This is a genomic window from Serratia sp. Ae19-1, assembly GCF_059801225.1.
Map to the genome: position 1 here is coordinate 560,480 of NZ_JBCHWD010000001.1, position 55,052 is coordinate 615,531.

The 55,052-nt window shown below is 63.6% G+C and carries 57 protein-coding genes (2 of these 57 running past the window's edge); 37 read left to right on the forward strand and 20 right to left on the reverse strand.

The annotated features are described in order from the left end of the window. The 11 genes from AAIE04_RS02790 to AAIE04_RS02840 form a co-directional block, all read left to right on the forward strand. On the forward strand, positions 1–137 hold the 3' portion of the coding sequence (locus AAIE04_RS02790) for a YehS family protein (protein ID WP_004939471.1). It extends 328 nt beyond the left edge of the window; 137 of the gene's 465 nt are visible here — the last part of the coding sequence; the start codon falls outside the window, past its left edge; the stop codon is at positions 135–137. 176 nt (positions 138–313) lie between these two features. Beyond that, positions 314–2,878: a putative mucin/carbohydrate-binding domain-containing protein gene (locus AAIE04_RS02795; protein ID WP_498576444.1), complete on the forward strand. Its 2,565-nt coding sequence runs from the start codon at positions 314–316 to the stop codon at positions 2,876–2,878. Positions 2,879–3,101: 223 nt separating this feature from the next. Then, on the forward strand, positions 3,102–4,931 hold the full coding sequence (atzF, locus tag AAIE04_RS02800; protein ID WP_498576445.1) for an allophanate hydrolase: 1,830 nt from the start codon (positions 3,102–3,104) through the stop codon (positions 4,929–4,931). Between the two features lie 2 nt (positions 4,932–4,933). Next, positions 4,934–8,554, forward strand: a complete 3,621-nt coding sequence (uca, locus tag AAIE04_RS02805; protein WP_498576446.1) for an urea carboxylase — start codon at positions 4,934–4,936, stop codon at positions 8,552–8,554. A 14-nt stretch (positions 8,555–8,568) separates the two neighbouring features. Then, the gene (locus AAIE04_RS02810) at positions 8,569–9,279 is read left to right on the forward strand and encodes a GntR family transcriptional regulator (RefSeq protein WP_498576634.1); all 711 of its coding nucleotides are present in this window, start codon (positions 8,569–8,571) and stop codon (positions 9,277–9,279) included. 35 nt (positions 9,280–9,314) lie between these two features. Further along, a complete protein-coding gene (urtA, locus tag AAIE04_RS02815) occupies positions 9,315–10,583 on the forward strand; it encodes an urea ABC transporter substrate-binding protein (RefSeq protein WP_498576447.1) in 1,269 nt (422 codons plus the stop codon). Between the two features lie 56 nt (positions 10,584–10,639). Beyond that, complete coding sequence (urtB, locus tag AAIE04_RS02820) at positions 10,640–12,220, forward strand: urea ABC transporter permease subunit UrtB (protein ID WP_498576448.1); 1,581 nt, start codon at positions 10,640–10,642, stop codon at positions 12,218–12,220. Next, positions 12,220–13,296 carry an urea ABC transporter permease subunit UrtC gene (gene urtC / locus AAIE04_RS02825; RefSeq protein ID WP_063918989.1) on the forward strand — a complete coding sequence of 359 codons (1,077 nt, stop codon included), beginning with the start codon at positions 12,220–12,222 and terminating at the stop codon, positions 13,294–13,296. The genes urtB and urtC overlap by 1 nt, the downstream gene beginning before the upstream one ends. After that, positions 13,293–14,099, forward strand: a complete 807-nt coding sequence (urtD, locus tag AAIE04_RS02830; RefSeq protein WP_019454685.1) for an urea ABC transporter ATP-binding protein UrtD — start codon at positions 13,293–13,295, stop codon at positions 14,097–14,099. Before urtC ends, urtD begins: the two co-directional genes overlap by 4 nt. Positions 14,100–14,111: 12 nt before the next feature. Then, positions 14,112–14,810 (forward strand): urea ABC transporter ATP-binding subunit UrtE, encoded by a 699-nt coding sequence (gene urtE / locus AAIE04_RS02835; RefSeq protein WP_063918990.1) that lies wholly within the window; start codon positions 14,112–14,114, stop codon positions 14,808–14,810. A 118-nt stretch (positions 14,811–14,928) separates the two neighbouring features. Beyond that, positions 14,929–15,441 (forward strand): DUF2165 family protein, encoded by a 513-nt coding sequence (locus AAIE04_RS02840; protein WP_019454683.1) that lies wholly within the window; start codon positions 14,929–14,931, stop codon positions 15,439–15,441. Positions 15,442–15,463: 22 nt separating this feature from the next. Here the strand turns inward: AAIE04_RS02840 and AAIE04_RS02845 are convergent, their stop codons facing one another. The 3 genes from AAIE04_RS02845 to AAIE04_RS02855 form a co-directional block, all read right to left on the reverse strand. Then, on the reverse strand, positions 15,464–15,976 hold the full coding sequence (locus AAIE04_RS02845; protein WP_019454682.1) for a GNAT family N-acetyltransferase: 513 nt from the start codon (positions 15,974–15,976) through the stop codon (positions 15,464–15,466). 41 nt (positions 15,977–16,017) lie between these two features. After that, complete coding sequence (locus AAIE04_RS02850; protein WP_025159999.1) at positions 16,018–17,235, reverse strand: FAD-dependent oxidoreductase; 1,218 nt, start codon at positions 17,233–17,235, stop codon at positions 16,018–16,020. Between the two features lie 82 nt (positions 17,236–17,317). Then, on the reverse strand, positions 17,318–17,881 hold the full coding sequence (locus tag AAIE04_RS02855; protein WP_498576449.1) for a DUF4865 family protein: 564 nt from the start codon (positions 17,879–17,881) through the stop codon (positions 17,318–17,320). Positions 17,882–17,986: 105 nt separating this feature from the next. On the opposite strand from AAIE04_RS02855, the gene AAIE04_RS02860 reads away from it, so the two are divergent. Continuing rightward, complete coding sequence (locus AAIE04_RS02860) at positions 17,987–18,856, forward strand: LysR substrate-binding domain-containing protein (RefSeq protein WP_063918991.1); 870 nt, start codon at positions 17,987–17,989, stop codon at positions 18,854–18,856. On the opposite strand, the gene sseA is transcribed toward AAIE04_RS02860, so the two are convergent. Further along, on the reverse strand, positions 18,853–19,698 hold the full coding sequence (gene sseA, locus AAIE04_RS02865) for a 3-mercaptopyruvate sulfurtransferase (RefSeq protein ID WP_025159998.1): 846 nt from the start codon (positions 19,696–19,698) through the stop codon (positions 18,853–18,855). The two genes, AAIE04_RS02860 and sseA, sit on opposite strands and share 4 nt — an antisense overlap. Before the next feature lie 106 nt (positions 19,699–19,804). Here sseA and AAIE04_RS02870 point away from each other — a divergent pair, with 106 nt between their 5' ends. Continuing rightward, a complete protein-coding gene (locus tag AAIE04_RS02870; RefSeq protein WP_198635619.1) occupies positions 19,805–20,227 on the forward strand; it encodes an NUDIX hydrolase in 423 nt (140 codons plus the stop codon). Between the two features lie 10 nt (positions 20,228–20,237). Here AAIE04_RS02870 and AAIE04_RS02875 read toward each other — a convergent pair whose 3' ends face one another. The 4 genes from AAIE04_RS02875 to AAIE04_RS02890 form a co-directional block, all read right to left on the reverse strand. Beyond that, complete coding sequence (locus AAIE04_RS02875; RefSeq protein ID WP_432525436.1) at positions 20,238–20,903, reverse strand: Rossmann-fold NAD(P)-binding domain-containing protein; 666 nt, start codon at positions 20,901–20,903, stop codon at positions 20,238–20,240. Further along, positions 20,900–21,925: an AraC family transcriptional regulator gene (locus AAIE04_RS02880; protein ID WP_498576450.1), complete on the reverse strand. Its 1,026-nt coding sequence runs from the start codon at positions 21,923–21,925 to the stop codon at positions 20,900–20,902. The genes AAIE04_RS02875 and AAIE04_RS02880 overlap by 4 nt, the downstream gene beginning before the upstream one ends. A 10-nt stretch (positions 21,926–21,935) precedes the next feature. Continuing rightward, entirely contained in the window at positions 21,936–22,823 is an 888-nt protein-coding gene (locus tag AAIE04_RS02885) for an oxidoreductase (RefSeq protein ID WP_498576451.1), read from the reverse strand. A gap of 78 nt (positions 22,824–22,901) precedes the next feature. Continuing rightward, entirely contained in the window at positions 22,902–24,338 is a 1,437-nt protein-coding gene (locus AAIE04_RS02890; protein WP_019454673.1) for an aminotransferase-like domain-containing protein, read from the reverse strand. Between the two features lie 176 nt (positions 24,339–24,514). Here AAIE04_RS02890 and AAIE04_RS02895 point away from each other — a divergent pair, with 176 nt between their 5' ends. The 3 genes from AAIE04_RS02895 to AAIE04_RS02905 all read left to right on the forward strand — a co-directional run bounded on the left by AAIE04_RS02895 (position 24,515) and on the right by AAIE04_RS02905 (position 26,695). Then, positions 24,515–24,703, forward strand: a complete 189-nt coding sequence (locus tag AAIE04_RS02895) for a DUF1127 domain-containing protein (protein WP_019454672.1) — start codon at positions 24,515–24,517, stop codon at positions 24,701–24,703. 9 nt (positions 24,704–24,712) lie between these two features. Next, positions 24,713–25,336 (forward strand): glutathione S-transferase family protein, encoded by a 624-nt coding sequence (locus AAIE04_RS02900; protein ID WP_498576452.1) that lies wholly within the window; start codon positions 24,713–24,715, stop codon positions 25,334–25,336. A gap of 228 nt (positions 25,337–25,564) precedes the next feature. After that, entirely contained in the window at positions 25,565–26,695 is a 1,131-nt protein-coding gene (locus AAIE04_RS02905; RefSeq protein ID WP_063918996.1) for a Gfo/Idh/MocA family protein, read from the forward strand. 102 nt (positions 26,696–26,797) lie between these two features. Here the strand turns inward: AAIE04_RS02905 and AAIE04_RS02910 are convergent, their stop codons facing one another. Genes AAIE04_RS02910 through AAIE04_RS02920 form a run of 3 tightly spaced genes read right to left on the reverse strand, consistent with a single transcriptional unit; the run spans position 26,798 to position 29,930 of the window. Beyond that, positions 26,798–28,669 (reverse strand): amidohydrolase, encoded by a 1,872-nt coding sequence (locus tag AAIE04_RS02910; RefSeq protein WP_498576453.1) that lies wholly within the window; start codon positions 28,667–28,669, stop codon positions 26,798–26,800. Between the two features lie 21 nt (positions 28,670–28,690). Next, positions 28,691–29,236: an antibiotic biosynthesis monooxygenase gene (locus AAIE04_RS02915; protein ID WP_019454668.1), complete on the reverse strand. Its 546-nt coding sequence runs from the start codon at positions 29,234–29,236 to the stop codon at positions 28,691–28,693. Between the two features lie 49 nt (positions 29,237–29,285). After that, positions 29,286–29,930, reverse strand: coding sequence for a hydrolase (locus AAIE04_RS02920; RefSeq protein WP_004939390.1), 645 nt, complete (start codon positions 29,928–29,930; stop codon positions 29,286–29,288). A gap of 140 nt (positions 29,931–30,070) precedes the next feature. Here AAIE04_RS02920 and AAIE04_RS02925 point away from each other — a divergent pair, with 140 nt between their 5' ends. The 9 genes from AAIE04_RS02925 (at position 30,071) to AAIE04_RS02965 (ending at position 37,822) form a co-directional block, all read left to right on the forward strand. Then, positions 30,071–30,982 (forward strand): LysR substrate-binding domain-containing protein, encoded by a 912-nt coding sequence (locus AAIE04_RS02925; protein WP_498576454.1) that lies wholly within the window; start codon positions 30,071–30,073, stop codon positions 30,980–30,982. Between the two features lie 43 nt (positions 30,983–31,025). Beyond that, positions 31,026–31,400, forward strand: coding sequence for a cell envelope integrity TolA family protein (locus AAIE04_RS02930; protein ID WP_025159996.1), 375 nt, complete (start codon positions 31,026–31,028; stop codon positions 31,398–31,400). Positions 31,401–31,540: 140 nt separating this feature from the next. After that, positions 31,541–32,017, forward strand: coding sequence for an OsmC family protein (locus AAIE04_RS02935; protein WP_198635613.1), 477 nt, complete (start codon positions 31,541–31,543; stop codon positions 32,015–32,017). Positions 32,018–32,106: 89 nt separating this feature from the next. Further along, positions 32,107–33,165 carry a fatty acid desaturase gene (locus tag AAIE04_RS02940; protein WP_498576455.1) on the forward strand — a complete coding sequence of 353 codons (1,059 nt, stop codon included), beginning with the start codon at positions 32,107–32,109 and terminating at the stop codon, positions 33,163–33,165. A gap of 13 nt (positions 33,166–33,178) precedes the next feature. Then, a complete protein-coding gene (gene osmF / locus AAIE04_RS02945) occupies positions 33,179–34,108 on the forward strand; it encodes a glycine betaine ABC transporter substrate-binding protein OsmF (RefSeq protein WP_498576456.1) in 930 nt (309 codons plus the stop codon). A 61-nt stretch (positions 34,109–34,169) separates the two neighbouring features. Then, positions 34,170–35,330: an ABC transporter permease gene (locus AAIE04_RS02950; protein WP_019454662.1), complete on the forward strand. Its 1,161-nt coding sequence runs from the start codon at positions 34,170–34,172 to the stop codon at positions 35,328–35,330. Continuing rightward, positions 35,327–36,262: an ABC transporter ATP-binding protein gene (locus tag AAIE04_RS02955; RefSeq protein WP_498576457.1), complete on the forward strand. Its 936-nt coding sequence runs from the start codon at positions 35,327–35,329 to the stop codon at positions 36,260–36,262. Before AAIE04_RS02950 ends, AAIE04_RS02955 begins: the two co-directional genes overlap by 4 nt. Continuing rightward, a complete protein-coding gene (locus tag AAIE04_RS02960) occupies positions 36,259–37,032 on the forward strand; it encodes an ABC transporter permease (RefSeq protein ID WP_019454660.1) in 774 nt (257 codons plus the stop codon). The genes AAIE04_RS02955 and AAIE04_RS02960 overlap by 4 nt, the downstream gene beginning before the upstream one ends. Before the next feature lie 7 nt (positions 37,033–37,039). Next, positions 37,040–37,822 carry a phosphate/phosphite/phosphonate ABC transporter substrate-binding protein gene (locus AAIE04_RS02965; RefSeq protein WP_232807435.1) on the forward strand — a complete coding sequence of 261 codons (783 nt, stop codon included), beginning with the start codon at positions 37,040–37,042 and terminating at the stop codon, positions 37,820–37,822. A 6-nt stretch (positions 37,823–37,828) separates the two neighbouring features. On the opposite strand, the gene AAIE04_RS02970 is transcribed toward AAIE04_RS02965, so the two are convergent. Continuing rightward, the gene (locus AAIE04_RS02970; RefSeq protein WP_498576458.1) at positions 37,829–38,548 is read right to left on the reverse strand and encodes an SDR family oxidoreductase; all 720 of its coding nucleotides are present in this window, start codon (positions 38,546–38,548) and stop codon (positions 37,829–37,831) included. Positions 38,549–38,681: 133 nt separating this feature from the next. Here AAIE04_RS02970 and AAIE04_RS02975 point away from each other — a divergent pair, with 133 nt between their 5' ends. Then, a complete protein-coding gene (locus AAIE04_RS02975) occupies positions 38,682–39,593 on the forward strand; it encodes a LysR family transcriptional regulator (protein ID WP_019454655.1) in 912 nt (303 codons plus the stop codon). Here the strand turns inward: AAIE04_RS02975 and AAIE04_RS02980 are convergent. The 4 genes from AAIE04_RS02980 to AAIE04_RS02995 form a co-directional block, all read right to left on the reverse strand. Further along, positions 39,581–39,757, reverse strand: a complete 177-nt coding sequence (locus tag AAIE04_RS02980) for a YohO family small membrane protein (RefSeq protein WP_016928550.1) — start codon at positions 39,755–39,757, stop codon at positions 39,581–39,583. The two genes, AAIE04_RS02975 and AAIE04_RS02980, sit on opposite strands and share 13 nt — an antisense overlap. Before the next feature lie 106 nt (positions 39,758–39,863). After that, positions 39,864–40,784 (reverse strand): drug/metabolite exporter YedA, encoded by a 921-nt coding sequence (gene yedA / locus AAIE04_RS02985; protein ID WP_498576459.1) that lies wholly within the window; start codon positions 40,782–40,784, stop codon positions 39,864–39,866. 108 nt (positions 40,785–40,892) lie between these two features. Next, entirely contained in the window at positions 40,893–41,387 is a 495-nt protein-coding gene (locus AAIE04_RS02990; protein WP_074054744.1) for a DUF2878 domain-containing protein, read from the reverse strand. A 179-nt stretch (positions 41,388–41,566) separates the two neighbouring features. Beyond that, the gene (locus tag AAIE04_RS02995) at positions 41,567–42,220 is read right to left on the reverse strand and encodes a helix-turn-helix transcriptional regulator (protein WP_025159993.1); all 654 of its coding nucleotides are present in this window, start codon (positions 42,218–42,220) and stop codon (positions 41,567–41,569) included. Between the two features lie 103 nt (positions 42,221–42,323). On the opposite strand from AAIE04_RS02995, the gene AAIE04_RS03000 reads away from it, so the two are divergent. The 6 genes from AAIE04_RS03000 to AAIE04_RS03025 all read left to right on the forward strand — a co-directional run bounded on the left by AAIE04_RS03000 (position 42,324) and on the right by AAIE04_RS03025 (position 46,907). Further along, positions 42,324–43,778, forward strand: a complete 1,455-nt coding sequence (locus AAIE04_RS03000) for an MFS transporter (RefSeq protein ID WP_498576460.1) — start codon at positions 42,324–42,326, stop codon at positions 43,776–43,778. A 30-nt stretch (positions 43,779–43,808) separates the two neighbouring features. Further along, positions 43,809–44,657 carry an AraC family transcriptional regulator gene (locus AAIE04_RS03005; RefSeq protein WP_198635603.1) on the forward strand — a complete coding sequence of 283 codons (849 nt, stop codon included), beginning with the start codon at positions 43,809–43,811 and terminating at the stop codon, positions 44,655–44,657. A gap of 71 nt (positions 44,658–44,728) precedes the next feature. Next, positions 44,729–45,439 (forward strand): AzlC family ABC transporter permease, encoded by a 711-nt coding sequence (locus AAIE04_RS03010; protein ID WP_498576461.1) that lies wholly within the window; start codon positions 44,729–44,731, stop codon positions 45,437–45,439. Continuing rightward, complete coding sequence (locus AAIE04_RS03015; protein WP_019454648.1) at positions 45,436–45,747, forward strand: AzlD domain-containing protein; 312 nt, start codon at positions 45,436–45,438, stop codon at positions 45,745–45,747. Before AAIE04_RS03010 ends, AAIE04_RS03015 begins: the two co-directional genes overlap by 4 nt. Before the next feature lie 69 nt (positions 45,748–45,816). Then, positions 45,817–46,386, forward strand: coding sequence for a helix-turn-helix domain-containing protein (locus AAIE04_RS03020; RefSeq protein WP_019454647.1), 570 nt, complete (start codon positions 45,817–45,819; stop codon positions 46,384–46,386). 2 nt (positions 46,387–46,388) lie between these two features. Beyond that, entirely contained in the window at positions 46,389–46,907 is a 519-nt protein-coding gene (locus AAIE04_RS03025; protein ID WP_019454646.1) for a GNAT family N-acetyltransferase, read from the forward strand. A 3-nt stretch (positions 46,908–46,910) separates the two neighbouring features. Here AAIE04_RS03025 and AAIE04_RS03030 read toward each other — a convergent pair whose 3' ends face one another. From AAIE04_RS03030 to ompC, 3 genes are all read right to left on the reverse strand, one after another. After that, the gene (locus AAIE04_RS03030) at positions 46,911–47,741 is read right to left on the reverse strand and encodes a 5'-nucleotidase, lipoprotein e(P4) family (RefSeq protein ID WP_498576462.1); all 831 of its coding nucleotides are present in this window, start codon (positions 47,739–47,741) and stop codon (positions 46,911–46,913) included. A gap of 16 nt (positions 47,742–47,757) precedes the next feature. Next, on the reverse strand, positions 47,758–48,606 hold the full coding sequence (locus AAIE04_RS03035; RefSeq protein ID WP_498576463.1) for a GNAT family N-acetyltransferase: 849 nt from the start codon (positions 48,604–48,606) through the stop codon (positions 47,758–47,760). A gap of 179 nt (positions 48,607–48,785) precedes the next feature. Then, a complete protein-coding gene (ompC, locus tag AAIE04_RS03040) occupies positions 48,786–49,883 on the reverse strand; it encodes a porin OmpC (RefSeq protein WP_019454643.1) in 1,098 nt (365 codons plus the stop codon). 241 nt (positions 49,884–50,124) lie between these two features. Between ompC and AAIE04_RS03045 the strand changes: the two genes are divergently transcribed. The 4 genes from AAIE04_RS03045 (at position 50,125) to dinG (ending at position 53,840) form a co-directional block, all read left to right on the forward strand. Next, positions 50,125–50,781 carry a glutathione S-transferase family protein gene (locus AAIE04_RS03045; RefSeq protein WP_498576464.1) on the forward strand — a complete coding sequence of 219 codons (657 nt, stop codon included), beginning with the start codon at positions 50,125–50,127 and terminating at the stop codon, positions 50,779–50,781. Positions 50,782–50,905: 124 nt separating this feature from the next. Then, entirely contained in the window at positions 50,906–51,238 is a 333-nt protein-coding gene (locus tag AAIE04_RS03050) for a carboxymuconolactone decarboxylase family protein (RefSeq protein WP_019454641.1), read from the forward strand. After that, the gene (locus AAIE04_RS03055; protein ID WP_498576465.1) at positions 51,228–51,575 is read left to right on the forward strand and encodes a tautomerase family protein; all 348 of its coding nucleotides are present in this window, start codon (positions 51,228–51,230) and stop codon (positions 51,573–51,575) included. The genes AAIE04_RS03050 and AAIE04_RS03055 overlap by 11 nt, the downstream gene beginning before the upstream one ends. A gap of 66 nt (positions 51,576–51,641) precedes the next feature. Next, on the forward strand, positions 51,642–53,840 hold the full coding sequence (gene dinG / locus AAIE04_RS03060) for an ATP-dependent DNA helicase DinG (protein WP_498576466.1): 2,199 nt from the start codon (positions 51,642–51,644) through the stop codon (positions 53,838–53,840). On the opposite strand, the gene AAIE04_RS03065 is transcribed toward dinG, so the two are convergent. Then, on the reverse strand, positions 53,841–54,275 hold the full coding sequence (locus tag AAIE04_RS03065; protein WP_038880548.1) for an Lrp/AsnC family transcriptional regulator: 435 nt from the start codon (positions 54,273–54,275) through the stop codon (positions 53,841–53,843). A gap of 136 nt (positions 54,276–54,411) precedes the next feature. On the opposite strand from AAIE04_RS03065, the gene AAIE04_RS03070 reads away from it, so the two are divergent. Continuing rightward, positions 54,412–55,052, forward strand: partial view of a DMT family transporter gene (locus AAIE04_RS03070; RefSeq protein ID WP_074054735.1) — the 5' portion only. Its footprint extends 268 nt past the window's final position; 641 of the gene's 909 nt are visible here — the first part of the coding sequence; its start codon is at positions 54,412–54,414; its stop codon lies beyond the right edge, outside the window.

Consider the following 55,052-nt stretch of genomic DNA (forward strand, 5'->3'; position numbering starts at 1 on the left):
CGGTGGATTTCCGCATCTCCAAGCCGGAACTGAGCGCGCTGTTCCGCAAAGAGGGCACCAAGAACTACCGCCCATGCGGCGATCAGATGCTGCGCTACTTCCTCAAAGGGCTGGCGCAGCGCGTTCGCGGCGAGTAACGCGCAGCGTTCACCGAGCATCAGGCGCAATCGCAAGGTTGCGCCTTTTTTATTATCTCTCTCCCGCCTGCCGTTGTTGTACAGGCCCTCAGCCATCCGTCATCGATGGAGGGCGCGCCGCCTATCCGGTTACTTTTTCATGGTCAATTCAATCCCCTAACCATGAGGAAAGCAGGATGCCAACCATCACGAAAACCCAATCACTCTACACATTGACCCGGCCGGTCTGGCTGGATGCGGCAGGCATGAGCAAGGGCATCGACCACGATCGCCAGCACCTGGGCATCATTCTCGCCGCCGGGCAGGTGCTGCGCGTGCGGCAGACCAACGCGGCGTTTACCGGCAAGTTAACGCTGCGCTTGCTGAATGACGACAGCAAAACGGAGGCTGAATTCAGCGTCGGCGCGAGCTGGGTCGAGGCCCAGGTCAATGCTGTCTCGGTACCCTTTATCGATACGCCGTACGGGCAGGGCGAACCGGTACTGGAGTTCGACTATCCGGACACGGCGAAAGCGCTGCCGGTTTATCGCCGTGGCGAAAACGAAGCCGCATTCTTTGCCCGTTGGGACGATCGGGACGCCGAGTTTGCCCTGATCGATGCGGAATACGCCGTATTGCTGGTGCCGAAAATCAGTAAACCGGCGCTGAAGTCGCTGGGCGAAGCGAAAAACATCGACGGGCTGATCGCCTACTACGACCGCATTTTCACTTTCTACAATGCGCTGACCGGCGTCTCGTTCGAGGCTGAACACGAATCCGATCGCAATATTCACAACCGCTATTTTATGAAGGCCGATAAACACGGCGCCGGCGCCGCGTATTACGGCGGCCGTTGGACGGCGGAAACCAGCGACTCGGTCAGCAGCTTCTGGCTGACGCCACAAGACAGCAACTGGGGCAGCCTGCATGAGATCGCGCACGGCTATCAGGGGCACTTTATGGGCGATAAATATTTCTCCACCGGTGAGATGTGGAACAATATTTATGCCGCTTGCTATCAGGACGTGATGCTGGGGGAACGCAAGTACCGGGAGGGGTGGCTGTATAACTACGGCAACGCGGCCGGCGTCGAGAAGAAAATCGTCGATCTGATCGCTCAAGGCACGCCGCTCAACCAGTGGGATCTGCGCTCCAAGCTGTTCTTCGCGATGCTGATGGTCGACAAGGCTGGCAAGAACGCCTTCACGCACTTTAATCAGCAGTATCGCCAAAGCTGCAATACGCCGGGCTTCGTGCCGTCAGAACATGCCTTGCTGGATCTGCTGTCGGCAAGCTTCGCCGCGGCCAGCGAGCAGATCGACGTGACGCCGTTCGTCGAGTTGACCGGCGGCGTGATCACGCAAACGCAGCGCGATCTCAACGCGTTCAGCCACGCCAAGGCGGTATATCCGCTGTATCAACTGGTGGATGCGCAGAGTTTGCCGGCGATGCAGGCGCAGCTGAAGCTGGATTCCTCCCTGCGCCTGGTCGATTCTTATCAGCTCAAGGCGAGCGGCCTGAAAGGCGATGTCACCCTGAGTCTGGATATCGATGATTTTGCGCAGATCTACGGTGAGGATTTGATCCTGATGGAAGGGGCGCGCTATGCCCACAAGGTCCGTATCGACGCGCCGACCCTGACCCTGGCTGCGTTGCCGATCGGCGTGTACACCCTGCGGTTGCCGACCGGCAAAGATCGCAAATACCGGCCAACGGCGGGTTACCTGACGGTGAAGCAGGGGAAAAACGCGGTGACGCTTCGCTTCGTGCGTAAAGCTGCTTCGCCGATCGTTTCACAGGAGATCAATCTGTTGGGCCTGAGCGATGCGGTCTTCGCCACCGTGGTCGTCGATCGCGCCAAAGGGGCGGTGGTGGTTGACGTGACCAGCACCACGCCGCACTCCTACTTCCCGGGTGAAACCTATGCCCGGGTGACGCTGCGCGATCGACAGGGCGCGGTGCGCTTCAGCAAGGAGATTCAGGGCACTCAGGCTACCTTAAGTCATGACGAGCTGCCGTTTGCCGAGGGTGATGATATCGAAATTTACCATGTGGAGCCGAGCCGGGTGCGCCTGAATCCGGCGGCGACCGGAGTTATCGATAACAAAAACAAAACCAACGTGCTGCGTATCGAAAAAAGCGGGCTGAAAAACCCGGCACTGTCCGGCGATCCTGAACAAGCGCTGCTGACGCGTCTGGAACAGGCTGCGCAGCGTTTACGCCGCCTGTTGCCAGCCTATTACGCGCCGTCGTCGTTCAAGGACGATATTTATCTGGCGATCGGCGCCTTCGCCGAGCCGCAGCGCGAGTCACTGTTGGCGACCTATCGGGATTGCCTGCCTGCCGACAATACGCCGCCGGGCGCCAACGTCGGCAATGCGTTTACCGTGGCTGCCAAAGGGATCGGCGATCGCCAGTTTCTAACCTGTGCCGTCGATCTGGTGAAGAAAACCGTGACCGTAACGTTGGCGGCGGGGATTGCTCACCACTACTTTGCCGACAGCTACGCCTTCCTCAGCGTGACGGATGCGGACGGTAGTACCTTGCTCAGCTACGACATCATCGGCAGCCAGAATCAACCGGCCAAAACCTGGGTGCTGCCGCTGTCGGGCTATGGCGGCGAGGTGATCCATCTGCGGCATGAAGAGCCGGACAACCGTCTGGCGATCGTCAACGAGATGCAGCACGTGCGGCTGGCGGAGAAGGGCAAGCAACAGACCTACTGCATTACGCCGGTCGGTTTGAAACGCATCAACGACTGATTCCACATAGTCCTTCCGGGGCGGTGAGTTTCGCCGCCCCGGTTTTCCTCTGCACATTGCCTTATTGCACTCTTTTTGTTCTCCCGTTGCGCGCCGCTGGTGCAGCCCGTTCGCCGGGGCTGTCATAAGTTTTAATTATAATTTATTGAAATCATGAGATTAAAAACTGGCACGCCGGTTGCTCTGTTGAATCCCATCTTGTGTACCAGATGGAATTCAGCCGATGAGCGAACCTGTTGAAGCGTGCGGTTTTACCCTCAGTGAATGGCAGCACCATTATCAAACCCGTCCGGCGGGCGAGCGCCTCGCCTGCGTCAGTGCGACGATCGAAAGGCTGATCGCCAGCCTGAAGCCGGACGATAACGCCTGGCTGTATTTTGCCACGTCGGCGCAGCGCGAGCAGCAGTATCGGCAGCTGGCGCAGAGGCTAGAGGCGGTCGCCGGCGATCTCAGTTGCTTGCCGCTGTTCGGCGTACCCTTTGCCATCAAAGACAATATCGACGTCGGCGGCTGGCCGACCAGCGCCGCTTGCCCGTCGTTCACCTATCAGGCCGCGGCGGACGCCACCGTGGTCGCCAGGCTGCGCGCCGCCGGGGCGATCGCCCTCGGTAAAACCAACCTCGACCAGTTTGCTACCGGGTTGGTGGGCACCCGCTCACCTTATGGCGCGGTGGTCAACAGCTTCGACAGCCGCTACGTCAGCGGCGGTTCCAGCTCCGGCTCCGCTTCGGTGGTGGCGCGCGGCCTGGTGCCGTTCGCGCTGGGCACCGATACCGCCGGTTCGGGGCGCGTACCCGCCGGGTTCAACAACATCGTCGGGCTGAAGCCGACCAAGGGGCGGTTGTCCAACCGCGGCGTGGTGCCGGCCTGCCGGTTGAACGACACCGTTTCGATCTTCGCGCTGACGGTGGCCGATGCGGCGCAGGTGGCGGAGCTGGCGAGCGGCTTTGACGCGGCAGATCCGTATTCCCGCGCCGATCCGCATACCGCGCCGGCGGATATTCCCGCCGCGCCGCGTTTCGCCGTTCCCGCCCAGCTGGAGTTTTTCGGCGACGTGCAGGCCGAGCGGGCGTTTCATCGTGCGCTGGCGCAGCTGCAGGCGGGCGGCGCCACGCTGGAGCCCCTCGATTTCGCGCCGTTTCGCACCCTGGCGGAACAGCTGTATTACGGCCCCTGGGTAGCGGAGCGCACCGTGGCCATTGAGCAGGTGCTGGAAGCGAACCCGCAGGCCATCGATCCGGTGGTGCGCGGCATCGTCGGCAACGGCCTGAGCTACAGCGCCTGCGACGCCTACAAGGCGGAATACCTGCGCGCCGAATTGGCGCGGCAAATCGCCCAGCGGCTGGCGCCGTTCGACGCGCTGGTGGTGCCGACCGCGCCCACTATCCGCACCCTGGCGGAGATGGCGCAAGAGCCGGTGCTGTTCAACTCGCAATTCGGCACTTACACCAATTTCACCAACCTGGCCGATCTGAGCGCGCTGGCGCTGCCGGGGCCGCTGCGCGAAGACGGGCTGCCGGCGGGCATCACCCTGATTGCGCCCGCCTGGCATGACCGGGCGCTGGCAGCGTTTGGCCTGCGTTGGCAACGGCAAAGCGCCTTGCCGCTCGGCGCTATCGGCCGGGTATTGCCGCCGCAGCCTGCGTCGGCGCCGTCCACAGGGCATGTGCGTCTGGCGGTAGTAGGCGCTCACCTCAGCGGCATGCCGCTCAACGTCCAGCTGACGCAGCGCGACGCGGTGCGGGTAGAGCAAACCGTTACCGCTCCCTGTTACCGCCTCTACGCGCTGGCCGATACCGAGCCGCCAAAGCCGGGGCTGGCGCGCACGGCACAGGGGGCGGCGATCCACCTTGAGCTGTGGGACATCCCGCTGGCCCGTTTCGGCGAGTTTGTAGCGGAAATCCCGGCGCCATTGGGCATCGGCACGCTGCTGCTGGCGGACGGCCGGCGGGTGAAGGGGTTTATCTGCGAAGCCTGGGCGTTGGAAGGCGCCACGGATATCACTGAGTTTGGCGGCTGGCGTAACTATCTCGCCAGCGTTAAGGGGGCATAAACATGTTTACTACCGTACTGATCGCTAACCGCGGCGAAATCGCCTGCCGCGCCATTCGCACCCTGAAACGCCTGGGCATAACCAGCGTGGCGGTCTATTCAGATGCCGACCGCAATGCGCCGCATGTCACCGAAGCCGACAGGGCGGTGGCGCTCGGCGGCGACAAGGCCGCCGACAGCTACCTGCGCATCGACAAGATCCTTGCGGCGGCCACCGCCACCGGCGCGCAGGCGATCTATCCCGGCTACGGCTTTTTGTCCGAGAGCGCCGAGTTTGCCGAAGCCTGCGAGGCGGCGGGCATCGCCTTTATCGGCCCGACGGCGGCGCAGATCCGCGAGTTCGGCCTCAAGCACCGGGCGCGCGAGCTGGCGGCGTTGGCCGGAGTGCCGATGACGCCGGGCACCGGCTTGCTGGAGAACGTTGAGCAGGCGGTTGCCGCCGCTGCGCGCATCGGCTATCCGGTGATGCTGAAAAGCACCGCCGGCGGTGGCGGCATCGGCCTGACGCGCTGTGACGACGAGGCGGCGCTGCGCGACGCGTACGATAGCGTCAAACGGCTGGGGGAGCAGTTCTTCCGCGACGCCGGCGCCTTTATCGAACGCTTCGTCGATCGGGCGCGCCACGTCGAGGTGCAGATTTTCGGCGACGGCCAGGGGCGGGTGGTGGCGCTCGGCGAGCGCGACTGCTCGCTGCAGCGCCGCAACCAAAAGGTGGTGGAAGAAACCCCGGCGCCGCACCTGCCGGCGGCGACCCGCCAGGCGCTGCATCGGGCGGCGGTGGCGCTGGGCGAGTCGGTGAATTACCGCAGCGCCGGCACGGTGGAATTCATTTACGACGCCGCACGCGACGAGTTTTATTTCCTGGAAGTGAACACCCGCTTACAGGTAGAGCACCCGGTTACCGAGATGGTCACCGGTCTGGATCTGATCGAATGCATGTTGCAGGTGGCGGCGGGCGACGCGCTGGATTGGGCGGCATTGCACCGCGCGCCGCAGGGCGCGGCGATTGAGGTGCGCCTCTATGCCGAAGATCCGCTGAAAAACTTCCAGCCCAGCCCCGGCGTGTTGACCGAGGTGCATTTCCCGACCGACGTGCGCCTCGACGGCTGGGTGGCGACCGGCAGCGAAGTCTCTGCGTTTTACGACCCGATGATCGCCAAGCTGATCGTCCACGGCGCCGATCGGGCGCAGGCGCTGGAAAAACTGCGCGTGGCGCTGGCGGCGACCCGTCTGCACGGCATCGCCACCAACCTCGACTATCTGCGGCAGGTGATCGCCACGCCGCAATTTCAGCGCGGCGACGTCTGGACGCGCCTGCTGGACGATGTGCGTTTCCAGCCGCACTGCCTCGAAGTGCTGCAACCCGGCACCTACAGCAGCGTGCAGGACTATCCCGGCCGCCTCGGCTATTGGGATATCGGCGTGCCGCCGTCCGGGCCGATGGACGACTTCGCGTTCCGGCTGGCCAACCGCATCGTCGGCAACCATCCGGCGGCCGCCGGGCTGGAATTTACCCTGCAGGGGCCGACGCTGCGTTTTCACTGCGACGCCACCATCGCGCTGACGGGCGCCAGCTGCCCGGCCGATCTGGACGGCGAAGCGGTCGCTTACTGGCGGCCGATTACGGTGCGGGCCGGGCAGGTGCTGACGCTGGGGCGCGCTACGCACGGCTGCCGCACCTATCTGGCAGTGCGTAACGGCTTCGACGTGCCGGTATATCTCGGCAGCCGCTCTACCTTCGCGCTCGGGCAGTTCGGCGGCCACGCCGGGCGCACCTTGCGCGTGGCGGACATGCTGGCGATCGCTCAACCGGCGCTGGCGGCCAGCACCACCCCGGCGCCGATCGCCGCGCCGCAGGCGATGGACGACAGCCTGATCCCGCACTACGGCGATCAATGGCACATCGGCGTGCTGTATGGGCCGCACGGCGCGCCGGACTTTTTCACCACCGAATCGATAGAGGCCTTCTTCGCCACCGACTGGCAGGTGCATTACAACTCCAACCGCCTCGGCGTGCGCCTGGCGGGGCCGAAGCCCGAGTGGGCGCGGGAGGACGGCGGCGAAGCCGGTTTGCATCCTTCCAACGTGCACGACTGCGAGTACGCCATCGGCGCGATCAACTTCACCGGCGACTTCCCGGTGATCCTGACCCGCGACGGGCCCAGCCTCGGTGGCTTCGTTTGCCCGGTGACCATCGCCAAGGCCGAACTGTGGAAAGTGGGGCAGGTGAAGCCGGGCGACCGCATCCGTTTCCATCCGATCGGCTTCCGGCAGGCGCAGTCGCTGGAGCAGGCGCAGCTTGGCAGCATCGAAGCGCTGGCGGCGGTGAAGGCCATCACCCTGCCACCGCCGGATCTGGCCCCGGCGGATACCGTTTCCGCCGCGGTGCTGGCGGCGCTGCCGGCGGCGGAGGGGCGCCCGGCGGTGGCGTATCGTCAGGCGGGGGACGGCTACATCCTGATGGAGTACGGCGACAACGTGCTCGATCTGGCGCTGCGCCTGCGCATTCATCTGCTGATGCAGTCGCTGCGCCAGGAGGCGATCCCGGGCGTGGCGGAGCTGGCGCCGGGCGTGCGTTCGCTGCAGATCCGCTACGACAGCCGGCAGATAAGCCAGGCCGACCTGTTGCAGCGCCTGCTGGCGCGCGAACGGGCGCTGGGGGACGTCAGCCGGCTGAAGGTGCCGACGCGCACCGTCTGGCTGCCGATGGCGCTCGAGGATTCGGCCACGCTGGGGGCGGTGGATCGCTATCAGCAGACGGTGCGCGCCTCGGCGCCCTGGCTGCCGAACAACGTCGATTTCATTCAGCGCATCAACGGCCTGAGCCGACGCGAGCAGGTGCGCGACATTCTGTTCGACGCCAGCTACCTGATCCTCGGGCTGGGGGATGTGTACCTCGGTGCGCCCTGCGCGGTGCCGCTCGATCCGCGCCATCGCCTGCTGAGTTCCAAATACAACCCGGCGCGCACCCACACCGCCGAAGGGACGGTCGGAATCGGCGGCATGTACATGTGCATCTACGGCATGGATTCGCCGGGCGGTTACCAGTTGGTCGGGCGCACGCTGCCGATCTGGAACAAATTCCTCAAAAACTCGCAGTTCACCGCCGGTGAACCCTGGCTGCTGCGCTTCTTCGATCAGGTGCGCTTCTACCCGGTCAGCGAGCAAGAGTTGGACGAGCAGCGCGAAGCGTTCCGCGAAGGGCGCATGCAGGTGCGCATCGAAGAGAGCGAGTTCGACTTCGCCGCATACACCCATTTCCTGGCCGACAACGCCGGGGCGATTGCCGATTTCCAGCATCGTCAGCAACAGGCGTTCAGCGCCGAAGTGGCGCGCTGGCGCAGCGATGACGATGAGGCCGAGGCGCAGCTGTTGCCGCCGGTGGAAGAAGACGCCATCGACGGCGATCTGGTCAGCGCCGATCTGAACGGCAGCGTGTGGAAGATCCTGGTGGAGCCGGGGCAGGCGGTGGCGGCCGGGCAGCCGCTGATCGTGGTCGAGGCGATGAAGATGGAGCTGGCGGTCACCGCGCCGCGCGCCGGGATCGTTAAGCGCATCAGCTGCCGGCAGGGGCGGCCGGTCGGGCCGGGCGACGCCCTGCTGTGGCTGGAAAAGGCGGTTTGAACGGAGGATCGATGATGCAAATCACCAACGGAGAGCACAAGGCGCGCCCGGAGGGGCTGGCGGAGCGCATTTATCTGCAGCTCAAGGCCGACATCTTCGAGTTTCGTCTGCTGCCGGGCGATCGCTTCAGCGAAAGCGAGGTGGCGCAGCGCATGGCGGCCAGCCGCACGCCGGTGCGCCAGGCGCTGTTTCGGCTGGAGCGTGAAGGCTATGTCGAGGTGCTGTTTCGCAGCGGCTGGCAGGTGCGGCCGTTCGACTTCGCCTACTTCGAAGAGCTGTACGATCTGCGCATCGTGCTGGAACAAGAGGCGGTGAAACGGCTGTGCGAAGGCCCGGCCGGGGAAACGCAGGGCGCGCTGGCGGCGCTGAGCCATTTTTGGGCCGAAGCGCCGCGACTGGCGGACGGCAAGGCGGTGTCGCAGCACGATGAGCAGTTTCATCAGGCGTTGGTGGCCGCGGCGGGCAACGGCGAAATGGCGCGCATTCACCGCGAACTGACCGAAAAGATCCGCATCATTCGCCGGCTGGATTTCACCCAGCAGGCGCGGGTGGACGCCACCTACCGCGAACACGCCGCCATTTTGCAGGCGATCCTGCAGCGGCGAAGCGGGGAGGCGCAAACGCTGCTCGGCGAGCATATCGCCGTCAGCAAGGCAGAGGTACGAAAAATAACGCTGCACATGTTGCACCAGGCGCGGGCTCAGCAGCCTGCGCGCTCGGCGTAACGATTTTGATTTCACACACATCAGGAGTTTGAACTATGCAACGTCGTCGTTTTATCAAAGCTTTTGCGCTGTCCGCCGCCGCTGTCGGCCTGGGCCTGGCCTGGAGCGCGCAGGCCGCCGACACCATCAAGGTCGGCATTCTGAGTTCGCTCTCCGGCACCATGGCGATTTCCGAGACGCCGCTGAAGGATGTGGCGCTGATGACCATCGACGAGATCAACGCCAAAGGCGGGGTGCTCGGCAAAAAGCTGGAGCCGGTGGTGGTGGATCCGGCTTCCAACTGGCCGCTGTTCGCCGAAAAGGCGCGCCAGCTGCTGAGCCAGGACAAGGTGGCGGCGGTGTTCGGCTGCTGGACTTCGGTGTCGCGCAAGTCGGTGCTGCCGGTGTTTGAGGAGCTGAACGGGCTGCTGTTCTACCCGGTGCAGTACGAAGGCGAAGAGATGTCGCCGAACGTGTTCTACACCGGCGCGGCGCCGAATCAGCAGGCGATCCCGGCGGTGGAATACCTGCTGAGCGAGGACGGCGGCAGCGCCAAACGCTTCTTCCTGTTGGGCACTGATTACGTCTATCCGCGCACCACCAACAAGATCCTGCGCGCTTTCCTGCACAGCAAGGGGGTGCAGGACAAGGATATCGAAGAGGTCTACACGCCGTTCGGCTACAGCGATTATCAGACCATCGTCGCCAACATCAAGAAATTCGCCGCCGGCGGCAACACCGCGGTGATCTCCACCATCAACGGCGATTCCAACGTGCCGTTCTACAAAGAGCTGGCCAACCAGGGCGTCAAGGCCACCGACGTGCCGGTGATCGCCTTCTCGGTCGGCGAGGAAGAGCTTCGTGGTATCGACACCAAACCGCTGGTGGGCAACCTGGCGGCCTGGAACTACTTCGAATCGCTGGATAACCCGACCAATAAACAGTTTGTCAGCCAGTGGAAAGCCTACGCCAAGGCGCACAACCTGCCGAATTACGCCACTGCGGTGACCAACGACCCGATGGAGGCCACTTACGTCGGCCTGCATATGTGGGCGCAGGCGGTGCAAAAGGCCGGCACCACCGACGTCGATAAGGTGCGCGCGGCGATGGCCGGGCAAACCTTCGCCGCGCCGTCGGGCTTCACGCTGACCATGGACAAAACCAACCATCACCTGCACAAGCCGGTGATGATCGGCGAGATCGAGGGCAACGGCCAGTTCAACGTGGTGTGGCAGACCGAAGCGCCGGTGCGCGCGCAGCCGTGGAGCCCGTATATCGCCGGCAACGACAAAAAACCGGATTACCCGGTGAAAGGCGGCAAGTAACGTCACTCAGCGCCGGCGCGGCCCAACGCCCGCCGGCCCAACAGAAGAGGCAGCTGATGCAATCTCCGTTTTTATCCTCTCTGCGCGCCGGGCTGTGGCTGCTGTGCGCCTGGCCCCTGCTGGCGCAGGCTGGGCCGGCCGATGAGTTTGCGGCGGCCAACCGTGCACAGCAGGCCAAACTGCTGCAGGCGTGGGCGGCCGAGCCGGACGCCGCGCGCCTGCCGTTGCTGCAGGGGCTGCAGCAGGAAACCGTGGCGATCGACGGGGCGAAGCGCGCCTTTATCCGCCAGGGCGACCGCTATCTGCCGCTTGAAGGTGAGGCGGCTCCGGTTGGCGAACCGAAGAAGGTGTGGCTGAACAACCGGCTGCGCATTCTGATCGCCAACGCGTTGTCGGCGCAGCGATTGGTCAGCACGGATGCGGCGGTGCGGCTGCAGGCGGCGACCGCGCTGCAGCGTGAGGCGCAGGGCGAGCAGTTGCCGCTGTTGACCCGGCGGCTGGCGCAGGAGAAAGACCCGCAGGTGCACGACGCGCTGAGCATTGCGCTAGCCAACCTGCAATTGACCGACGCCAGCCCGCAGGTGCGTTTCAATGCGGTGCGGCTGCTGGGCGAATCGGGCGAGCCGGAAACCCGCGCGCGGCTGCAAGCGTTGACCGATGCTGCCCACGAACCGGACGCCGCGGTGCGCGCCGAGGCGCAACGCAGCCTGCAGCGCGTGCAGCACCGTCTGATGATCGGCGATCTGCTCGGCCAGGCGTTCAGCGGCCTGTCGCTCGGTTCGATCCTGCTGCTGGCGGCGCTCGGCCTGGCGATCACCTACGGCCTGCTCGGCGTCATCAATATGGCGCACGGCGAAATGCTGATGCTCGGCGCCTATTCCGCTTACCTGGTGCAGGGGCTGTTTCAGCAGTGGTCGCCGCAGTGGCTGGCGCTCTATCCGCTGGCGGCGCTGCCGGTGGCGTTCGGCATCACCGCCGGGATCGGCATGCTGCTGGAGCGCACGGTGATCCGCCACCTGTACGGCCGGCCGCTGGAAACCCTGCTGGCTACCTGGGGCATCAGCCTGGTGCTGATCCAGCTGGTGCGAGTGCTGTTCGGCGCGCAGAACGTCGAGGTCGCCAACCCGGCGTGGCTGTCGGGCGGCGTGCAGCTGTTGCCGAACCTGGTGCTGCCGTGGAACCGCATCGCGGTGATCGCGTTCGTGCTCTTGGTGCTGGCGTTGACCTGGCTGCTCTTGAATAAGACCCGCCTCGGCATGAACGTGCGCGCGGTGACGCAAAACCGCGCGATGGCCGCCTGCTGCGGTGTGCCCACCGGGCGGGTGGACATGCTGGCTTTCGGGTTGGGATCCGGCATCGCCGGGCTCGGCGGGGTGGCGCTGTCGCAGCTGGGCAACGTCGGGCCGGAGCTGGGGCAAGGCTACATCATCGATTCGTTCCTGGTGGTGGTGCTCGGCGGCGTCGGCCAGCTGGCGGGGACGGTAGCGGCGGCCTTTGGCCTCGGCATCGTCAACAAGATCCTCGAGCCGCAGATCGGCGCCGTGCTGGGCAAGATCCTGATCCTGGTGCTGATCGTTCTGTTTATTCAAAAGCGTCCGCAGGGGCTATTCGCCCTTAAGGGCAGGGTGATTGACTGATGAGCCAACCATTGACCGTAACCGGCGTGCAGAAAGCGCCTCGGCTGGCGTTGAGCATCGGCGCGCTGGCGTTGCTGGCGCTGCTGGTCATGCCGTTCATGACGCTGTTGCCGGCGGATCATCCGCTGGCAGTGTCCACCTATACCCTGACGCTGACGGGCAAGATCCTGTGCTACGCGGTGGTGGCGGTGGCGCTCGATCTGGTGTGGGGCTATGCCGGGCTGTTGTCGCTCGGCCACGGGCTGTTCTTCGCGCTCGGCGGCTACGCCATGGGCATGTACCTGATGCGGCAGGCGGCGGGCGACGGGCTGCCGGCGTTTATGGCGTTCCTATCCTGGACTGAGCTGCCGTGGTTCTGGAGCGGCACCCAGCATTTCGCCTGGGCGCTGTGTCTGATCGTGCTGGTGCCGGGCCTGCTGGCCTTTCTGTTCGGCTACTTCGCCTTCCGCTCGAAAATCAAAGGGGTGTATTTCTCGATCATGACCCAGGCGCTGACCTATGCCGGCATGCTGCTGTTCTTTCGCAATGAGACCGGTTTCGGCGGCAATAACGGCTTTACCGGTTTCACCACGCTGCTCGGCTTTCCCATCACCGCCGCCGGCACGCGGGTGGCGCTGTTTCTGGCGACGGTGCTGCTGCTGGTCGCCAGCCTGGCCATCGGCTTTGCGCTGGCGCGCAGCAAGTTCGGCCGGGTGCTGACTGCGGTGCGCGATGCGGAAAACCGCCTGACTTTCTGCGGCTACGATCCGAAGGGCTTCAAGCTGTTCGTCTGGACGCTGTCGGCGGTGCTGTGCGGGCTGGCCGGCGCGCTCTATGTGCCGCAGGTCGGCATCATCAACCCCGGCGAAATGTCGCCGACCAACTCGATCGAGGCCGCCATCTGGGTGGCGCTTGGCGGGCGCGGCACGCTGGTGGGGCCGCTGCTCGGCGCCGGCATCGTCAACGGCGCCAAGAGCTGGTTCACCATGGCCATTCCCGAATACTGGCAGCTGTTCCTCGGCCTGATGTTTATCGTCGTTACGCTGTTTCTGCCCAAAGGGGTGATCGGCCTGCTGCGGCGGAGGAAAAGCTCATGAAGGCGATGCAAGTGACCGACGAGCTATTTACCCATCCGCTACCGGCGGATAAATATCGGCAGCAAACCGATCCGGTGCTGCAGCTCGACAACATCAACGTCAGCTTCGACGGTTTTCGCGCGCTGACCGATCTGTCGCTGCGCATTGGCGTCGGCGAACTGCGCTGCGTGATCGGCCCCAACGGGGCCGGCAAGACTACGCTGATGGATGTGATCACCGGCAAGACCCGGCCGGACAGCGGCAGGGTGTTTTACGACCAGACCGTCGATCTGACCCGGCTGGCACCGATGCAGATCGCCCACGCCGGCATTGGCCGCAAGTTTCAAAAGCCGACGGTGTTCGAGGCGCTGACGGTGTTCGAAAACCTGGAGATCGCGCAGAAAACCCGTAAGTCGGTGTGGGCCTGCCTGCGCGCCCGCCTGAGCAGCGAGCAGCGCGACCGCATCGACGAGATGCTGAAAACCCTGCGGCTGGGGCATGAGCGCCACCGGCCCGCCGGGTTGCTGTCCCACGGGCAGAAACAGTTTCTCGAGATCGGCATGCTGCTGGTACAGGAGCCGCACCTGCTGCTGCTCGACGAACCGGCGGCCGGCATGACCGACGCCGAAACCGACTACACCGCCGAACTGTTCCGCGAGCTGGCGGGCAAGCATTCGCTGATGGTGGTGGAGCACGACATGGGGTTTGTGGAGACCATCGCCGATCGCGTGACGGTGTTGCATCAGGGACAGGTGCTGGCGGAAGGATCGCTGGCGCAGGTGCAGGCCGATGAACGGGTGATTGAGGTATATCTGGGGCGCTGAGGAGGCGTAATCATGCTGCAGGTAGAGGAATTGAATCAGTATTACGGCGGCAGCCACATTCTGCGCGGCCTGTCGTTTGAGGCGCGCATCGGCGAAGTGACCTGCCTGCTGGGGCGCAACGGCGTGGGCAAGACCACGCTGCTGAAATGCCTGATGGGGCTGATCCCGGCGCGCAGCGGCAGCGTCCGTTGGCAGGGCGAAACCATCACCGGTAAAAAGCCGCACCAGCGGGTGCAGGCGGGCATCGCCTATGTGCCGCAGGGGCGGGAAATCTTCCCGCGTCTGACGGTGGAAGAAAATCTGCTGATGGGGCTGGCGCGCTTCTCCGGCGGCGCCGCGCGCACGGTGCCGGATCCGATCTATGACCTGTTTCCGGTACTGAGGCAGATGAAGGATCGGCGCGGCGGCGATCTCTCCGGCGGGCAGCAACAGCAGCTGGCGATCGGCCGGGCGCTGGCCTGCCGGCCGCAGTTGTTGATCCTCGACGAGCCGACGGAAGGGATCCAACCGTCGGTGATCAAGGAGATCGGTGCGGTGATCAAGCAGCTGGCGGCGCGCGGCGATATGGCGATCCTGCTGGTGGAACAGTTCTATGACTTTGCCGCCGATCTGGCGGACAGCTATCTGGTGATGTCGCGCGGCAGCATCGTGCAGCGCGGCGCCGGCAGCAATATGGAACAGGACGGCGTACGTGGGCTGGTGGCGATTTGAACGAGGCAAAGGGAGCCGCATGTCTGAAAGTCGTGCAGCTGTTTCTCCTTGCGGATGTTATGGACTAATCTAAAAGGCGTTTTTTATTAATCCCTTGCCATGGATAGCTAACATCATCATGAACGAAATCACTGTGTCACGCCTCGCTTGCATCGTCCTGTCCCTGTTTCCGGCCCTGTGGGGGCTGTTCAGCCTGTTGAACAATACGGCGGACTTCGCCGGCACCGCGCGCAATGCGGTGGGGCCGCTGCTCGCCATGCAAGATACCTATCAGACGCCGGGGCTGATGTGGCGCGCCGTCACCGCCGACTGGGCCTGCATGTTGGGGTTGGCGGTCATCACCGCGCTGGAAACGCTGGCCGGGTTGCTGGCGACGGCCGGCGTGGTGCTGATGGTCGGGCGATTGAAAGACCCTTACGCCGCTTTCGCCAAGGGTAAAGCCTGGGCGATGCTGGGGGCGCTTTGCGCGATCGCGGTGTGGGGCGTCGGCTTTATGGTGGTCGCCGGCGACTGGTTTATGGCCTGGCAAGCCAAAGAGAACCCGCTGGCGGTGCAACTGGGGGCGCTGATCTACCTGGCGCCCAATGCGTTTGCCTTGCTGTTCCTGATGCTGCAGCGGGAGCCGCGCTAAACGGCGGCGGAGCGGGGCGCGGTTACAGCGCCTTGCTCATATACCAGATGCCTATCGAGCCTTGGGCGCTGGTGTAGCAGGTCTCGCCACAAATGCTCAATCCCTGACGCTGATAAAAACGTTGGGCGCCGGTGTTGCGTTGCAGCACCTCCAGCCACAGCGTTTTTTGCCGGCGCTCGATGGCCCGCCGCTGCACCTGTTCGAACAGGCGCTGGCCATAGCCGTTGCCGGCGTGGCCCGGCAGGAAATAGATTTTCTGCAGCTCTGCGCCGATTTGTTCGGTTGGTGCCAGCAGGCTGTCGAAGTTCACCCGCGCATAGCCGACGAGGGCATCATTCTCATAGGCCAACAGCCAGCACACGTCGGGATCGCGCAGCGTCCGTTCCAGCGCGGAGACGGAAAAATCCTCGGCCAGAAAGGCCTCCAGCTCGTGCGGGTAGTGCCACAGCTCACCGAAGTGCGAACGATAGGTGCTGATGCCGATATCGCGCACCTGGGTTAAATCTTCTACCAATGCCTGACGGACGGTGAACATGAGTGAACCTCATCGAAGCGAGAACCGATGAGTATAGCGGCTTAATTTTCAAGATGTCGCGGCGTTTCGCGGCGAAAGCCCAGGCCGATGATGCGACCGAACAGGCGTGGCAGCCAACGGCTGTTGCCGACGCGAGCGATCAGGCGCGAACCGCCGGCGGCGCGACGCTGACCCGGCTTGCGCTGGCTCATTTTGATCTGCAAAAACTGGATCGCCCGGGTGGGGAACTCACGCCGGCGCTGCACGCTCAGCAAATGTTTCAGCTGCAGCCGATGTTGGCGCAGCGGCGGTATCAGGGCGTTGGCGGCGGCTACCGCGTCCTGAATCGCCAGATTGACGCCCACGCCACCGATCGGTGACATGGCGTGCGCGGCGTCGCCGATGCACAGCACGCCCGGTTTGGCCCAGCGATCCAGACGATCGATGCGGATGCTCAGCAGTTTCAGCTGATCCCACTCGACGATCTCCTGCAGGCGATCGTCCTGGAATGGCGCCACCTCGGCGAGGTGCAGCAAAAATTTCTCCAGCCCGTTGCGGCGGATCGCGTCGAAGCTGCCTTTGTCGATCGAGTAGCCGCACTGCCAGTAGTCACCGCGATCGATCATGATGAAGTTCTGCTTTGGCCCGGTGTGGCCCATTGACCAGGCCGGATCGCCCGGCTGCTTGCTGAGCTTCATCCACAAGACGTCGCGCGGGGCACCGAAGGATCGGCTGCTGAGCGCCGCCTGCTCACGCACCACCGAGTTGCGGCCGTCGGTGCCGATCACCAACTGGCTGCGCACGCGGATCGGGCCTTCCGGCGTGTCGGCCAGTACGCCGCATACCTGGCCGCGGTCATACAGCAGCTCATGAACCTGCGTTGAGGTCAACAATCTGAAATTGGGAAAAGCGGCGGCCTGCTGTGCCAAAAAATTGAGGAACTCCCACTGCGGCATAAAGGCGATAAATTTGCAGCGCGTCGGCAGGCGGGTGAAATCCGCCAGCTTGATGTCGCGCCCGGCGACTTCGGCGTGCAGGGATTCCGCGCGCTGGTGCGGCAGCGTCAACAGTTCATCGAGTAGGCCCAGCTGATGCATGACTTCCAGCGTCGAGGGATGAATGGTGTCACCGCGAAAATCGCGCAGGAAGTCGGCGTGCTTCTCCAGCACCGTCACGTCGATCCCCGCCCGCGCCAGCAGATAGCCGAGCATCAGCCCGGCGGGGCCGCCTCCCACGATGCAGCAGGCGGTGGCGTAAGGTGTGATCGGTGATGACGACATGGCGGTTGACCCCGGAGAGCGGCCCGCATCCCGCGAACCGCAAATGAGTGTTTAGTATTGATAATGATTATCAATATCATATTTAACTGTCAACCCGCGGCGCAGTGTGGTCAAAGGGAGCGGACAGATGGCCGACGCGGAACAGCTGGCTGTTTTGCGGCCGCGCCTGCGGCGCTTCACGCCAGATATCCAGCCGTACTAACCGCCACTCGGCGGGATCGAACGCCACGATGGAGGCCAGCGCGCCGGGGGCCGCCTGCAGTTGGCGACGCAATGCAGGCAGATCGCTGTAGGGGGCGATGGCCTGTTCCTGACGGGTCGCCCAAGCGGCCTCGGCCAGATGAAGGCGATCGAAATGCGTCAGCCACGGCAGCCAGTGGCTGACGCGCGGCCAGCCGAACGCCTGGCTGAGGCCCCTGAAGCCTTCGCCGGCCAGGAAGTCGCTCATGCCGGCGCTGCTGTTCCACAGGTAAAAAGGAGCGTAGAGATTCTCGGCGCTGCCTTCGCTGCGCTGCGCGTACAGATAGGCTTTGACGATCAGCTGCGGGCAGGCGTCGAGCAGGTGGCCGAAATCGGCAATGCGGCGGCGAACGATCGCCATATCGTAGTCGGCGGGCAGGGTGAAACGGTATTGCATCGCGAGCATAAGGATTCTCCTGAAAGACATTGACCCGGAGAGCGTGACACGCCATCTTTATCAGTAAAATCGGTATTATTTTGATTGATGGTTCAGAAAATCAGGACGGTCAGCATGGGACGAATTACCTTCGATCTCGAGGATTTACGCAGCTTCGTCACCGGCGTCGAGCTGGGCAGCTTCGCCAAGGCGGCGGAACGGCTGGGGCGTTCGACGTCGGCGGTCAGCGCCCACCTGAAAAAGCTGGAGCAGCAGGTCGGCGCGCCGATCCTGCGCAAGGCCGGACGCGGCATGGTGATGACTGAGGCGGGGGAGACCCTGCTCGGTTACGCGCGCCGTCTGCTGGAGCTCAATGATGAGGCCGCCGCCGCGGTGCGAGGATTGGATCTGCAGGGCACGGTGCGGCTGGGGCTGCAGGAAGATTTCGGCGAGACGTTTCTGCCGCAGGTGTTGGGCAGCTTCGCGCGCGCCAATCCGAAGGTGCGTATCGAGGCGCGCATCGCCCGCAATGCCGAGTTGATCGACTGGGTGCTGAAAGGCCAACTGGATCTGTCGCTGGCGTGGGATGGCGGTTTGAGCACGCCGTTTCATCAGGCGCTGGGGCAGCGGCAACTGCACTGGATCGCCTCGCCCGGCTTCGCGCTGGCGCCCTGGCGAGAAGGGGATGAGCCGCTGCCGCTGGTGATGTTCGACGCGCCCTGCCTGATGCGCAGCGCGGCGACGCAGGCGCTGGATCGCGCCGGCATCCCCTGGCGCATCGCCTTTACCAGCCGCAGCCTGAATGGCGTGTGGGCGGCGGTGAACGCCGGGTTGGGCGTCACGGTGCGGGCGGCTGCCGGTTTGCCGCCCGGCCTGACGCCGCTGGCGCCCGATTTGCTGCCCGCTCTGGGCCAGCTCGGCGTGGTGCTGCACCGCGCCGAGGATCAGCCTTCTGCCGCCGTGCAGCGGCTGGCGCAGATCGTGGTCGAGCGGATCGAATCTTAATCTTTGGCGATCGGCTGCTTGCCGCTCAGTTGGCCCCATTCGCTCCAGGCGCCGTCATACAGTTTGACCTGCGGAGCGCCGAGCGACAGCAGGCCGAACGCCAGCACCGCCGCCGTTACGCCGGAGCCGCAGCTGGTGATGATCGGGCCGTTGATGTCCACGCCCTTGTCGCTGAAGGTTTGGCGCAGCGCTGCCAGCGATTTGAAACGGCCGTTCTCCAGCAGCTCGCCGTACGGAATATTGATGCTGCCGGGAATGTGGCCGCGATGCAGGCCGGGGCGCGGCTCTGGCGCTTCGGCATAAAAGCGCGGCGCGGCGCGCGCGTCGAGAATTTGCACCGGCGTGCCTAACGCCTGCTCCACTTGCCGCATATCCACTACCGCTTCGGCGTTGAAGCGGGCGTTGAAGGTCTGCGGCTCAGGCTGCACCGGGCCGGTTTCCAGCGCTTGCCCCAGCGCGGTCCAGCCGTTCAGCCCTTCGTCCAGCACGTAAACGCGCTGGGCGCCGAAATTGCGGAAAGTCCACCAGCCGCGCGGCGCGGAGAACTGGTTGCCTTCGTCGTAAATCACCAGGGTGTCGCGCTCGCTGATGCCCAGCTTGCCCGCCGCTGCGCCGAATTCCGCCGCCGTTGGCAACATGTGCGGCAGCGTGGTGTTCTTGTCCGCCACCTCGTCGATGTCGAAGTAGACCGCGCCGGGGATATGGCCGCGTTCGAACTCGGCAAGCATGTCTTTTTTCGGCGTCAGCCCGACCGGCGACATTCGCACGTCGAGAACGACCAGATTTTCATCGTTGATATGTTGCGCAAGCCATTGGGGAGTCACCAGAAACGGAGAGTTCATCGTCATTGTTCGCCTGTTGTGAAAACGGGTTTTCACTATACACCAGGCCGCGCGGGGATGAAGTATGATGTTCAGTGACAGGGGATGGACGGGGTGAGGAGAAAATATGACGGAACGGGCGTTTGGCGGAGCCAAGATCGCGCTGCTGTGCGACGGTTTCCTGCTGGTTTACCAACGGGACGATAAGCCGGGCATTCCGTGGCCCGGCCTGTGGGATCTGCCCGGCGGCGGGCGGGAAAACGGCGAAACGCCGCTGCAGTGCGTGCAGCGGGAGACGCGGGAAGAGTTCGGCGTATCGATCGCCGAACGGCAGATCGTCTGGCGGCGGCGCTACGACGGCATTTCGCCCGGCGGTTCGCCGACCTGGTTTATGGCCGGGATGATCACTCCGGCGCAGATCGCCGCGATTCGCTTTGGCGACGAGGGGCAGCGTTGGCGGATGATGCCGGTGGAGCAGTTTATTCACCATCCGCAGGGTATCGAACATCTGCGCCGCCGGGTGGCGGAGTATTGGCGGCAGGGCGGTTAACCCCGTTGTTTCAGGACGCCGCCACTCGGTTGATCTGCGCCGGCTCCAGGATGCGTAAGTCGGTTTCCCGGCGCGCCACCGCCAGCATCGCCAGCCCAACCCGCTCGGTGGTGGTCACCTGAGCGGGAAGCAGCCGCAAAGCGCTAAGCCACAGCGGTTTGAACAGCCGATAGGCCAGATCGTAGAGGCGGGTTTTGGAGCGAATGCCGTGCAGCGGCACAATGGCGCCAGGGCGGAACATCACCGCGTGGAACGGCAGCGTCAGCAAGGCGTTTTCGGTAGCGCCCTTGACCCTGGCCCACATGCTGCGGCCGCGTTCGCTGCTGTCGGTGCCGAGGCCGGAGACGTAAATAAAGACCATCGTCGGGTTCAGCATCGCCAACGGGCGGGCGGCGGCCAGCGTCAGATCGTAAGTCACCGCGCGATACTCGGCCTCGCTCAGGCCGGCGGACGACGTTCCCAGGCAGAAGAAACAGGCGTCGTAGCCGGCGAGCTGCGGCTCCAGCGAAGACAGGTTGCGCAGGTCGGGCAGGGTGAGCTGACGCAGTTTGGCGTGGCTCTGGGCCAACGGGCTTCGGCCGATGCTGAGTACTTCGCTGACCTGCGGATCGCGCAGGCATTCCCGCAGTGCGCCCTGGCCCACCATGCCGCTGGCGCCAAAAATAATCACTTTCATGTTCTGTTCTCCCGTTGGCCGGCGGCGCGCTGCGTGCGCCAGCGGCTGGGCGTCAGCGCCTCCCACTGCATGAACGCGCGGCTGAACGAATTCAGTTCTTCAAATCCCAGTACAAAGGCGATTTCTCCCGGCTCGAGATCGGTGTCCGCCAACAGCCGACAGGCGGTGCGGTGGCGGGTTTTGTCCAACAGCTGCTGGTAGCTGTAGCCGTGCTGTTGCAGGCGGCGCTGCAGCGTGCGCGGGCTGAGATAGAGCTCAGCGGCCACGCTGTTGACGCTGGGGCGTTGGCCGCGCATGCTGCGCCCGAGGATCGCCATCACCTGCGTCGGCAGATCGTGTTCCGCCAAAGAGCGGGCCAGCTCCGCCTCCAGCCCCGGCAGCAGCACCGCCAGCATGTCCTGGTTATAGGTGACGAAGGGTTGACGCATCAACGCGCGATCGAACACCAGCACGTCCAGCGGGGCGTTGAATGCCACCGGGCAACCGAAATAGCGCGCCAGCGGGGAGGCGGCATCCGCTCGCCGGGTCAATTCGATCGCCAGCGGCTGCAGGGGCAAGCCGGTGCCGCGTCGACACAGGGTGGTGATGGCGGCGAACATGGCGTCGATCAGCATCGCCGGCGCATGGCCTTCGCTCATGGTCCAGCGAGTGTGCAGGCGCATGCTGTCGCCGTCTTCCACCAGCATCAGCTCCTCCGGGCAGACCAGCCGTTTGTAGCGCGCGATCTTTTGCAGCGCTTCGCCCAGCGTCGCGGAATGCAGCGCGGCGACCGAAGCGATGTCATAGTGTTCCGGCGCCACATCGCCGCCGAGGCGCAGACCGAAACCCGGGTCGTCGCTCAGCTGCGGCAGGGTGCGCCAGACGGAGAAAAATTGCTGCGTGGTGAGTTTCACCTTGTCGCGCCGTTCGCCGAACAGCCCGGCGGGCAACCCGGCCAATCGGCCGAGCTGCTCGATATCGACGCCCAGCGCCGCCAGGCGTACCGCCAGTGCGCTGGAGACCGGAATTTGATCGCTGCTCAATGCGGGCTCCTTAGGGTTTTCCCGTCACCACCGCCGCCATCGCGGCGTGATCCGGCGAGCTGTCGTCGTGGTCGGTGCTCAGGCTGAGAGCGCGGAATGCCGTGTCTTCCGCCTGACGTTCGGCCAGGATCTGCGCTGCCATATGCACCGCGTCGCTGCCGAGCAGCAGGCGCAGCGGAGGGGCTTCCAGCGCCGCCAACTGCAGGATCGCCTGCGCCGCCTTGGCCGGATCGCCGGTTTGGCTGCCGTTATGCTGCTGCAGGAAGGCCAGCATCGGACCCAGCGTCGGCTGATAGGCTTCGCCGATCGGCGCAATGGTCATTGAAGAACCGGCCCAATCGGTGCGGAAGCCTCCGGGCTCGACCATCGTCACCTTAACGCCGAACGGCGCGATCTCTTTGGCCAGCGATTCGGAGAAACCTTCGACCGCCCACTTGGCGGTATGGTAGGCGCTGAGACCGGCAATGCCGAGGCGAGCGCCGATGGTGGCGATCTGGATGATATGGCCGCTGCCCTGCCGGCGCAATATCGGCAACGCCGCGCGGGTGACGTTGAACACGCCGAAAAAGTTGGTCTCGAGCTGCGCGCGGAAGTCCGCCTCATCGGCTTCTTCTATCGGCGCGATATTGCCGTAGCCGGCGTTGTTGACCAGCACGTCCAGCCGGCCGAAGCGTTCGATCGCCGTGCGCACCGCGCGTTCGGCGGCGCTGGCGTCGGTGACGTCGAGCGCGACCGTGGCGACCCGATCGCCGTAGCGTTCCACCAGCGGCTGCAGCTGTTGCGCCTGACGGGCGGTGGCGACCAGACGGTGTCCGGCGGCCAGCACCGCCTGCGCCAGCTGTTGGCCCAAGCCGCGGGAGCTGCCGGTGATTAACCATACCTGTGACTGAGACATCATGACCTTCCTGATTGCGAGTGGGTGTGATGCCACTTTAGAGCGCCGGGCCGCGCAGCGATAATCCGATCGCGTCAAGATTTAATCCGATTGCGCCAAACTGTCGGCCGGCATCAGCGCCTGGATGGTGGCGCCGACCTTCTGCACCGCTTGCTCTATCTCCGGCGTCAGCGCCGGCGCATAGTTGATGCGCAGGCAGTTGCGGTATTTGCCGGCGGCGGAAAAGATGCTGCCGACGGCGATCTGCACGCCCTGCTGCTCGAGATGACGGTTGAGGCGCAGGGTGTCGAACGCCTCATCCAGCTCGATCCACAGCATAAAGCCGCCGCGCGGGCGGCTGACGCGGGTGCCTGCCGGGAAGTATTTCAGGATCAGATCGGTCATCCGATCGCGGTTCTGCCGGTAACGGGCGCGCATGCGCCGCAGGTGCTGCAGATAGTGCCCGCCGCGAATAAACTCGGCGATCGCCAGCTGCGGCTGGGTGGCGGTGGCGCCGGAGCCGATGAATTTCATATGCAGCACCCGCTCCAGGTAGCGGCCGGGCGCGATCCAGCCCACGCGCAGCCCCGGCGCCAGCGTTTTGGAAAACGAGCTGCACAGCAGCACGCGGCCATCTTCGTCGAACGACTTGATGGTGCGCGGCCGTGGGTAGTGATAGGCGATGTCGCCGTAAACGTCATCCTCGATGATCGCCGCGTCGTGGCGCTGCGCCAGCGTCAGCAACCGCTGTTTGTGGGCGTCGGGCATGATGTAGCCCAGCGGGTTGTTGCAGTTGGGCGTCAGCAGGATAGCCTTGACCGGCCACTGCTCCAGCGCCATTTCCAGCGCTGCCAGGCTGACGCCGCTGAGCGGATCGGTGGGGATTTCCAGCGCCTTGATGCCCAGGCCTTTGAGTGTCTGCATGGTGCCGTGGAAACAGGGCGAGTCGACCGCCACGATGTCGCCGGGTTGGCAAACGGCGCGCAGCCCGGCGGAGATCGCTTCCTGGCAGCCGGTGGTGATCAGCAGCTGATCGGGGCCGATTTGGCAGCCCGAATCCAGCAGCAGGCGAGCGACCTGTTCGCGCAGCGCGGCCACGCCCTGAATGCTGTCGTAATACAGGCTGCGCAAATCGCCGTGGCGGGCGGCGTTGCGCAGGGCGACGATCAGCGGTTTCATCGTCGGTTCGGCGATATCCGGCATGCCGCGGCCTAGCTGAATCAGGCCTTCGCGCGGCCGGCTGCGCACCAGTTCCAGCACCTGTTCCCATTGTGAAATATCCACCGGCCGCTGCACCGGCGCCGTCATGGCAGGCAGCTCGGCCTGCGCGCGGCGCGCGTGCACGAAGTAACCCGACTTCGGCCGCGCTTCCACCAGGCGCTGTTCCTCCAGCAGCCGATAGGCTTGTTGCACCGTACTGATGCTGACGCCGTGCTCCTGGCTCAGCGTGCGCACCGAAGGCAGGCGGTCGCCGGCCGGATACAGTCCTTGCTGGATGCGCTGGCTAAGAATGGCGGCCAGGGCGGCATAGCGTGTCATACAGATGCCTCTCGTTGAGTTGAATGCCGTAAAAACCGGTACAGATGCTTTCAAAGTAAAGCATTCAGCCTGTTTTTGGGTATGGCTGTATGAAAAAAATAACGCTGACGTGAATCTGTATTGTTTTTTGCTCGCACAGCATCATGACGGCAGAGTCAGTTGCCCAGGAGAACGTGATGACCGTCTTGTCTATCGTAAAAGCCGCCATGCCGCGGCGAACATGGCTATCCCGCTGGCGTTTGTATCAACTGCGCCAGCGGACGCGAAGAGAGTTGCTGCTGCTGAACGACAGGCAACTGGCGGATATCGGCCTGACGCGAGCGGATGCGCGCCGCGAAGGGGACAAGCCTTTCTGGAGAGGGTGAGGAAAGCGGATGCTGAAATTATTGGGTAAGGCTTCATCGATCAACGTGCGCAAGGTGTTGTGGACCTGCCATGAGCTGGCGCTGCCGCTGGAACGGGAGGAGTGGGGCAGCGGCTTTCGCTCCACGCAGGAACCCGAGTTTTTGGCGCTCAATCCCAACGGCCTGGTGCCGGTGCTGATCGACGGCGCCCGAGTGCTGTGGGAGTCGAACACCATTTGCCGCTATCTGGCGGGGCGGGAAGGACGGCAAGATCTGCTGCCGCAGGCACCCGGTGTGCGGGCGGCGGTAGAGATGTGGATGGATTGGCAGGCCACCGATCTGAACGGTGCCTGGCGCTATGTGTTCATGTCGCGGGTGCGCGGGCATGCGGATTATCAGGATGCCGCCAGCCTGGCCGCCGCCGAGTGCGAATGGAACCGGCTGATGGGCTTGTTGGACGCACATCTGGCGCAGTGCGGCCCTTACGCCGCCGGCGCCGTTTTTACGTTGGCGGACGTGGTGCTGGGGTTGTCGCTGAACCGTTGGTTGATGACGCCGTTCGAGCGGCCGCATTATGCGGCGCTGGCGGACTATCAGCAGCGCCTGCTGCAACGTCCCGGCTACGTGCGGCACGGCGCCAACGGTTTACCGTGATATGAAATAAATGGTTCATTTTATCTCGTCCGGATACGACCTGCCGTGTCCGGACTTTCTCCGTTGCATCATCCCGTCAAGGTTTCATGAACGTCATCACGAATATGAACTTTATTTTCCCGTGTGCTTGTTATTGAAATTTATATTCCATATAAACCCGTTATCAACCGGCGCATTTCATTGAGCGGCGCCTGGTTCTACGCAGGATTTCTGTCACGGGAGAGAATGATGAAACAGGTACGCGTTGGGTTAATCGGCACCGGCTATATCGGGCGTTGTCACGCTATCGCCTATGCGCAGGCCGCCACGGTATTCCCCCTCAAGGGGGAACTGGTGCTGGAGATGCTGGCGGAGGTGACGCCCGAGCTGGCGGCGCAGCGCGCCGCCGAATTCGGTTTTGCGCGCTCGACCGGCGACTGGCGGCAGCTGGTGGCCGATCCGGCGATCGACGTGGTGGACATCTGCGCGCCCAATTTCTTGCACAAAGAGATGGCGCTGGAGGCGATACGTCACGGCAAGCACGTGTATTCGGAAAAGCCGCTGGCGCTGGACGCCGCCGACGCGGCGGAGATGGTGCAGGCCGCGCGCGCCAAGGGCGTGAAAACGCTGGTCGGTTTTAACTACATGAAAAACCCCACCAGCCAACTGGCGCGCGAAATTATCGCCAACGGCGAAATCGGTGAGGTGGTGCATTTTTACGGCACCCACAATGAGGATTACCTGGCCGACCCACGCACGCCGATCGACTGGCACTGCCGCCGCGCCAGCGCCGGGCTGGGTGCGCTCGGGGATCTGGCGGCGCACATCGTCAATATGGCGCACTACCTGGTGGGCGATATCGTGGCGGTTTCCGGCGATATGCAGACCGTGATCAAACAGCGCCCGGATCCGCAAGACCCGACGCGCCTGCACCCGGTGGAAAACGAAGACCAGGCCAGTGCGCTGCTGCGTTTCGCCGGCGGCGCGATGGGCACTATCGAAACTTCGCGCATCGCCTGCGGGCGCAAGATGGGGTTGACCTATGTGGTCACCGGCACCAAAGGCACGCTGAGCTATACCCAGGAGCGGATGGCGGAGCTGAAGCTGTATCGGCACGATGAACCGGCGGAGCGGCAGGGGTTCAAGACGCTGCTGGTGGGGCCAAAGCACCCGGACTACGCGGCGTTTTGCATCAGCGCCGGGCACGGCATCGGTTTTAACGATCAGAAGACGGTGGAGATCCGCGATCTGGTCAACGGCATCGCCGCAGGCGACCGCATGTGGCCCGACTTTGAAGAGGGGTGGAAGGTGTCCTGCGTGCTGGATGCGATAGCTGCCTCCGCCGAACAGCGGCGCTGGCTGGAGATCAACCGCGATTGAAAATGAAATGGCGCTCTCCCGTGGACAGCGCCATTAATTTATTATGTTGTTAGCTTAATGCCTTATTAAGTTAATTTTATAATAAGTTATTGGCTTGATGACTTAGAACGAGAAACACGAACAGCCGAACGCGCCCCAGAAGGCATTCTCATCCGACACCGGGATGCTGGAGCGGCGAGCGATGTCATGCTGGTGTGCGTGCACGCCGCACGGGCCGCAGCATTGATGCGCCTGGCTCAATACCCCGACGCGGGCCGCCGCCGACGGCGGCGCGGAGCGGTAATGGCCCGGCACCTGGGTGACCGGCGACCAGTCCGGCAACACCGGCAGCGGTGGCGGCGCCAGCGGCGAGAAGCTGCCGGCGGCGTAGACCACTTTGCCATCCACCACCGTCATGACCGATTCGATGCCTTTGATCTGCTCTTCCGGCACGCTGAAGTAGTCCTGCGACAGCACCGCCAAATCCGCCAACTGACCGACCTTGATCTGGCCTTTCTTGCCCTGTTCGGTGGAGAACCAGGCGCTGCCCTGCGTCCACAGCATCAGTGCCGTTTCGCGATCCAGCCGGGCGCTGTCGTCGTACATCGCCATGCCGCCGACGGTGCGGCCGGAAACCAGCCAGTACAGCGCCGTCCACGGGTTGTAGCTGGCGACGCGGGTGGCGTCGGTGCCCAGCCCGACCGGCAGCTCGGCCGCCAGCATTTTCGCCACCGGCGGCGTATGTTTGGTGGCTTCGATGCTGTAGCGGTCGGCGAAATACTCACCCTGGAACGCCATGCGGTGCTGCACCGCAATGCCGCCGCCCAGCGCCTTGACCCGCTCGATGTTGCGTTCGGTAATGGTCTCGGCGTGATCGAACAGCCAGTGCAGTCCGTTGAACGGAATGTCGCGGTTCACCTTCTCGAACACGTCCAGCATGCGGCTGATGGATTCGTCATAGGTGGCGTGCAGGCGGAACGGCCAGCGGTGCTCGACCAGATGGCGCACCACCCGCTCCAGCTCGTCTTCGGTGCCCGGCGGCAGATCCGGGCGCGGCTGCAGGAAGTCTTCGAAGTCGGCGGCGGAAAACACCAGCATCTCGCCGGCGCCGTTATGGCGGTAAAAGTCGGTGCCCTGACCCGGCTTGAGCATATCGGTCCACAGCTCGAAGTCTTCCAGCTCCTGCTTCGGCCGCTGGGTGAACAGGTTATAGGCGATGCGGATGGTCAGCTGCTTTTTCTCGTGCAGCTCGGCGATCACCTGATAGTCCTCCGGGTAGTTCTGGAAGCCGCCGCCGGCGTCGATGGCGCTGGTGAGGCCGAGACGGTTCAGCTCGCGCATAAACTGGCGGGTGGAGTTGACCTGCTGCTCCAGCGGCAGCTTCGGCCCTTTTGCCAGCGTAGCGTACAGGATCATGGCGTTGGGTTTGGCGATCAGCATGCCGGTCGGGTTGCCGTTGGCGTCGCGTTGGATCTCGCCGCCCGGCGGGTTCGGCGTGTCTTTGGTGTAGCCGACCACCTTCAGCGCCGCGCGGTTGAGCAGCGCGCGATCGTAGAGGTGCAGAATGAACACCGGCGTGTCCGGCGCCGCCTGGTTGATCTCGTCCAGCGTCGGCATGCGGCGTTCGGCGAACTGGAATTCGGTCCAGCCGCCGACCACCCGCACCCACTGCGGGCTTGGCGTGCGCAGCGCCTGCTCTTTCAACATGCGCAGGGCGTCGGCCAGCGAAGGCACGCCTTCCCAGCGCAGCTCAAGGTTGTAGTTCAGGCCGCCGCGGATCAGGTGCAGGTGCGAGTCGTTCAGGCCTGGAATGGCGGTGTGGCCGTGCAGGTCGATCACCTGGGTTTCCGGCCCGGCGTGTTGCATGACTTCGCCTTCGCTGCCGACCGCCAGAAACTTGCCGTCGCGGATGGCGACCGCCTGTGCGGTTGGATTTTGGCGATCGACGGTGTGAAACTTGCCGTTGGTGATGATCAATGAAGCGTGGTGGTTCATAACATTCTCCCGGCGAACCGCCTAGCGGCGGGTCAGCCATTGATGAAAAACGCGAGTCACGATAGGCATCCACAGGTACACCACCAGGGCGACCACGGTGGCGTCATTGAGAAAATGGCCGAGCAGCGTGCCGTCCAGCTGCGGCAGCACCAGCCCCCAAAACCAGGGCACCAGATTGGTGGATGGAAAGATCACCAGCAGGGTGATGATGAATTGCTTCCACTGAGGCGGCTGGCGCACGCTGGGGTTGGGCGGGGTAAACCAGAACTCCGCGCCGGGGCGGATCTCGATATGGTCGTTCTCCAGCAGCAGCGGGGCGACCTCTTCGATGTATTGCTTGCGCAGCGGCGAGTGGATCCAGCGGTACAGGTTGTCGAGATTGTCGAAGCGCACCAACACCGTATAGGCCTGTTCATCGCCGGAAGGGCGGATAACGTTGACGCCCAGATGGCCGGTGAAGCTTGCGGCATCCGGCATGATGCGGTTCAGCCAGGCCTCATAGGCTTGCTCGTTCCCCGGCGCCAAACGGTGGGTGATCACCAGCGTGACATGCTGCGGATGGGCCATAAAACCAACTCCTGAAAATACCCCGGCACAGGGCCGGGGCAAGGGGGGATTATTTCACCGTGCGCGCCGGTGCGTGGTGCACCATGGTGTAAGCGTAGTCGACGCCCATGCCGTACGCGCCGCTGTGTTCGCGCACCAGCGCCATCACCGCGTCGTAGGTGTCTTTGCGCGCCCAGTCGCGTTGGTATTCCAGCAGCACCTGCTGCCAGGTGACCGGCACGGCGCCGGCCTGCACCATGCGGTCAATCGAACGTTCGTGCGCATCGACGGACGTGCCGCCGGAGGTGTCGGTCACCACATACACTTCATAGCCGGCTTCCAACGCCATCAGCGCCGGGAAGGTCAGGCACACTTCGGTCCACAGCGCGGAGATCACCAGCTTTTTGCGGCCGGTGGCTTCCACTGCTTTGACGAAGGCCGCGTCTTCCCAGGAGTTCATCGAGGTGCGTTCAATCGGGGTGATTTCAGGGTGTACCGCCAGCAGTTCCGGCCAGATGTAGCCGCTGAAGCTTTCGGTTTCGACCGAGGTGAAAAGGGTGGGGACGTTGAAAATCTTGCCTGCCTTCGCCAAACCAACAACGTTGTTTTTCAGTTGCTGACGATCAATATTAGCCACGCCGAAGGCCATTTGTGGTTGATGGTCGATAAAAATCAGTGCGGAATTGTCTTTATCAAGCAGTTGAAACTTGGACATAATTTACCTTCCCAGTGATATTTCGGTTGAACATCTGATGAGTGTAACGCCGATAAAACCCATGGTAGGCAGAGGGCGATTTCAAAGATACCGCAGAATTTTTGCCGACTTGTTAAGTTTTTTTATACACGGGAGAAAGCATGAGATTAAACCTGGAAGCGCTGCTGATTTTGGACGCGCTGGACCGGCACGGATCTTTCGCCGCCGCGGCCGCCGCACTGTTTAAAACCCCTTCAGCACTGAGCTATATGGTGCAAAAGCTGGAGAACGATCTCGACATCACCCTGCTCGATCGCTCCGGGCATCGGGCAAAGTTCACCGATACCGGCAAGCTGATGCTGGAAAAGGGGCGGGTGCTGCTGCGGGCGGCGCAGGATCTGGAACAACAGGCGCGCTATGTCGAAAACGGCTGGGAAAGCGAGATCACGCTCGGGATTGACGCCTCTTTCCCGTTTGCCCGCCTGTTGCCGCTGATCGACGAGTTCTACCAACAGCATCACCATACCCGTCTGCGCTTCAGCCACGAGGTGCTGGCCGGCTCCTGGGAGTCGCTGGTCTACGGTTGCGCCGACATTATCATCGGCGCCATCTGCGAGCCGCCGTCGCGGGTGGGCTATGCGTTCAGCAGGCTGGGGCAGCTGGATTACGTGTTCGCCGTCGCGCCGCAGCATCCGCTGGCGGCATTGCCGGAACCCTTGCCGAAGGACGAAATCCGTCAGCACCGGGCGGTGGTGGTGCGCGACACTTCGCGGGTCAACGCGCCGCAGAGCCTGAACCTGCTGGAAGAGCAGGATACGCTGACGGTGTTCGGCTTCGACGCCAAGCTGCAGGCGCAGCTGGCCGGGCTGGGCTGCGGCTATCTGCCGCGTTCCTTGGCGGAACCTTACCTGAACAGCGGCGAACTGGTGGCGAAACGCGTCGAGTCTGAACGCTGCAGCGACGTCGCCTATTTCGGTTGGCGGGAAAGCGCCAGCGGCCTGGCGGCCAAATGGTGGCGCGAACGGCTGCAGCGCTACGCGGATGACGGCGAGGCCTACCCTTCGGCGCAGTAAGCGCCGTCATATAAGGATCAACAACCCGATAAGGACATAGGGAATGAAAAAGAGACTAAGTCTGTTGGCGCTGCTGCTGTTGAGCGGTTGCGGTACGAGCGCCGGGCGTCAGGCCGGCATACCGTTACCGGCGCCGCAGGCTGAAGCGTTGGCCACGACGCCGCTCAGCTATCCGGTGCGGGTACATAACGCGGTGAGCCGCGAACTGCGTTTGCCGGAGCACGCGCGCGGGCAACGTTGCACCATCGGCATTCGTCTGCTGCCGAACGGCAAGCTGGCGAGCAGCAAGATCGTAAGAGGCGATGCGCCCCTGTGCGCGGCGGCCAGCGCGGCGGTGCAGCAGGCGCAGTTTCCGCCGATGGCCAGCGCGACCGAATACGCGCTGTTCAACGCCGTGGTGCTCGATTTTGTTCCCTGAAAGCCTATGACCGACGGGCCGCTTGCGCGGCCCGTTTTTTCTCGTTTCGCCGTTTGCATCTTCGCGCTTTTCCGCCAATAGTGTTCCCCGGACATGCAGCAAGGCGATTTTTCATTGGCCGGTCAACGGGAGAAAAAGGCATGAAAGGCGAGCATCATTATCAGGTGGCGGTCACCTGGCAGGGGAATTTGGGGGCAGGCACCGAGGATTACCGCGCCTATGGGCGCGATCACCTGATCGGCGCCGCGGGCAAGGCAGACATCGCCGGTTCAGCCGATCCGGCCTTTCGCGGTGACGCGGCGCGCTGGAATCCGGAGGATTTGCTGGTGGCTTCGCTCAGCGCCTGTCACAAATTATGGTATCTGCATCTGTGCGCTACCTCGGGCATTTCCGTGCTGGCCTATCAGGACAACGCCGTCGGGGTGATGCGTGAAGATGCGGCGCGCGGCGGCTTTTTCACCTCGGTGACGCTGCGGCCGCAGGTCACGGTGCGCGACGGCGACGATCTGCAGCTGGCGCAACAGCTGCACGAGAAGGCGCATCACCTGTGCTTTATCGCCAACTCGGTGAATTTCCCGGTGGCGTGCGAACCGCAGGCCGAGTACGCAACCCGCTGAATTTTCACTTAGCTTTGCCATTTTCGTTATTTTGAACGCCGTTACGGCTCACGGATACTGGGGGAAAATCCTCAACCGCGAGCCGCAGCATGTCCCACGCCCACTATTTGCATCCCGAACAGCGCGAACGCATCCGGCGGCTTCATCGGCGCTGGTATTGGCGGCTGGAGCTGCCCACCTGGGGAATGATGGCGGCAGTGTATGGCGGCTGGTTCGGCGTGGCGCACTATTGGCAGGCGTTGGGCCCGTGGCTCGGCGCACCGGCGCTTGTCCTGCTGACCACCTGGTACCTGTCGTTGCAGCATGAGCTGATCCACGGCCATCCGACGCGCTGGCCGCGCGTCAATCAGCTGTTCGGCCTGTTGCCGCTGGCGGTGTGGTATCCCTATGGGCTGTATCGCGATTCGCATCTGCGCCATCACCGCAACGATCACCTGACCGACCCGCACGAAGATCCCGAGAGCTACTATTTCAGCGCCGCGCAGTGGCGGCGCTATCCTCGCCTGTTGCCGCGGCTGGCCGCCGTGCGCAATACGCTGATTGGCCGAGTGTTGTTCGGCCCGGCGCTGGATATCGTCGCCACGCTGTTCGGCGCCGTGAAGACGCTTGCGGCGGGCGATCTGCGCGCCTGGGCGATGTGGCTGACGCATCTGTCGCTGTTGGCGGTGCTGCTGCACTGGCTGCAGATGCAGGGCATCGGCGCGGCGTTTTATCTGTTGGCCATCAGCTACCCGGCGCTGGCGCTGACCAAGGTAAGATCGTTTTTTGAGCATCGCGCCGTGGACGCACCGCAGGCACGTTCTATTATTAATGAGGCGGGCTGGCCGTGGCGGCTGCTGTTTCTCAATCTGAACTACCATTTAGTGCATCACGATCTGCCCGGTCTGCCCTGGTATGGCCTGCGCGAAGTCTATCTGGCGGAACGCGAGGCGTATCAGCGCCGCAGCCAGGGATTCGTCGCGCAGGGTTATGGTGAGTGGCTGCGCGATTACGCGCTGACGCCGATCGACGTCGGCGTGCATCCGCTGAGCGCCGGTGAACGGCGTGAGGAACGCGATGCCCTGCCGAAGAAAAAATTTATTGCGCGCTGGAAGCGCGTTTCTCAGGATTTTCCAACCGAACTGGCCCATGAGCCGGAAAACGTATAACCAGAGGAAAAGTATGGCAATCACCTTATCACGCGGACGTTCCTTTGCCGTCGCACTGACGCTGCTGGCCACCAGCGGTCTGGTGCAGGCGGCCGACTCGGTGCGCGTCGGCTCCAAGATCGATACCGAAGGTTCGCTGCTCGGCAACATCATCGTGCAGGTGCTGGAAGCCAATGGCATCAAAACCACCAACAAGCTGCAGCTCGGCACCACCAAGGTGCTGCGTGGCGCCATCACCTCCGGCGAGATCGACATCTACCCGGAATACACCGGCAACGGCGCGTTTTTCTTCTCTGATGAGAAAGATCCGGCGTGGAAGAACGCCCAGGCCGGTTTCGAGAAGGTGAAACAGCTCGACTACGACAAAAACAAAATCGTCTGGCTCGATGCGGCGCCGGCCAACAACACCTGGACCATCGCCATTCGTCAGGACGTGGCGGACGCCAACCATCTCAAAACGCTGGCGGATCTCGGCAAGTGGATCAACGGCGGCGGCAAGTTCAAGCTGGCGGCCTCGGCGGAGTTTATCGAGCGGCCGGATGCGCTGCCGGCATTCCAAAGCGCCTACGGCTTCAAGCTGAATCAGGATCAGCTGTTGTCATTGGCCGGCGGCGACACAGCGGTAACCATCAAGGCGGCGGCCGAGCAGACCTCCGGCGTCAACGCGGCGATGGCCTACGGCACCGATGGCCCGGTAGCGGCGTTGGGGCTGCAGACGCTGGCGGACCCGAAAGGCGTACAGCCTATCTACGCGCCGGCGCCGATCGTGCGCGAGGCGGCGTTGAAAGAACACGCCAACCTGCCCGAGTTGCTGAAACCGGTGTTCGCCTCGCTGGACGGGCCGACGCTGCAAAAGCTCAATGCACAGATCGCCGTGGAAGGGCAGGACGCCAAACAGGTGGCGGCCGCTTACCTGAAAGAGAAAGGGTTTGTTAAGGGATAACGCCGAGGTGCCCCCTCTGTCGCCGGGAGAGGGGGTGAACCGATGGAGCCGGAGAGTTTCTTTGATTATCGCCGTAAAACATCGCGTCTTGTTGACGCTGTTCATGCTGTTGCTGCTGGCCGCCTTCGGCCTGCCGTTCCTCAGTTACGCCCCCAATCGTCTGTTGTCGGGTAAAAGCCTTTCCTTGTACTCCCTGCTGCACGGCCCGGCGCTGTGGCTGCTGTTGCCGCTGGCGACATTGGCGATCCTCAGCCTGCTGCCGCCGACGCGGGGGCGTGCGCTGCTGGCGGCGTTGGCCGCCTGTGGTGTACTGACGCTGGCGTTCTGGATCAGCGGCCAGGCCGCCGGGCGTCTGGCGCAGGAGGGATCGCGGCTGGCTCGCACCTCCTGGGGCAGCGGCTGCTGGTTGACGATGGCGCTGAGCCTGCTGATCGCTGCCGACGCCATGGCGCGTCTCACGGCATCGCACCTGCGGCGGATGCTCGGCAACGCGCTGGTGCTGGTGCCGCCGGCGCTGCTGCTGTTCGGCCATCAGCTCGATCAGCTGTCGCTGCTGAAGGAGTACCATAATCGGCAGGAGGTGTTTGACGCCGCGCTGTTGCAGCACCTGACCATTTTGCTGGCGACGATGGCGCCGGCGCTGGCGATCGGTGTGCCGCTCGGGGTGCTGTGCTTTCGTTCCGAGCGCTGGCAGCGGCCGATCTTCTCCGTGTTGAACATTATCCAGACCGTGCCGTCGATCGCGCTGTTCGGCCTGCTGATCGCGCCGCTGGCGGGGCTGGCGGTGGCGGTGCCCTGGCTGGCGGAACACGGCGTCAGCGGTATCGGCATGGCGCCGGCGATCGTGGCGCTGGTGCTGTACGCGCTGTTGCCGCTGGTGCGCAGCGTGGTGGCGGGGCTGCAAAGCGTGCCGGCCGGCGTGATTGAGTCCGCTACCGGCATGGGGTTGACGCGCGGGCAGATCTTCCTGCGCGTGCAGCTGCCGTTGGCGCTGCCGCTGTTCCTGACCGGCGTGCGTATTCTGGCGGTGCAGACCGTCGGCATGGCGGTGGTGGCGGCGCTGATCGGTGCCGGCGGTTTTGGCGCCATCGTATTTCAGGGGCTGCTCAGCAGCGCGCTGGATCTGGTTCTGCTGGGGGTGATCCCGGTGGTCATGATGGCGGTCATCGTCGATTCGCTGTTTAAATTTTGGGTTTCAATCCTGGACGTATCGCGCCGATGATTCACTTTGAGCAAGTCAGCAAAATTTTTCAGGGCAAGCCGGCGGTGGACGATCTCACGTTGCACATCGCCGAGGGCGAATTCACCGTGTTGATCGGCACCTCGGGCTCCGGCAAGTCCACCACGTTAAAAATGATCAACCGCCTGATCGAACACGATCGGGGCAAGATTTTCTTTGCCGGCGAAGAGATCCAGTCGTTTAAACCGCAGGATCTGCGGCGGCGCATGGGTTACGCGATCCAATCGATCGGCCTGTTTCCGCACTGGACGGTGGAGGAGAACATCGCTACCGTGCCGCAGTTGCTGAAATGGCCGCGCGCGCGCATTCGCGATCGGGTTACTGAACTGCTGGAGCTGTTGCATCTGGAGCCGGATCTGTTTCGCCGCCGCTATCCGCATCAGCTTTCCGGCGGGCAGCAGCAGCGGGTGGGGGTGGCGCGCGCGCTGGCGGCCGATCCCGAGGTGCTGCTGATGGATGAACCGTTCGGCGCGCTGGATCCGGTCACCCGTGCGGCGTTGCAGGCGGAGATCGCCCGCATTCATCAGCTCTCCGGCCGCACCATCGTACTGGTGACGCACGACATCGACGAAGCGCTGGGCCTGGCGGATCGTCTGGTGCTGCTCGACCAGGGGCGGGTGGTACAACAGGGTACGCCGCTGGAATTGCTGACCGCGCCGGCCAACGACTTCGTGCGTGACTTTTTCGGGCGCAGCGATCGCGGCATCAAACTGCTGTCGCTGGGGACGGTGGCGGAGCGGGTGCGGCCCGGCGTCGCCGCGGGCGAGCCTATCGCCGCCACCCTGAGCCTGCGCGAGGCGCTGTCGGTCTTTGTGGCGCGCGGCAGCGACTGCCTGCCGGTGGTGGATGAACGGGGCGAAGCGTTGGGGGTCTTGCACTTCAACGATCTGATCGCCGGGCAGGCGCTGTCATGAGCGGGCGCATCGGGCGCCTGCTGCGCGATCCGCTGCTCTGGACGCTGGCGCTGCTGTTGGCGCTGGTATTTGGCATGGATCATTTACGCGGTCTGTTCGCCGCCTGGTTCCCCGACCTGGATCGGCCAATTTACCAGCAAGACAGCTTCATCGCGCTGGTGGCTGCGCACCTGCTGCTGGTGGCGATCTCCAGCCTGATCGCGGTGGCGATCGGCGTGGCGGCCGGTGTCGCCGTGACCCGGCGCAGCGGCCGGGAGTTTCGTTCGCTGGTGGAAACGGTGGTGGCGGTGGGGCAGACCTTTCCGCCGGTGGCGGTGCTGGCGGTAGCGGTGCCGGTGATGGGCTTCAGCGAACAGCCGGCGATCATCGCGCTGGTGCTGTACGGCCTGCTGCCGATCCTGCAGGGCACGCTGGCGGGCATCGAATCGGTGCCGCCCGCCACGCGCGAGATCGCCCGCGGCGTAGGGATGAGCGCCTGGCAAATTCTGTGGCGGGTGGAACTGCCGCTGGCGGCGCCGGTGATCGTCGCCGGGATCCGCACCTCGGTGATCATCAATATCGGCACGGCGGCCATCGCTTCCACCGTCGGCACCAAGACGCTCGGTTCGCCGATCATCATCGGCCTGAGCGGGTTTAACACCGCCTATGTGATCCAGGGCGCGGCGGTAGTGGCGTTGTTGGCTATTATCACCGATATGCTGTTTGAACGTTGGGTGCGTTATCTCACCGCCTGGCGTCAGCAGACGCTGGCGACCACTCCGGCGGGGTAAGGGGGAAATGATGCAGGTGTCTCTACCGATGTACGGCGTTGGCCGGGAGCAGGCCGAATCCTTCTGGCAAGTCCTGCGCGACAAACTGCTGCGGCTGGGGTTGCCGGCCGCGCCGGAGCGGCTCAGCTGGCCGGACGATCTGGCGCAGCACTGGCGGCGCGAGGATCTGCTGCTCAGCCAGACCTGCGGTTATCCGTTGGTCAGCAGCCTGCCGCAGGTGCAGCTGATCGGCACTTACCATTACCGGGTTGAAGGGTGCGACGGGCCGAATTATCGCAGTTGGCTGGTGGTGCGCGCCGACGATCCCGGCGAGCGGCTGGCGGATTTTCGCGGCCGGACGGCGGCCTATAACAGTACCGATTCCCAGTCCGGTTACAACGGCCTGCGCGCGCTGATCGCGCCGCTGGCGCAGGACGGGAAATTCTTCGGCGCGGCTATCGCCTCCGGCGCGCATTATCAGTCGCTGAAGCTGATCCGCAGCGGGCAGGCCGATATCGCCGCCATCGATTCCATCAGCATGGAACTGCTGCGCCGCGCACAGCCGCAGGCGTTGGAAGGGCTGAAAATCATCGGCCGCACGGCGGCGGTGCCGGGTTTGCCGCTGATCACCGCCGCGGGCACGCCGCCGGAGCAGCTGGACATCCTGCGCGCCGGCGCCCGAGCGATGCTGGATGAGGCGGTCAGCGACCGCCTGCTGATCGGCGATTTCAGCCTGGTGCCGCGTTCGGCCTACCAGATTATCACCGTGCTGGAACAGCAGGCAGCCGCACAGGGCGTGACGGCGCTCTAGCCGCCGTTACAACAGGCCGCCGCCGTCGATGTCGATCACGCTGCCGGTGACGAAGCCGTTCTCCATCGCCAGCAGGTAACCCGCCGCGACGTCGGCCGGCTGGCCGATGCGACCGACAGGCAGACTGCCGCCAACCCGTTCGAACAGCGCCTGACGCTGTGCGGCGCTCATGCCGTCGTAGGCTTCTGTGGCGGTGATGCCGGGGCTGACCACGTTCACCCGCCGCGGCGCCAGCTCCTTCGCCAGCTGCTTGCCGGCCGCTTCCAGCGCGGCGTTGATGGCGGTTTTGACCAGCTGGCCGCCGAGGTATTTACGCGACAGCTGGCCGGAGGTCAGGGTGATGGAGCCCTGCGGCGCCAGCGTCGGCAGCGCGGCCTGCACCGCGCGTAAACTGCCCCAGAATTTGACGTTGAAGTCGGCCTGCGCCTGTTCAAGGGCGGTCTCCGCCAGCGGTTTCGCCTGCACCAGCGGCCCGGCGGTGATCACCAGATGGTCGAAAGCACCGACGGCGGCAAACAGCGCCTGCAGCGACGCTTCATCGGACAGATCGGCCTGCATCAGGCGCAGCGCGCCGTTTTTCTCCCCGGCGTGGGGAAGGCGGCGCGAAGCCAGCACCACTTCAGCGCCGCGCGCCGCCGCCGCGTAGGCCACCGCGGCACCAATGCCGCTGGTGCCGCCCAGGATCACCAGCTTTTGTTGTTTCAGGGGGGAATCGGGAATCGTCATGTTAAGGCCTCTTTTAGGGTAAGTTTCAATGTGATCTATCTTTCCTGATTGAAAATGATGAAAAAACCCCGCCTAATAGCAAACACTTGTAAATTAATATTAATAATCGATGGCGCTAAAGGAGGGGGGGCTGATGACCTCATTTGTCGATCTCGAGGTGTTTGTCCGCACGGTGGACGGCGGCAGTTTTTCCGCTGCCGCGCGCGCGTTGGATATGACGCCGGCGGCGGCCAGCATTGCGGTGAAAAGGCTGGAGCAGCAGCTGGGCGCGCGGCTGTTGGTGCGTTCAACGCGCAGCCTGAGGCTGACGGAGGAGGGGGCGCGCTATCTCGACAGCGCGCGCCTGGCGTTGGGTGCGTTGGCCGAAGGAGAGCAGGCGATCCGCGAGAAGCATCAAGGGCTGTCCGGGGTGCTGCAGATTTCCGCGCCGTCGGATTTCGGTCGCAATCTGCTGCTCGGCTGGCTGGATGAGTTTCGGCTTCAGCACCCGCATATTCAACTGCAGCTCCTGATCAACGATCGGCAGGCCGACCTGTTTCGCGAGCCGGTGGACGTGGCGTTGCGTTTCGGATCGCTGGCCGACTCTTCGCTGGTGGCGCTGCCGATCTTGCCACAGCATCGGCGGTTGATCTGCGCCAGCCCGGATTACCTACGGCGGCACGGCGAGCCGCAAACGCCGGCCGATTTGGCCAGGCACAGCATTCTGGTGTATCAACCCAGCGGCAAACGGCAGGTGGAATGGCGGCTGTGGCGCGGTGAGGAGCTGGTCGAAGTGCCGCTGAACGGCAGCTATTTTACCGATGACGGCGAGGTGGCGCGGCGCTGGGCACTGGCCGGGCACGGCGTGGTGCGCAAGTCGGCGATCGACGTGGCGGCCGACATTCGCGCCGGGCGGCTGGTGCAACTGTTGCCGGAATGGCGCAGCGACGCGGTGCCGATCAATCTGGTCTGCCCGCATCGCTCGCAGATCTCGGAGCGCGTCAGGCAGCTGCAGCGCTTCTTACAGCAGCGCTGCCAGCGTTGGATGGACGATCACTTGGCCTGAAGGGTTTCGGTTTGCGCCGGCGTGGCGGCGGCGTCCCCGGCAGGCGCGCTTTCTTCGTGCGGGGTGGTGGAACGGGTGTAGATGTTCAGCCCGGCGAGGAACACGCCGCCCAGAGAACCGAAGGCGCACAGGGCGATGACGATGACGAACGCTTTTTTCAGCATAGGAATAATTTCGCAGGTTGCTTGGAACAGCGGGAATTATAGCCCCTTCGCCGGGTGAAACAAGAATCGTTTTTAACGGCGGCCCGCAGACCGCCCTTTGTGATCGCTACCGTTCGCTGTCGATGGCCTGCACGCGGGCCGGGCGGGCGAACAGGTATTTTCCCAGCGTCACCAGCACCACCGCCGCCACGATGATCACCAGCGCCAGCCACTCGCGCGGCGCCAGTGATTCGCCGGCAAAACCGATGCCGAGCAGCACCGCCACCACCGGGTTGACGTAGGCATAGCTGGTGGCGACCGCCGGGCGCACGTTCTTCAATAAGAACATATAGGCGCTGATCGCCAGCATCGAGCCGAAGACGATCAGATACCCCAGCGCCAGAAAGCCGCTGGCGCTCGGTATCTGAGTCAGGTGCTCGCCGCTCAGTTGGCTGGCGACCAATAACACTACGCCGGCCACCAGCATCTCCGCCGCACCGGCCATCGGCCCGGCCGGCAGCGAGATGCGCGATCCCAATACCGACCCAAAGGCCCAGCTGGCCGACGCCAGCAAGATCAGCAGCGCGCCGGTCGGGTTGCCCACCAGGTTGTTGCCGGTGTTAAGCAGCACGATGCCCACTAACCCGAGCGCGATGCCGGCCCATTCCAGTTTGGTGTTGCGCATGCCCCACAGCAGGCTGAAGCAGAGGGTGAACAGCGGTACCGTCGCCACCATCACCGCCGCGATGCCGGAGGGCACGTGTTGGTGTTCCGCCACCGTCACCAGGCCGTTGCCCACCGCCAGCAGCAGAATGCCGATGACGCCGGCGGCCAGCCACTGCTTCGGCGTCGGCAGCGCGTGACCGCGCCAGGCCAGGAAACCGAACAGCACGATGCCGGCTGTCAGAAAGCGAATGCCGGCCATCATCAGCGGCGGCCACTGCGCGACGCCGAGACGAATGACGAAATAGGTGGAACCCCAAACGATATATAACGTGAACAACGCCCCGATCAACGGCAGGACGCTACGGCTTTGTTGGCTAAGCATAGGATTGTATTTTGCAGGGATGATTATTATTAGAACGCTCAGTAAACCCGATCGGGCAACCGATAAGCAATGGCCTCCGGCATTATTTTTCCGGCTGCCGAAAGCCGTTCAATGGTTCTGCTGTTTCCACTGCAGCCAGCTGACTGCCGGCAGGTAAATCGACCAGCCGATGGCCAACAGCAGCAGCATGAACTCCGGCGGCACGCCGGGCAGCAAGGCGTCCAGCTTCCAGGACACGGCGTAAGCGAAGGGGCCGACGGCGGCGCCCAACACCGCCAGCGGCCAGGGCGCCGCTCTGACCACGTCCAGCAGCCAATACCACCAGCAGCCGAAGCCGATCCACAGCGCGATGGTCCAGAGCGGCAGGCCGTGTTGCCCGCTGTAGTGCAGCACGCCGCTGTAGCTCCACAGCCCATCCATGCCGATACCGCCCAAGGCGGTCAGGGCCGCGCCTTTGCGGCGGGCTGCGGGGGTAAAGATCAATGCCAGCGCCGCGCCGGCCAGCAGTATGCCGTTGAGCCGATCGCGAGTCAGCAGCGCCAGCAGCCAGCAGACGCCCAGTCCCAGCGTCGCCAGCCAGAATCCGGCATGCGGCTTCTTCATCGTTCAACTCCCGTGGGGTTACTCTGCCGCTGCGCGCTAAACGCGCCGACGGATTTGCCAGAGCGGGCGCGAGGCCCGCCGTTTGCCTGAATGTTCGTTAATTAAACCTTAGAAGGGAAGGTGCAGGGTGCACAAGCAGAATAATCTGTACCGGTTGAAAACCGGGGCAAAAATCGGCGTTACAGGAGAGAAATCCGGTAGGCGCAGCGGCGCGAGCCGGCCAGAATGTGCTCGGCACGTTCCACCTGGGCCTGCAGCACTTCGGTGAAGATGCTCAGTTCCGCCCGGCAGAAGCCCTGGCAGACGGTGGCGGCGGCGCAGATCGGGCAGTGGTTCTCTACCAGCAGGTAGGAACCGTCCTCTTCGCGGCCCCATTCGGCCATATAGCCTTCGCGGCAGCGGATTTCGGTCAGGCGCGCCACGCGCTCTTCCAGGTCAGCGGCGCCGATCATCGCCTGTTTGTAGTTGATGCGGTTTTCCTGCTCGCGGGTCTCGATCAGCACGTCGATCGCCTGTTCGCCCAGCTTGTCGCGCACGGTGCGCAGCAGCTGCACCGTCAGGTCCGCATGGGTATCGGGAAAGCGCGCGTTGCCGGCCGAGGTCAAATGCCACAGCTGCACCGGGCGGCCCACGCCGCGCGTTTCCGCCACCGCTTCGACCAGTCCCTCTTTCGCCAGCTTGACGAACTGCTGGCGGGCCGCCTCACCGGTGGTGCCGAGCACCTTTCCTGCATCAGAAGCTTGCTGCGGGCCGCGGGTTTTCAATAGCGTCAGCAATCGGTCACTGACCGATTGTGCGGTGCCTCCGCCATTTTCCAAGTTTATTCTTGACATATTTCTCCGCCTCGCCCTAACTTATTCCAAGATAACTCTTGTTAAATTTAACGCAATCTCATGACCAACTCAATGCCATTCCTCTGAAAACAGGACGACAACCGTGATAACCCATGACGATAGCCGCTGGAGCGACCTTTTCTCCGGCAAAAATGCGGCCAGTGCGATCGCGCTTTCGCTCGGCGTAGCGCTGCATGCCATCAATATTCTGGTCGCCACCACCATTCTGCCCTCGGTGGTGCAGGATATCGGCGGGCTGGATCTCTATGCCTGGAACACTACGCTGTTCGTGGTGGCGTCGATCCTCGGCTCCGCGTTGTCGGCCCGCTTGCTCAGCGGTTACGGCGCGCGCAGCGCCTATCTGGTGGCTTCGCTGTTCTTCCTCGCCGGGGCGGCCCTGTGTGCGCTGGCGCCGAGCATGCCGGTGATGCTGATCGGCCGCACGGTGCAGGGCTTCGGCGGCGGGCTGATCTTTGCGCTCTCTTACGCGATGATCAACCTGGTGTTCGAGCAGCGGCTGTGGCCGCGCATCATGGCGCTCATCTCGGCGATGTGGGGCATCGCCACCCTGGTGGGGCCGGCGGTGGGCGGCATTTTCGCCGAGCTGCACGCCTGGCGCTGGGCCTTCGGCATTCTGCTGCCGATCATGGTGCTGTACGCCGCGTTTACCTTTGTGATCCTGCCCAAGGGCAAGGCGCAGCAGGCGGCCGCGCCATTGCCGACCGCACAGCTGCTGTTGCTGACCGTGGCGGTGCTGGTGGTGTCCGCCGGCAGCCTGGCGCACAGCGCCTGGATCAACCTGGCGGGCATCGCGCTCTCGTTAGCGCTGATGGCCTGGCTGCTGAAACGCGAAGCGCACTCGCGCGCCCGCCTGTTGCCGCACGGCGCGCTGCGGCGCGGTTCATCGCTGGCGGCGCTCTACATCACGATCACGTTGTTGACGATCGGCATGACCAGCGAAATCTTCGTGCCGTATTTCCTGCAGCTGCTGCACGGCCAGTCGCCGCTGATCTCCGGTTATATCGCCGCCACCATGGCCGCCGGCTGGACGCTGTCCGAGATCCTCAGCTCCGGCTGGCGCGGGGCGGGCATTCGCCGGGCGATCGTCAGCGGGCCGCTGTTCGTGCTGGTGGGGCTGTTGGCGCTGGCGCTGCTGATGCCGGTGCCGTCCGGCGGCCACTGGCAGGCGCTGACGGCGCTCGTCATTGCGCTGTCGCTGGTGGGGTTCGGCATCGGCTTAGGCTGGCCGCACCTGCTGACGCGCATTTTGCAGGTGGCGCCCGAAGCGGACAAAGATATCGCCGGCGCCTCGATCACCACGGTGCAGCTGTTCGCCACCGCATTCGGCGCGGCGCTGGCCGGGATGATAGCCAACCTGGCGGGGTTGAACGATCCGGGGGGCGCGGCGGGTGCGGCGTCGGCGGCGCGTTGGCTGTTCCTGGCATTCGCGCTGGCGCCGCTGCTGGCGGTATTCAGCGCCTGGCGCTGCGCGGCGATTGCACCACCGAGCGCCAAGACGGGCAATTTTGTACAAAACCCGTCCTCGCGCGAGTGCTAGAATGCCTCTCATTCAGCGGAGGTAGGCAAGATGAAGGCGGAAGGCGCAGCACGTAAAGCATCCCGGGAACAGGCCCATTTCATGCACGTCGACGATCTCGGCGGGCTGGAAGTGCTGCAGGCCACCTACCGCCGCCAGACCTTCTCGCGCCATAGCCATGAAGGCTTTTGCGTGGGCGTCATCGACGACGGCGCCCAGCGCTTCTACCGCACCGGCGGTGAACACGTGGCGCCACTGGGCAGCATTATTCTGGTCAACGCCGACGACATCCACACCGGCAGTTCCGCCACCGAAGAGGGCTGGTCATATCAGGCGATGTATCCGACGCCGGAGCTGCTGGCCTTTTTGTCGCGCGATCTGAAAACCGGCGCCGGCGCGACGCCTTATTTCCCCAACCCGGTGGTGCATGACATCGGCCTGGCCGGTCAGCTGCGGATGGCGTTCAGCCTGCTGCGCAGCGATGAGAACCGGCTGATGAAAGAGACCATGGTGTTCTCGGCGCTGACCTGGCTGATGCTGCGGCACGGCAAAAGCCGCATCGACCCTGCGCCGCAGAGCCGGGCGCAAAGCCAGGTGGCGCGGGTGAAAGCCTTTCTCGACGATTTTCCCGAGGCGGACATTTCGCTGCTGGAGCTGGCGGAGCGCGTGGCGCTCAGCCCTTATTACCTGCTGCGACAGTTTCAGCAGGCCACCGGTCTGCCGCCGCATGCCTATCAAATTCAGGCGCGGTTGCGCAAGGCGCGCGGCATGCTGAAGGCCGGCAGCAGCGTGCTGGACAGCGCGCTGAGCTGCGGTTTTCACGATCAAAGCCATTTCCACCGCCATTTCCGCAAATCGATGGGCGTTACGCCGGGCGACTACGTCAAATCGCTGAAATAGCCGGGCAATCGGGTGCAATACCCGTGTGCACGCGCGCCGTAAGCTGGCTTCTTCAACCCAAGGAGAAGCGCATGACTGATTCAATCCCCCTCATCACACCGCCGTCCGCCCGCCTGCGTCCTGCGCTGCAGGGCGGGGCGGCGATCTTGCCGCTGTGCCTGGCGGTGGTGCCGTGGGGCGTACTGGCCGGATCGATGGCGATGCAAAGCGGCCTGACGCCGGCGCAGGGGCTGGGCATGTCGGCCATCGTGTTCGCCGGCGCGTCGCAGCTGGTGGCGATGGGCATGATCAAGGGCGGCGCCGGGCTGCTGGCGATCTTGTTATCGACCTTTTTCGTCACCGCCCAGCATTTTCTTTACGCGCTGCGGTTGCGCGAGCGCATCGCGCCGCTGCCGCTGTGCTGGCGGCTGGCGCTGGGGTTCTTGCTCACCGATGAGCTGTTCGCGCTGACCGGCGAACAGACGCCGGCGCGTTTTAACCGCTGGTATGCGCTGGGTGCCGGGCTGACCTTCTATTTGTGCTGGTTCCTCTCCACGCTGCTCGGCATTGTGGCCGCCGGCAGCGCCGGGGATCTGGACGGTTACGGGCTGGACTTTTCCATCGCCGCCACCTTTATCGCCATCGTGGTGCCGCTGGTGCGCAGCCTGCCGGTGTTGGCCTGCGTGCTGACCGCGCTGCTGCTTTCCATCGTGCTGCACCATTTTCAGACGCCGGGCGCATTGGTGATCGCCACCGTGGCGGCGATGCTGGTCGGGCTGCTGTGCAGCGGGGGGCGCGGATGATCTGGCTGACGATCGCCTTGATGGGGCTGGTGGTGTTCTTCAACCGCTACTGTTTTCTGGCTCCGGGGTTGCCGCTGCGCCTGTCGCCGCGCGTTAAGACCCTGTTGAGTTTTTCCGTACCGGCGGTGCTGACGGCGATTTGCGGGCCGATTGTCGCCTTCAGCGGCGACCAGCTGCGAGCCGCGCCGGACAATCCTTACCTGTGGGGCGCGGTGTTTGCGGTAATACTGGCATTTTTCCTGCGCAACATGCTGGCGGTGGTGTTGCTGAGCATGCTGATTTTCATCGCGCTGCGCGGCGTTTTTTAAAATCCGCTTGCCATATCTCTAATTTGAGATTATTTCTCTTATATGGGATTTTGACGCGGAGTATGAACGGTGGATAACGGTCTGGATCATGCCGACCTGAGGTTGGCGCAACGGCTGGCGGATTTGCGTCAGCAACGAGGGTGGTCGCTGGAGGTGCTGGCGCAGCGCACCGATCTTAGCCGGGCGACCCTCTCGCGGGTAGAGCGCGCAGAAACCAGCCCGACGGCGTCGTTGCTGAACCGGCTGTGCGCCGCCTACGGGCTGACCATGTCGCGCCTGCTGAGTGAAATCGAAGACGAACCGCCGGAGCTGCTGCGGCTGCAGCAACAGCCGGTGTGGGTCGATCGCGCCAGCGGTTTTCAGCGCCGCGCCGTTTCTCCTCCCGCCGCGCTGTATAAGGCCGAGTTTATCGAAGCCCGGCTCGATGCCGGCGCGCAGATCGATTACGACCTGCCGTCGATTCCGGCGCTGGAGCATCACCTCTGGCTGCTGTCCGGGCAACTGGAACTGACGCTGGAAGGGCGCGTTTTCCGGCTGTCGCCCGGCGACTGTCTGCGCTATCGCCTGTTCGGCGCCTCCCGTTTCCATGTCCCCGGCGCTGAGCCGGCCCATTACACGCTCGTTATCTGCAGGCCCTAATCATGATTGAACTGCAACAGTGGGACGCCGGCGCGGCGCAAAGCGCCATTGCCGACTTGGCCGAGATGCTGCACGCCAGCGTAGCGCACGGCGCCAGCATCGGTTTCGTCATGCCCTTTACGCTAGAACAGGCGCAGGCGTTTTGGCAGGGGCTGCTGCCGGCCCTGGCGCGGGGAGAACGCGCGATGCTGGTGGCGCTCGCGCACGGCCGGCCGGTCGGCACCGTGCAGCTGCTGCTGGCGATGCCGGACAACGGCCGCCACCGGGCGGAAGTGGTCAAGCTGATGGTGCACCCGCAGGCGCGGCGGCAGGGCGTCGCGCGGCTGCTGATGCAGGAAGTGCAGGCGCTGGCGGCGCACCATCAACGCAGCCTGTTGGTGCTGGACACCCTGAGCGGCAGCGCGGCGCAGGGGTTATACCGCCAATTGGGGTTCGAGGCGGCGGGCGACATTCCGCAATACGCCCGCGCCAGCGACGGCGGGGCGTTGGAAGCCACCTGCTATATGTACAAACTGCTGTGAGGGTTAGCGCCCGCTCCAGGCGTTGATCGCCTGCTGGCGCACCTGCAATTTTTGCTGCGGCGTCAGCTTGTTGTAGTCGCGGGCCAGGCCGCTTTCCCAATCGCCGTACATCGGGTTGGGCAGCACGATGAATTCGGTGCCGAACTTACTCTGGTTCTCGCTGACGAACGCCCGGCGCTGCGCGTTATCCTGGTGGTAAGTCGCGGCGCCGAAGTCGTTCAGGTTGTCGCCCGCGTACACCACGATGTCATAACCGGCTTGTTTGATGGCGTCGAAGCGCGCCTGCTTATTGGACGTGTCGGTGCTGAGCAGCACGGTTTTTTCCGACATGCCGGTGAAACCGAGTTTCTGCATGTTGGCCACCGTGGCGGCATATTCGCTCTGTTTGCGGTTCGAGACGTAGAACATCGTCCCCTGATGGCCGTTGACGTAGCGGGCGAACGACACCGCGCCCGGCACCGCGCGGGCCTGTTCGGCTCGCGTCCATTGGGCCCAGGTGGCGCCGTCGTACGGCCGGCCCTGCTGCGCCTGCCAGCCGGAGTAGGCGCTGTTGTCCAGCATGGTTTCATCCAGATCGACCACCACCGCCTTTTTGCGATCCGGTGCTGCTCTGGCCTGATCGAAGGCGCGCTGCGCGCTGTTGAACGCCTGATGCGCCAGCGCCTGGTATTCGCCGGACTGCTGGAACCAGTTCACCGCCAGCACCGATTGATCCGCCAGCCGCTGCTGGGCCTGCGCATCGGTGCGCGGCGGCTGCGCGCAACTGGCCAATGTCAGCAGCGCGACGCCAATCGCCGCGCCGAGGGTGAGTTTTCGTACCTGTTTTCCTGCCATCGTTATCTCTCGCTTTTTATTGTGGACTGTCCAGCAGCATATCCATCTCGAACTGACGCAGAGGATCCTGCCGCCAGCCAAGATGCGTAAAGAAGGGGGCGGCCACCTCCGGCACAAAGACGTTGGCGGTCAGCGGCAAAGGGGCGAACTGCGCCTGCAGCGCGGCCAGCAAGGTGCGGGCATGCCCCTGGCCGCGTTGCTGCGGCGGCACGTAGATCAGGCGCAGCCAGCAGTGCTCGGCGCCGGGCATCACCACGGCGTAAGCCTGACGATTGAGCGTATAGGCTTGCGGTTTGCCCGGCAGTTTGAACAGCGATTCGGGGGCGATCAGCCAGGGCAGGTCGGTGGCGCCTTCCGCCGTCAGGCGATGGCTGACGGTCAACGGATCGACCGCCTGCAGAGTCGCCGTGCCAGGCGGCACTTCCGCCGGCGCCTGGTGGCCGGTCAGGGTGCGCACGATGCGCAGCCCGGCGCCATGATACAGCGCCAGCGCGGCGTCGTTGCCTTCGATCACCTCCAGCGACAGCCGCCGATCGCCGCGCTGGCGGGCATCCGCCACCAGCCGCCGCATCAGCGCCTTGCCCAACCCCTGACCGCGCATCTCCGGGCGCACGGAAAAGGCCGCCACCCGGCTGTGCTGGCCGCGGCGGGCGATCAGCGCTACCGCCACCGGTTCATGGCGATGGGTGACGATCAGGCTGTCGTTCAGGCTGAGGTCTTCGGCGCCGAAGCGGGCGGCGAAGGTCGGCCCGTCGACAACGAAGCGCACGATGTAGTTTTCAAAACAGTGGTTGAGGATGTTGGCCAGTTCGTCGCTGCTGTAGCGCAAGGCGTTGTGGTAATCGAAGCGTCCGTCGTTATGCATGGCTGATTCTGCTCGGGGGGAAAGCTATACATGTAGACCCGTTTGTTTGGCAAGGCAAGCCGGGGGATTCGTTGGCGGGAAAATAAAAACAAAAAAGCCGGACGCAGCCGCCCGGCGAAATAAAACTCTGGGTATCAAGTGACGCTAAAGTTTGCAGTGGTGGTTATTCATTCATCACATCAGAACTGGTAGGTCAGGGCGACGGCAATCACGTTGTCGTCTTTCAGACCCAGCTTGTTATTGCTGTCGAGCTGGTTGATTTTATAATCGACATAGGTCGACATGTTCTTGTTGAAATAGTAATACGCGCCCACGTCGATATATTTCACCAGGTCGGTATCGCCGATGCCTTCAATATCTTTACCCTTCTGCTGAACGTAACCCAGCGATGGACGCAGACCGAAATCGAACTGATATTGTGCAACCAGTTCCAGGCCTTCGGCTTTATTGGCGAAGCCGCTGACGGAGGTGGAACGGTTATTGATGGTGGCGGTGCCGGAAATAGGCGCGATGTTGCGGCTTTCCGAGTAGGTCGCGGCCAGGTAGACATCGTTATTGTCGTATTTCAGACCGGCGGCCCAGATATCGGCCTTGTCGCCTTTACCGAAGGTGCCCGCTTTCTGGCTGGCGGTACGGTTGGAAGAGGCATAGGCGGCGCCCACGCTCAGACCGTCGATGATTTCATAGCTGGAGGAAAGGCCCCAGCCGTCGCCGTTCGCCTTGCTGGCGGAGCGGCCGTCGTTTTCGTTTTTGCCCTGGTACTGCACGGCGAATTTCAGACCGTCGACCAGGCCGAAGAAGTTGTTATTACGGTAGGTGGCGACGCCGTTGGTGCGGCCGTTCATGAAGTTGTCGGTTTTGACGTAAGCGTCGTCGCCGAATTCAGGCAGCATATCCGTCCAGGCGCCGACGTCGTAAATAATGCCGTAGTTGCGACCGTAGTCGAAAGACCCGAAGTCTTTATATTTCAGACCGGCGAAGCCCAGACGCGTTTTAGTGTCTTTGGTGCCGTCGGATTCAGAATGGTTGGCGGCGATCTGATATTCCCACTGGCCGTAACCGGTCAGCATGTCATTAATCTGGGTAGCACCTTTAAAGCCGATACGAACGTAGGTTTTATCACCGTCGTTGCCGGCATCATCGGAGAAATAATGCAGGGCTTTCACACGACCGTAAAAATCGAGTTTGTTGCCGTCTTTATTGTAGATTTCTGCTGCCTGTGCCGCTTGCGCAAGTAAAAGTGCCGGAATAATAACGGCCAGAAGATTACGTTTCATGGGTTACCCTGCTTTATTCGATTAAAAGACGCTTATCATCAGTTGTATTGCTGTTTTACTGTGCCGCCTGACTGTTGGCGGCGGAGAATTTTTACCGTAGTAATGTGATCTATTTATGACAAAAAATTCATTTTCATGTCGAACGATTAAAAAAGTCGCGCAAAGGGTGAATTTTTTCTTCAGCCGACGGTCAGCGGCTGGTCTACAGTTACCGATACCTTGTTTCGCTGCAGGAGGAATCATGCACGATACTTATACGTTGTTCGGTACGCAGGGCTGTGGCTCGACGATCGTGGCCGCCGCGTTGGTGTTGACCGCTTTCCCGTGGGGCTATGAGGAAGTGGATTACACGCAGGACGGCCCGGAGCGGGAGCGTCTGTTCGCCCTGAACCCGCTCGGCCAGGTGCCCACCTTAGTGTTGCCCAATGACGAAGTGATGACGGAGAGCGCGGCGATTATTCTGCTGTTGCACGATCGCGCGCCGCACGCCGAGCTGGCACCCCCTGGCGGTTCGCCGCTGTTGCCGCGTTTTCTGCGCTGGCTGTTGTTCATCAACGCGGAGATTTACCCCACCTTCACCTATGCCGACCATCCGCAGCGCTGGCAGCCGCAGGCGGCGGGGGCGGAACAGCTGAAAAACGCGGTAATGGCGTATCGCGAGCGCTTATTGCAGCAGCTGAACGCCGCCGCCGGCACAGCGGGCCCGTGGTTTCTCGGCAAAAGCTTCAGCGCGTTGGATCTGTACGTGGCGGTGATGTGCAACTGGCGGCCGGGCCGTGCGTGGTTCCGGCAACACTGCCCGCGGCTGTACGCCATCGCCGAGCGGGTGGAGCAGCGGCCGGAGCTGAACGCGCTGCTGAGTGCCCATTTCGACGGCGTTGCCCCGCTGGTATCGTAAAATCCTCCCCGCCGCCGGCGGGGAACCCTCCCGTTTTTCTGAACCGAGCCTGCCGAAAATCCCGATTTTCACTCGCTGCGGCGGCGGGTAGCGTAAGGCTATCCGCAACTGACAGGAGAGTGTGATGCCATCAAAATCCCAGGCCGGGCAACAGGCGTTCGGCGATATCGCCCCCAAGCTGGCGCAGCTCAGCGACAGCGTCTTGTTTGACGATGTTTGGCAGCGGCCGGCGCTGAGCCCGCGCGAACGCAGCCTGATCACCGTCGCCGCGCTGGTGGCGCTTAACCGCGTGGAACAGCTGCCGTTTCACCTGCAGCTGGCGCAGCGCAACGGCGTGGCGCATCAGCAGCTGGCCGAGCTCATCACCCATCTGGCGTTCTACGCCGGCTGGCCCGCGGCGGCGTCGGCCGTAGCGCGCCTGCGCGAGCTGGAACAGGAGGACAACCATGCCGTTTAGCCGCATCGCCCTGCATCAGGGCAAGTCCGCCGACTATCTGCAAGCCTTGTCCGACAGCCTGCATCAGGCGCTGGTGGAAGCCTTCGAGGTGCCGCCGGCGGACAGGTTTCAGGTTATCGATCAATACCGCCCCGGCGAACTTATCTACGATCGCGATTATCTCGGTGGGCCGCGCGACACCGACACCAAGCGACGCTTCTACGGGCGGCTGGCGGCGCTGCTGGCGGAAAACCTGCGGCTGAATCCTGAGGATGTGATGGTGGTGATCACCACCACCCAGCGGGACGAGTGGTCGTTCGGCGCCGGGCGCGCTTCGATGATCGATCCGCAGGCGTAACTCGGGCTGACGTCGCCGGCGGTCTGTGGGACAATAGCGCCATCATTTCGTTTAGATAAGAGTTGAATGGCGCTCTCCTCCGCAGTTAAAGATCAGATTGGCCAGTGGTACAAAGCCCTGCAGCAGCAAATACCGGATTTTATTTCCCGCGCGCCCCAGCGCCAGATGATCGCCGAGGTGGCGAAGACGCTGGCCGGCGACTACCCGCGCCATCTGGCGATCGAGGCGCCGACCGGCGTCGGCAAAACGCTGTCTTACCTGATCCCGGGCATCGCCGTCGGGCGGGCGGAGAGCAAGCCGCTGGTGGTGAGCACCGCCAACGTGGCGTTGCAGGACCAGATCTACAGCAAAGATTTGCCGCTGCTGAAGAAGATTATCCCCGATCTGAAATTTACCGGCGCCTTTGGCCGTGGGCGCTACGTGTGCCCGCGCAACCTGGCGGCGATGAGCACCGACGTCAGCCAACAGGGCGATCTGACGCTATTTCTCGACGACGAGCTGGCGCCGTCCAGCGGTGAAGAGCAGGCGCTGTGCCAGAAGTTGACCAAGGCGTTGGCCCGCTTCGAGTGGGACGGGCTGCGCGATCACTATCAGCAGAGCATCGACGATCCGCTGTGGGCCAAGCTGAGCACCGACAAGGCCAACTGTCTGGGGCGCAACTGCCACTACATCCGCGAATGCCCGTTCTATATCGCCCGCAAAGAGATCGAAAGCGCCGACGTGGTGGTGGCCAACCACGCCCTGGTGATGGCGGCGCTGGAGACGGAATCGGTGCTGCCAAACCCGAAAGAACTGCTGCTGGTGCTGGACGAAGGCCACCATTTGCCGGAGGTGGCGCGCGACGCGCTGGAGATCGACGGGGAAATCACCGCGCTGTCGACCAACCTGCAGCTGGACATGATCGTGCGCCAGGTCGAGCAGTGCATGACGCAGTACCGGCCGAAGAACCCGCCGGGGCTGAGCAACAGCGAGCGGCTGAAGAACCATTGCGAAGAGCTGCGCGAACTGGTGCAGATCTTCGAGCATCAGGTCAGCGCCTACCTGCCCGGCGACAGCGTGGCGGCCGAGCACCGTTTTGAAATGGGCGAGCTGCCGGCGGAGATGGTGGAGAGCTGCGCTCGGCTGTTCAAACTGACCGATGCATTGCGTGGGCTGGCGGAGTTCGTGCTTAACGATCTCACTGAGCAGACCGGCAAGCACGATATCATGCGCCTGCATCGCGCCATCCTGCAGATGAGCCGCACGCTGGGCTATCTGGAGGCGATGAGCAAGCTGTGGCGGCTGGCGGCGCTCGACAAGTCGTCGAACGCGCCGATCTCCAAATGGGTCACGCGCGAGCTGCGCGATAACGTCACCCATCTGTATCTGCACTGCGTCGGCATTCGCGTCAGCGATCAGCTGGAGAAGCTGCTGTGGCGCAAGGTGCCGCACGTGGTGGTCACCTCGGCCACGCTGCGTTCGCTGAACAGCTTCGCGCGTTTGCAGGAGATGAGCGGGCTGAGCGAGAAGGCCGGCGATCGCTTCGAAACGCTCGCTTCGCCGTTCAATCACGTCGAGCAGGGCAAGATTGTCATTCCGCAGATGCGTTATGAACCGGCGCTCGCCAACGAAGCGGAGCACCTCGAGGAGATGGCGCGATTTTTCCGCGCCGAGCAGGCGAGCGGCAAGCACAAAGGTATGCTGATCCTGTTCAGCAGCCACCGGGCGATGCAGACCTTCCTCAGCTACGTGACCGATCTGCGGCTGATGCTGCTGGTGCAGGGCGACCAGCCGCGCTACCGGCTGGTGGAAGAGCACCGCAAGCGGGTGGAGAAGGGCGTCGCCAGCGTGCTGGTGGGGCTGCAATCGTTCGCCGAAGGGCTGGATTTGAAAGGCGAGCTGCTGACCCAGGTGCATATTCACAAAATCGCGTTCCCGCCGATCGACAGCCCGGTGATCATCACCGAGGGCGAGTGGCTGAAATCGCTGAAGCGTTACCCGTTCGAGGTGCAGAGCCTGCCGAGCGCCTCGTTCAACCTGATCCAACAGGTCGGCCGTCTGATCCGCAGCAACCAATGCTACGGCGAGATCGTAATCTACGATCGCCGGCTGCTGACCAAAAATTACGGTTCGCGGCTGCTGGCGTCGCTGCCGGTATTCCCGATCGAACAGCGCGCGGTGCCGGAGGCCGACAAGGCGCATCTGGCGGCGCTGAAATCCGCCGCCGACGCGGCCAAAAAAGAGAAGAAGCGCGGCAACCCGTTCGCCCGCAAGCGTCGGCGTTAATCAGAGCAGCGGCGGCAGGCGGCGTTTAACCGGCGTGGTTTTCACGATTGAGGTGTTGCTCTGCGCATGCTCGGCCAGCCGATCGAGGGTGTGGTCGAGCTGCTCCATCGAGTGCGCCACCAGCCGCACGATAAAGCAGTCTTCGCCGGTTACCTTGTCGCATTCGACCACTTCCGGGATCGCCTGAATCAGCTGTTCGACCTTCTTCAGCATGCCCGGCAGCGGCTTGATGCGCACCAGCGACTCGAAGGCGTAGCCCACCGCCTGCAGATTGACGTTCAGGGTATAGCCCTGGATCACGCCGCTTTCCTCCAGCCGCCGCAGCCTTTCCGAAGTGCTCGGCGACGACAGCCCCACCTGCGCGCTCAGCGTCTTCAACGACGCGCGCGCGTCCTGCGCCAAAAGAGTCAGGATCTGGCGATCGATATCATCCATAACGCCTCCGTTAGGTATTTTCTTGATTATAGCTACGATAAAAAGGCAGTTAAGCATATCTGCCTTTTTTATGCCATGGAAAGCCGCCCCGCAAAGCCGCAAGCTATGTCTCTGGACCGATTTGGAGAAACGCACCATGAATGCAGAGATAAAACGCGGATCGCTGGAGATGACGGCGGCGATGTTGATTTCCGGCTCCATCGGCTGGTTTGTGCTGATGTCCGGCCAGCCGGTGGTCAACGTGGTGTTTTGGCGCTGCGCGGTAGGGGCGCTGGTGCTGCTGGCGGTGTGCGGCGTATTGGGGCAGCTGCGACGCGATGCGCTGACGCGCGCCACGCTGCTGCTGGCGATCGCCGGCGGCGTCGCGCTGGTGATCAACTGGCTGCTGCTGTTCGCCGCCTATGCCTATGCGTCTATCTCCATCGCCACCGCGGTGTACAACACCCAGCCGTTTATGCTGGTGGGGCTGGGGGCGCTGTTTCTGGGGGAACGGCTGACCGCCCGCAAGCTGTTATGGCTGGGGCTGGCGTTTGGCGGCATGATGCTGGTGGTGCTGGCGCAGCCACGGCAGGCGGGGGGACAGAGCCATTATCTGGCGGGCATTGCGCTGGCGCTCGGCGCGGCGTTTTTCTACGCCCTGATGGCGCTGGCGGCCAAGCGGCTGAAAGGCACGCCGCCGCACCTTATTGCGTTGATTCAGGTGGCGGTGGGAGCGGTGATGCTGCTGCCGTGGGTGGATTTTCATACCTCGGTAAGCGCTGGGCAGTGGGGAATGCT

Coding starts and splice junctions, on each gene's coding strand:
- AAIE04_RS03055 (WP_498576465.1), top strand. CDS start 51,228: ATGCCGTTTAGCCGCATCGCCCTGCATCAGGGCAAGTCCGCCGACTAT.
- AAIE04_RS03065 (WP_038880548.1), bottom strand. CDS start 54,275: ATGGATGATATCGATCGCCAGATCCTGACTCTTTTGGCGCAGGACGCG.
- urtC (WP_063918989.1), top strand. CDS start 12,220: ATGAGCCAACCATTGACCGTAACCGGCGTGCAGAAAGCGCCTCGGCTG.
- AAIE04_RS02935 (WP_198635613.1), top strand. CDS start 31,541: ATGAAAGGCGAGCATCATTATCAGGTGGCGGTCACCTGGCAGGGGAAT.
- AAIE04_RS02930 (WP_025159996.1), top strand. CDS start 31,026: ATGAAAAAGAGACTAAGTCTGTTGGCGCTGCTGCTGTTGAGCGGTTGC.
- AAIE04_RS03010 (WP_498576461.1), top strand. CDS start 44,729: ATGACTGATTCAATCCCCCTCATCACACCGCCGTCCGCCCGCCTGCGT.
- atzF (WP_498576445.1), top strand. CDS start 3,102: ATGAGCGAACCTGTTGAAGCGTGCGGTTTTACCCTCAGTGAATGGCAG.
- AAIE04_RS02925 (WP_498576454.1), top strand. CDS start 30,071: ATGAGATTAAACCTGGAAGCGCTGCTGATTTTGGACGCGCTGGACCGG.
- AAIE04_RS02910 (WP_498576453.1), bottom strand. CDS start 28,669: ATGAACCACCACGCTTCATTGATCATCACCAACGGCAAGTTTCACACC.
- urtA (WP_498576447.1), top strand. CDS start 9,315: ATGCAACGTCGTCGTTTTATCAAAGCTTTTGCGCTGTCCGCCGCCGCT.
- AAIE04_RS03015 (WP_019454648.1), top strand. CDS start 45,436: ATGATCTGGCTGACGATCGCCTTGATGGGGCTGGTGGTGTTCTTCAAC.
- AAIE04_RS02855 (WP_498576449.1), bottom strand. CDS start 17,881: ATGCTCGCGATGCAATACCGTTTCACCCTGCCCGCCGACTACGATATG.
- AAIE04_RS02980 (WP_016928550.1), bottom strand. CDS start 39,757: ATGCTGAAAAAAGCGTTCGTCATCGTCATCGCCCTGTGCGCCTTCGGT.
- AAIE04_RS02795 (WP_498576444.1), top strand. CDS start 314: ATGCCAACCATCACGAAAACCCAATCACTCTACACATTGACCCGGCCG.
- AAIE04_RS02955 (WP_498576457.1), top strand. CDS start 35,327: ATGATTCACTTTGAGCAAGTCAGCAAAATTTTTCAGGGCAAGCCGGCG.
- AAIE04_RS02905 (WP_063918996.1), top strand. CDS start 25,565: ATGAAACAGGTACGCGTTGGGTTAATCGGCACCGGCTATATCGGGCGT.
- urtE (WP_063918990.1), top strand. CDS start 14,112: ATGCTGCAGGTAGAGGAATTGAATCAGTATTACGGCGGCAGCCACATT.
- urtB (WP_498576448.1), top strand. CDS start 10,640: ATGCAATCTCCGTTTTTATCCTCTCTGCGCGCCGGGCTGTGGCTGCTG.
- osmF (WP_498576456.1), top strand. CDS start 33,179: ATGGCAATCACCTTATCACGCGGACGTTCCTTTGCCGTCGCACTGACG.
- AAIE04_RS02960 (WP_019454660.1), top strand. CDS start 36,259: ATGAGCGGGCGCATCGGGCGCCTGCTGCGCGATCCGCTGCTCTGGACG.
- AAIE04_RS03025 (WP_019454646.1), top strand. CDS start 46,389: ATGATTGAACTGCAACAGTGGGACGCCGGCGCGGCGCAAAGCGCCATT.
- AAIE04_RS02995 (WP_025159993.1), bottom strand. CDS start 42,220: ATGTCAAGAATAAACTTGGAAAATGGCGGAGGCACCGCACAATCGGTC.
- AAIE04_RS02895 (WP_019454672.1), top strand. CDS start 24,515: ATGACCGTCTTGTCTATCGTAAAAGCCGCCATGCCGCGGCGAACATGG.
- AAIE04_RS02965 (WP_232807435.1), top strand. CDS start 37,040: ATGATGCAGGTGTCTCTACCGATGTACGGCGTTGGCCGGGAGCAGGCC.
- AAIE04_RS02885 (WP_498576451.1), bottom strand. CDS start 22,823: ATGATGTCTCAGTCACAGGTATGGTTAATCACCGGCAGCTCCCGCGGC.
- AAIE04_RS02975 (WP_019454655.1), top strand. CDS start 38,682: ATGACCTCATTTGTCGATCTCGAGGTGTTTGTCCGCACGGTGGACGGC.
- AAIE04_RS02875 (WP_432525436.1), bottom strand. CDS start 20,903: ATGAAAGTGATTATTTTTGGCGCCAGCGGCATGGTGGGCCAGGGCGCA.
- AAIE04_RS02940 (WP_498576455.1), top strand. CDS start 32,107: ATGTCCCACGCCCACTATTTGCATCCCGAACAGCGCGAACGCATCCGG.
- ompC (WP_019454643.1), bottom strand. CDS start 49,883: ATGAAACGTAATCTTCTGGCCGTTATTATTCCGGCACTTTTACTTGCG.
- yedA (WP_498576459.1), bottom strand. CDS start 40,784: ATGCTTAGCCAACAAAGCCGTAGCGTCCTGCCGTTGATCGGGGCGTTG.
- AAIE04_RS02920 (WP_004939390.1), bottom strand. CDS start 29,930: ATGTCCAAGTTTCAACTGCTTGATAAAGACAATTCCGCACTGATTTTT.
- AAIE04_RS02970 (WP_498576458.1), bottom strand. CDS start 38,548: ATGACGATTCCCGATTCCCCCCTGAAACAACAAAAGCTGGTGATCCTG.
- AAIE04_RS02890 (WP_019454673.1), bottom strand. CDS start 24,338: ATGACACGCTATGCCGCCCTGGCCGCCATTCTTAGCCAGCGCATCCAG.
- AAIE04_RS02900 (WP_498576452.1), top strand. CDS start 24,713: ATGCTGAAATTATTGGGTAAGGCTTCATCGATCAACGTGCGCAAGGTG.
- sseA (WP_025159998.1), bottom strand. CDS start 19,698: ATGAACTCTCCGTTTCTGGTGACTCCCCAATGGCTTGCGCAACATATC.
- AAIE04_RS02870 (WP_198635619.1), top strand. CDS start 19,805: ATGACGGAACGGGCGTTTGGCGGAGCCAAGATCGCGCTGCTGTGCGAC.
- AAIE04_RS02850 (WP_025159999.1), bottom strand. CDS start 17,235: ATGTCGTCATCACCGATCACACCTTACGCCACCGCCTGCTGCATCGTG.
- AAIE04_RS02915 (WP_019454668.1), bottom strand. CDS start 29,236: ATGGCCCATCCGCAGCATGTCACGCTGGTGATCACCCACCGTTTGGCG.
- AAIE04_RS02860 (WP_063918991.1), top strand. CDS start 17,987: ATGGGACGAATTACCTTCGATCTCGAGGATTTACGCAGCTTCGTCACC.
- dinG (WP_498576466.1), top strand. CDS start 51,642: ATGGCGCTCTCCTCCGCAGTTAAAGATCAGATTGGCCAGTGGTACAAA.
- uca (WP_498576446.1), top strand. CDS start 4,934: ATGTTTACTACCGTACTGATCGCTAACCGCGGCGAAATCGCCTGCCGC.
- AAIE04_RS02845 (WP_019454682.1), bottom strand. CDS start 15,976: ATGTTCACCGTCCGTCAGGCATTGGTAGAAGATTTAACCCAGGTGCGC.
- AAIE04_RS03045 (WP_498576464.1), top strand. CDS start 50,125: ATGCACGATACTTATACGTTGTTCGGTACGCAGGGCTGTGGCTCGACG.
- AAIE04_RS03005 (WP_198635603.1), top strand. CDS start 43,809: ATGAAGGCGGAAGGCGCAGCACGTAAAGCATCCCGGGAACAGGCCCAT.
- AAIE04_RS03035 (WP_498576463.1), bottom strand. CDS start 48,606: ATGCATAACGACGGACGCTTCGATTACCACAACGCCTTGCGCTACAGC.
- AAIE04_RS02810 (WP_498576634.1), top strand. CDS start 8,569: ATGCAAATCACCAACGGAGAGCACAAGGCGCGCCCGGAGGGGCTGGCG.
- AAIE04_RS03030 (WP_498576462.1), bottom strand. CDS start 47,741: ATGGCAGGAAAACAGGTACGAAAACTCACCCTCGGCGCGGCGATTGGC.
- AAIE04_RS02990 (WP_074054744.1), bottom strand. CDS start 41,387: ATGAAGAAGCCGCATGCCGGATTCTGGCTGGCGACGCTGGGACTGGGC.
- AAIE04_RS03050 (WP_019454641.1), top strand. CDS start 50,906: ATGCCATCAAAATCCCAGGCCGGGCAACAGGCGTTCGGCGATATCGCC.
- urtD (WP_019454685.1), top strand. CDS start 13,293: ATGAAGGCGATGCAAGTGACCGACGAGCTATTTACCCATCCGCTACCG.
- AAIE04_RS02840 (WP_019454683.1), top strand. CDS start 14,929: ATGAACGAAATCACTGTGTCACGCCTCGCTTGCATCGTCCTGTCCCTG.